Raw genomic sequence first — 56,640 nt, 5'->3', positions numbered from 1 at the left:
CCCGCGTGGCCGTGCGCTGGGATGCCAAGGCGAAGAAACTCGAGGTGGGTTTTCGCGCCGTGGCCAGCCAGGACATCGTCGGGATCGATGATTGCCCGGTGCTGGTACAGGCCTTGCAGCCGATCATGCAGCGTTTGCCGAACATGCTTCGGCGCTTGAGCAAGCCTCAGGCGCTGGGGCATGTGGAGTTGTTCAGCGGGTCGTCGATTGCCGTGTTGTTGCGACACATGGCGCCCTTGTCCGAAGCGGACCTGACGATCCTGCAGGAATTTTGTACCTTCCATGAAGCCCAGCTGTGGCTGCATGGCGAGGGCCAGCCGCAACCCTTCGAACCGGACCAGGCCCTGGGCTATCGTCTGGAACAGTGGGATTTGCAGTTGGCGTACCGCCCGGGAGACTTCGTGCAGGTCAACGCCGGGGTCAACGAGGCGATGGTTGCCCAGGCCCTGGAATGGCTGGCGCCAAAGCCCGACGAGCGGGTGCTGGATTTGTTTTGTGGCTTGGGCAACTTCGCCTTGCCGCTGGCCCGTCAAGTGCGGGAAGTGGTGGCGGTGGAAGGTGTGCAAGCCATGGTGGATCGGGCGGCACAGAATGCCGTCAGCAATAATTTGCATAATGCGCAGTTTTTTCAGGCCGATTTGTCCCAGCCTTTGACCGACGCGGAATGGGCCAAAGAGGGCTTTTCTGCGGTACTCTTGGACCCACCCCGCGATGGTGCCCTGGAGGTTGTGCGCAAGCTCGCCACTCTGGGGGCTGATCGCCTGGTGTATGTGTCCTGCAATCCGGCAACGCTGGCGCGGGACACGGTCGAGTTGGTCAAGCAAGGCTACCGGCTAAAACGTGCCGGGATCCTCGACATGTTTCCCCAGACGGCCCATGTCGAGGCCATGGCGTTATTTGAAGCGGGCTAGGATGCCCGTTTAATCCGACTGGCCTGCATCTCCTGGGCCTGTGACCTGCCAGGGAGCGTGCATAAGCTTTTTTTGTAAAGCAGGTCAGCGATGATTTTGACGCACTAAAAGGTGCGTCGTAGGGAAGGTAAGCAAGATGGTACAGGTGAGAGCACACCAGCCGATCAACACCGACGGCAGTATCAATCTCGAGGCATGGCTGGATCATGCCATCAGTGTCGACCCGGCACTGGACCGTGAAGCCTTGAAAGCAGCCTGCGAGTTCGCTCGTGAGTCTGAGCAGCAAGACAATGCGGCCAAGAACCTGTGGGCCGAAGGCACTTCAAGCTTTCGCACCGGGTTGGAAATCGCCGAGATCCTCGCCGATCTCAAGCTCGATCAGGATTCACTGATCGCAGCGGTACTGTATCGCGGCGTGCGCGAAGGGCATATTCAACTGCCCACCGTCAGCCAGCGTTTCGGCACCGTGGTGGCCAAGCTGATCGACGGCGTGCTGCGCATGGCGGCCATCAGCGCCAGCCTCAGCCCCCGCCAGTCCATGGTGCTGGGCACCCAGGGCCAGGTGGAAAACCTGCGCAAGATGCTGGTGGCGATGGTCGACGACGTTCGCGTCGCGCTGATCAAGCTGGCCGAGCGCACCTGCGCGATTCGTGCGGTGAAGACCGCCGACGACGAAAAGCGCAACCGCGTCGCCCGCGAGGTGTTCGACATCTACGCGCCGCTGGCCCACCGCCTGGGTATCGGCCATATCAAGTGGGAGCTGGAGGACTTGTCCTTCCGGTACCTCGAACCCGATCAGTACAAGCAGATTGCCACGCTGCTCCATGAGCGGCGGCTGGACCGTGAGCGTTTCATCGCCGACGTGATGAGCCAATTGCGCACGGAATTGCAGGCCACCGGGGTTGAAGCCGACATCAGTGGCCGGGCCAAGCACATCTATTCCATCTGGCGCAAAATGCAGCGCAAGGGCCTGGCCTTCAGCCAGATCTACGACGTGCGCGCCGTGCGCGTGCTGGTGCCGGAAATGCGCGACTGCTACACCGCGCTGGGTATCGTCCACACGCTGTGGCGCCACATCCCCAAGGAATTCGACGACTACATCGCCAACCCCAAGGAAAACGGTTACCGCTCGTTGCACACGGCGGTGATCGGCCCCGAGGGCAAGGTGCTGGAAGTGCAGATCCGCACCCACGCGATGCACGAGGAAGCGGAGCTGGGCGTATGCGCCCACTGGCGCTACAAGGGCACCGACGTCAAGGCCGGGTCCAACCAGTACGAGGAGAAAATCTCCTGGTTGCGCCAGGTGCTGGAATGGCACGAAGAGCTGGGCGACATCGGCGGTTTGGCCGATCAGTTGCGGGTGGATATCGAACCCGACCGGGTCTACATCTTCACCCCCGACGGCCACGCGATCGACTTGCCCAAGGGCGCCACGCCGCTGGATTTTGCCTACCGCGTGCACACCGAGATCGGCCACAACTGCCGTGGCGCGAAGATCAACGGGCGCATCGTACCGCTCAACTACAGCCTGCAGACCGGTGAGCAGGTCGAGATTATCACCAGCAAGCACGGTACGCCGAGCCGCGACTGGTTGAACCCGAACCTGGGCTACATCACCACGTCCCGGGCCCGGGCGAAGATCGTCCACTGGTTCAAGTTGCAGGCGCGCGACCAGAACGTCGCCGCCGGCAAGACCTTGCTCGAACGCGAATTGGCGCGCCTTGGCCTGCCGCAGGTGGACTTCGACAAGCTGGCCGAAAAGGCCAACATGAAGATCGCCGAAGACATGTTTGCCGCCCTCGGTGCCGGCGATCTGCGCCTGGCGCAGTTGGTTAATCTGGCCCAGCAACTGGTTGAGCCGGAGCGCGGCAGCGAGCAGCTGGAACTGATCCCGCGCAAGGCCACGGGCTACAAGCCGGGCAAGCGTGGCGATATCCAGATCCAGGGCGTCGGCAACCTGATGACGCAAATGGCCGGCTGCTGCCAGCCATTGCCGGGCGACGCCATCGTCGGCTACATCACCCAGGGCCGCGGGGTGAGCATTCACCGCCAGGACTGTGCCTCGGTGTTGCAGCTGGGCGGGCGCGAGCCGGAGCGGATCATCCAGGTCAGCTGGGGCCCGGTGCCGGTGTTGACCTACCCGGTGGACATCGTCATCCGTGCCTACGACCGTTCGGGGCTGTTGCGTGACGTATCGCAAGTGCTGCTCAACGAGCGGATCAACGTACTGGCGGTCAACACCCGCTCGAATAAAGAGGACAACACGGCGTTGATGTCCCTGACCATCGAGATTCCGGGGCTGGACGCGTTGGGTCGGTTGCTGGGGCGTATTTCCCAGTTGCCGAACATCATTGAGACCCGGCGCAACCGGACACCATGAGTAGCCCGATGTATTCGCTTGAAGATCTGCTGTATTTGATGAACCGCCTGCGGGACCCGCAATACGGGTGCCCGTGGGACATCAAGCAAACCTACGCCACCATCGTTCCCCACACCCTGGAAGAAGCCTACGAAGTCGCCGACGCCATCGAGCGCGGGGATTTCGATCACCTGCAGGGTGAGTTGGGCGACCTGTTGTTCCAGGTGGTGTATTACAGCCAGCTGGCGCGGGAAGAAGGGCGTTTCGAATTTGCCGGGGTGATCGACAGCATCACCCGCAAGCTGATTCGTCGTCATCCACACGTTTTTCCTACCGGCGACTTGTATGCGCCGCTGGATATCCCGCCATTGAGCGAAGAGCAGGTCAAGCTGCGCTGGGAAGAGATCAAAGCCGAGGAGCGTGCGGAAAAGTCCGACGCGCCACAGCAATTATCCCTGCTGGATGACGTGCCCACGGCCTTGCCGGCGCTTTCCCGTGCTGCGAAGTTGCAAAAGCGCGCCGGGCAGGTGGGTTTCGACTGGCCCGCTGCGTTGCCGGTGGTGGACAACGTGCGCGAAGAGCTGGATGAAGTGCTCGAAGCCATGGTCGACAACGACCCGGCCGCCATCGCCGATGAGGTAGGTGACCTGCTGTTTGCGGCGGTCAACCTGGCCCGTCATCTGGAGGTCGACCCGGAAGCCGCCTTGCGTTTAGCCAATGCAAAATTCGAACGACGTTTCCGATTTATCGAACAGGCATTGCGCGAGACCCACCGTCCCATAGAAGATTGCACCCTCGAAGAGTTGGACGCCCTGTGGGGCGAAGCCAAACGCCAGGAAAAGAACCTGTCCAGCTGCGGCTGAGCCGTTGCCCAAGTGAGTAAGCACCATGAGCATTTCCCTTCGCGACCAGTTGCTCAAAGCAGGCCTGGTCAACCAAAAGCAGGCCAAGCAGGTCGGCAAAGAGAAACAGAAACAGCAGCGTCTGGTGCATAAAGGCCAGGCCGAGGCCGACGACAGCCAGGCGCGCCTGGCCATTGAAGCCCACGCCGAGAAGGTCAAGCGTGACCAGGAACTGAACCGCCAGCAGCAGGAAAAAGCCGAGGCCAAGGCCCGTGTTGCCCAGGTCAAGCAACTGATCGAAACCTCGCGCCTGCCCAAGCTGACCACCGAGGACTACTACAACTTCGTGGATGACAAGAAGGTCAAGCGCCTGTCGGTCAACACGCTGATGCGTAACAAGCTGAGCAACGGCTCCCTGGCAATCGTCCATCACGGTGGCGGTTACGAGGTGATCCCGCGCGAGGCCGCGCTGAAGATCCAGGAGCGGGCGCCGGAGCGTATCGTGCAGATGAACGTGCTGACCGAAAGCCAGGTGCCGGATGAGGATGATCCGTACGCCGCCTACCAGATCCCTGATGACCTGATGTGGTAAGGCTCTAGAAGCAACATTGTGGCGAGGGAGCTTGTCGTGGCAAGGGAGCTTGTTGTGGTGAGGGGGCTTGTCCCCCGCTGGGGCGCGAAGCGCCCCCAAAATCCCAAACCCCACCCCCTATAAACACAAACCCCGCTCAAAAGGCGGGGTTTGTGTTTATAGACACTCCAGCTGCGTGGGGCTGGGTGTCTATCGGATTTCAGAGTTTCAGGAGCTTTGCGCCTGGCGTTTCATCTCAAGGGTCTCGAGCTCGTTTTTATAATTATGAGCTTCGGCCTCGTCGTGAAACATGCCGACCAGCAGGTCTTGCTGGTGTACATCCCAGATGTGAATCCCGTGGGCTACTGCTTCGTGGGACATATGTTCATCGTCGCGTTCAGTTACTTTTACAGTCATCTGCTTGCTCCAATCTCTGGTTGATCTGCGGCAAGGCGTCGCAGGCCTTTGTTATATGATTTGTTAGCTTGCTAAGTAAATAACCAGGAATTGCAACACACCTTTACAGAAACTGGCGTAATCCCGCGAGCCCACGGAAACCGCGACATTGCGTCGCAGGGCGCTGAGTTTTATGACAAAAGTTTCATGTTGGCGTCAGGCGACAGGCGAAAAAAAGCCCCGCATACGCGAGGCTCTTTCACTGCATGGCAGATCAGCTGCCTTTGACAGCCTTGCCGTCAACGGTACCGTCTTGCAGCATGATGTTGTATTCCTTGCCGTCGGTCTCGACCTGACGCAGGGCAACCAGAATGCCGCCCCAGTCCTTGGCAAACCACATTTGGGTAATGCGCTTGCTTTGAGTCGGGTCACGTACGCGCTCGACCTTGATCGCATCGATCGAGCCGGCTTTGGTCTGGACCTTTTCCGGGCCGATCACGCGGAAGTCGTAGGTATCGACATCAGTACCTTCGACGACGTTGTAGCTCATGCTTTTCTTGCCGGCTGCAACATCGCGCTGCAGTGCCAACTGGTAGGTCGACTTGTCGAGCATGCCGCTTTGAAGGGCAACGTTGACCGCGTCCTTGTTTTCAAAGCCGGTGACTTTCTTGGCCGTCTGATCGAAGTCGAGGTTGATCTTCTTCGTCTTGCCCAGGCCGCCGCGTTCGAAGGTGTAGCTCACCGGCTGCAGGGCATCTTTGTCGAAGCGGATCACACTGGTTTCAGTCAGGCTGGCGATCATCATGGAGGCCTTGAAATTCAAGGTCCAGGTGCCGTTGTCATTCTTGGTCAGGCTGCGTTCTGCCGAACCACTCATGGGCAACTGTTTCCAGTCGGCGGTGTAGCTGGCGGAGAAAGGGTGAAGGTCTGCCGCTTGCACGGCAGGCAAGGCGAACAGCGCAAAGGCGAAGAGCAGGGCGCGACGCATAAAGTCTCCTAGGTTCGAATCAAGTGGCCGCTGGCCGCAAGTAACTGACCGTCCAATAATGCACCGTGGTCGCCAAGAATCAACCGCCCCTCAGCGAACCAGCGAACAGCCAGCGGGTAAATCCTGTGTTCCTGGGTGTGAACCCGTTGCGCAAGCGTCTGCGCAGAGTCCGCAGACTCTACCGGAACTACTGCCTGTACGACCAGAGGCCCGCCATCGAGTTCCTCGGTAACAAAGTGCACGCTGCAGCCGTGCTCGGTGTCGCCAGCCTCCAGGGCGCGCTGGTGAGTGTGTAACCCTTTGTATTTTGGCAGCAGGGACGGGTGGATATTCAGCAGGCGCCCGTTGTAGTGGCGCACGAAGTCAGCGCTGAGAATGCGCATGAAGCCGGCCAGTACCACGAGTTTGGGATTGAAGGCGTCGATCAGTTCGATCAAGGCGCGGTCGAAGGCCTCGCGGCCTTCGAAAGCCTTGTGATCCAGGGAGCGGGTGTCGATACCTGCGTCCCTGGCGCGTTGCAGGCCGTAGGCGTCGCTGCGGTTGGAGATCACCGCAGCGATGCGCACCGGGCTGTCGCCGGCGCGCGTGCTGTCGATCAGGGCCTGCAAGTTACTGCCGGTGCCGGAGAGCAGCACCACGACATCACAGGTCTGGGACATCTGCCCTTGCATCAGTGTGCCTTGAGGTTCTTCAGTTCAACCGCAGCGGCGCCTTCAGGGGCGGTGGCGATCTGGCCGATGACCCAAGGCTGCTCGCCGGCTTCACGCAGTACGTTCAACGCGGTTTCAACGTGCTCTTGAGCCACGCAGATCACCATGCCCACGCCGCAGTTCAGCACGCGGTGCATTTCGGTTTCGTTGACGTTGCCTTTCTCTTGCAGCCAGTCGAAGACTGCCGGGCGCTGCCAGCTGGCCACGTCGACAATCGCCTGGGCGCCTTTAGGCAGCACGCGCGGGATGTTGTCCAGCAGGCCGCCACCGGTAATGTGGGCCATGGCCTTGACCGCGCCGGTGTCCTTGATCAGCTTGAGCAGCGGCTTCACGTAAATGCGGGTCGGGGCCATCAGCAGGTCGGTCAGAGGCTTGCCGTCGAGCTGGATGGTTTCGATGTCGGCACCGGACACTTCGATGATCTTGCGGATCAGCGAGTAGCCGTTGGAGTGCGGGCCGGAGGATGGCAGGGCCAGCAGGGCGTCACCGGCTGCGACTTTGGAGCCGTCGATGATTTCGGATTTCTCTACAACGCCGACGCAGAAGCCGGCCAGGTCGTAGTCTTCGCCTTCGTACATGCCTGGCATTTCAGCGGTTTCGCCGCCGACCAGAGAGCAGCCGGACAGTTCGCAACCGGCGCCGATGCCGGTAACCACTTGGGTCGCGGTCTCGACGTTGAGCTTGCCGGTGGCGTAGTAATCAAGGAAGAACAGCGGCTCGGCGCCGCACACCACCAGGTCGTTCACGCACATGGCAACCAGGTCGATGCCGATGCTGTCGTGCTTGTTCAGGTTCAGTGCCAGGCGCAGCTTGGTGCCCACACCGTCGGTGCCGGAGACCAATACAGGCTGCTTGTAGCCGGCCGGGATCTCGCAGAGGGCGCCAAAACCGCCCAGGCCGCCCATGACTTCGGGGCGCGCAGTGCGCTTGGCGACGCTCTTGATGCGTTCGACCAATGCTTCACCGGCGTCGATGTCTACACCGGCGTCCTTGTAGCTCAGGGAGGGTTGCTTGCTCATGATCCAGGCCTTTAGGGGGGATTCAGGGGTAACGACCGAATGCGGCGGGTATACCGAAACCTGAAGTTTCAGCATGGCCTGCCATTGACGGTCTGCGAAGGCGCGCGATTTTATCAGGCTTGAGGGGCAGCGGCCATCCTCGGGCCGACGGGCAGGGGCAATAGCTGTTAAAAAAATCGCTAATCGAGTCGGTCACGGGCCGTATTAAGGTATAGCCTTTAACTCGCTATCGTTATGACAGTACAAAAACTTGCCGAGGCCTTGTGAATGTTTTGCCGGTCGCTGTGGTCACAGCCTTGCTCAACACTGTTCACGCGGTCTGTTCCAACCGCTTATTTTGCCGTTCGGGAATCTTCTTTCATGGGTCTGAGTAAATATTTTTTTGTGGGCTGTTTGTCGTTGGTCAGCCTGGCGAGTCATGCCGAAACCCTCAATGGCCTCTATCAAGTACTTGAGCCGGTCAGCAGTCAGTCTCCTCAGGAGCGTGACCAGGCTACCCAGCGCGCCGTGCAAACCCTGGTGATCCGCCTGACCGGCGACGCGAAGGCAGCCGATGGCCCGGCCCTGGCAGCGATTCGCAAGGACCCGCAACAGATCATCAGCCAGTACGGCTACGACGCCGGCCCTCCGGAAAGCCTGCAAGTGGATTTCGACCCGGTCAGCACCGATCGCGCCTTGCGTGGCGCGGGCCTGGCGCTGTGGGGCAGCAATCGGCCGTCGATCCTCGGTTGGTGGTTGAACGATTCCGTTGAAGGCAGCAGTTTGGTCGGCGATGGCCAGACCGTCGCCCAGCCACTGCGCCGTGCGGCCCAGCATCGTGGTCTGCCGTTGCGCCTGCCGTTGGGTGACCTGGACGAGCAAATCGTCGCCACCGCGCCGAATCTCGAAAGCCCTGACGCCACGCCATTGCGGGCCGCCTCCGAACGTTACGGCGCCGACGCCTTGCTGGCGGTGCATGCCCGTGAAGACGGCGGCCAATGGTCGGCCAAATGGCGCCTGTGGCTCGGCGATAAAAGCGAGCAGGGCACTGCCACCGGCGCTGACACCGCCGCGTTGGCCGATGCCGTGCTGCTGGCCGTCAGCGAACGCCTGGCGCCACGTTTTGCGGTCAAGGCCGGCGCTGCCACCAGCGATCAGTTGCTGGAAGTGCAGGGCATGAACCTGGAGCATTACGCGGCCCTCGGTCATCTGCTGGAGCCGTTTGGTGCCCAGCCGGTGCGTGTGGACGGCACTCGCATCGTGTATCGGGTGAACGGCAGTGCCGAGCAGTTGCGCAGCCAGTTGAGCCTGGCCAAGTTGCAGGAAGTCCCGGCAGGCGAAGCTCCGGCTCCGCAGCCGGTGGTGGAAGGTGCACAACCGGCGCCGGTCGAGCCGACGCCGCAGTTACGTTTTCATTGGTAAGCGTTCTTCCTCCTTATATAGAAGCAGGAAGCAAATAACAGACGGAGTGGTATATGGCGGATACGCGTCGTTGGGTGTGGCTTGGCGGGATTGTCCTGCTGTGCGTTTTTGTGTTCCTGCTGCATTCGATCCTGACACCGTTCCTGGTCGCGTTGCTGTTGGCTTACCTGTTCGATCCTGTGGTGGATCGTCTGGAAAAGATCGGCCTCTCGCGTACCTGGGGCGTGGTGGCGGTGTTTGCCTTGTTCACGTTGATCATCACGGCATTGGTGCTGGTGCTGGTGCCGATGCTGGCCAAGCAATTGTTCAAGCTCTATGAACTGGCGCCGCAGATGCTCGACTGGCTGCAACACACGGCCATGCCGTGGGCGCAGGCCAAGCTGGGGCTGGCGGACGGTTTCTGGAAGTTCGACAAGGTCAAGGCGGCCATCAGCGAGCACATGGGCCAGACCACCGACATCGTCGGCGTGGTGCTGAGCCAGGCGACGGCGTCGAGCCTGGCGCTGATCGGCTGGCTGACCAACCTGGTGCTGATCCCGGTGGTAGCGTTCTACCTGCTGCGGGACTGGGACATCATGATGGCCAAGATCCGCAGCCTGCTGCCGCGCGACCGCGAAGAGCGCGTGGTCTCCCTGGCCGAGGAATGTCATGAGGTGCTCGGCGCCTTCGTCCGTGGCCAGTTGTTGGTGATGCTGGCGTTGGGGGTCATCTATGCGGCGGGCCTGATGGCTATCGGCCTGGAGTTGGGGCTGTTGATCGGCCTGATCGCGGGCTTGGCGGCCATCGTGCCGTACATGGGCTTTGTGATCGGGATTGGTGCGGCGCTGGTGGCCGGGCTGTTCCAGTTTCACGGCGACCTGTACCCGATGCTCGGGATTGTCGCGGTGTTCATGGTGGGCCAGGCCCTGGAAGGCATGGTGCTGACGCCGTTGCTGGTGGGCGACCGGATCGGCCTGCACCCGGTGGCAGTGATCTTTGCGATCCTGGCGGGCGGCGAGTTGTTCGGCTTTACCGGCATTCTGCTGGCGCTGCCGGTGGCGGCGGTGATCATGGTGCTGGTGCGCCATGTGCACGACTTGTACAAGGACTCGGACATGTACGCCGGAACAGACGAACCGGAGTTATAACCGCAGCCTCACAAACCCGGCTCAAGGCCGGGTTTGTCGTTTATCGGCTCTGGCGTTTCGCCAGTGCGTCAAACAATCTTGACCAAATCCAACAAGTTAACGCAAACCTTTGATTTTGCTTGTGGTCTGCTGCATTGTGCGCCCGGCGTCACGGGTATAAACTTTGCAAACTTTACACAGAGGCCACTAACGGTTCGATTGGAACCGTTCAGTCAGCATGAAACCGATTCAGCTGCCCCTAGGTGTGCGTCTGCGTGACGACGCCACCTTTATCAATTACTACCCAGGCGCCAATGCCGCTGCACTCGGCTATGTCGAGCGGCTCTGCGAAGCCGACGCCGGGTGGACCGAAAGCCTGATCTACCTCTGGGGCAAGGATGGCGTGGGGCGTACCCACTTGTTGCAGGCCGCTTGCCTGCGCTTCGAGCAGATGGGTGAACCGGCGGTGTACCTGCCGTTGGCGGAGCTGCTGGACCGCGGTATCGAGATCCTCGACAACCTTGAACAATACGAACTGGTCTGCCTGGACGATTTGCAGGCGGTCGCGGGGCGGGCGGATTGGGAAGAGGCGCTGTTCCATCTGTTCAACCGTTTGCGTGACAGCGGCCGGCGCCTGTTGATTGCCGCGTCCACCTCGCCACGTGAGCTGCCGGTGAAGCTGGCGGACTTGAAGTCACGGCTGACCCTGGCGCTGATCTTCCAGATGCGTCCGTTGTCCGACGAAGACAAATTGCGTGCCCTGCAACTGCGTGCTTCCCGTCGCGGGTTGCACCTGACCGACGAAGTCGGGCATTTTATCCTCACCCGTGGCACCCGCAGCATGAGCGCGCTGTTCGACTTGCTCGAACAGCTCGACCAAGCCTCATTACAGGCCCAGCGCAAGCTCACCATTCCCTTCCTTAAAGAAACCCTCGGCTGGTAGCCAACCCTTCAAATTCGGGGCTTTCGGCAAATTCCAGGCGCCAGAAAACCTGCGTTTGGGCCGTTTTGGCCACGCAAATGGGTTGCATAGGGTGTTAAGGGCTTAGATGTCATAGTCCAAACAAGAAGTCACATAGATCACGATTGAATTTGCAAATCGATGTGATAGAGGGCATAGTCTCGTCTTCTTTACACATCAGCCACGGTCGTGCCCATGCTAAATCGCTTCGCACCCCTCGTGCCTCTCGCACTCGTTACCCTGTTGTTTGGTTGCGCCACCCACACTCAAAACGTGGCTGAGCAGCAAAAACCAGCACAGCAGTCCCAGGCAAAGTTCGTAGCAGCTCAGTCTTCCACGGTTTACCAGGAAGCTTTCTATAAAGAAGAGCAGGCTACCGAAAAAGAACTCGCCGACTTCGCCGGCGCCAAGCCTTACCAGCTTCCCGTTCTGGCTGACAGCATTCTCGAACGCGGCATGTCCCTGATCGGTACCCGTTACCGTTTCGGCGGTACCTCTGAAGCCGGTTTCGATTGCAGCGGTTTCATCGGCTACCTGTTCCGCGAGGAAGCCGGCATGAACCTGCCGCGCTCCACCCGCGAAATGATCAATGTGGATGCACCGTTGGTCGCACGAAACAACCTCAAGCCCGGCGATCTGCTTTTCTTCAGTACGGCTGGCCGTGGTCGTGTCAGTCACGCCGGTATCTACTTGGGCGACAACCAGTTTATCCACTCCAGCAGCCGCCGCAGCGGTGGTGTGCGAGTCGACAACCTGGGTGACAGCTACTGGAGCAAAACCTTCATCGAAGCCAAGCGCGCCCTCGCGATGGCCCCGACTACCGTTACCGCCAGCAAGTAAAGTTAAAGTGATACTTGAAGTTTGACGTGTAAGCGCTAGAATCCCTGGACATTGTTGTAAATCGATCGCGCGAGCTTTGCTTGCGCGTTCTGTTTTTCAACGTTCGGCAGCGAAAGCCGCATCCAGATCAGGATTGTTCTGCCCATGTCGACCTCGGCCCGCCTAATTCTTCTCGTTTGCGCCGCGCTGCTCAGCGCCTGCGCAAGTCGTCCTCCGCCTGCTCCCGTGGCCGTCAAGCCCAAGCCGGTGTTCAACACCTACGCCACCCAAAGTTTCTCGCCGGCAGCCGAAGACGTGCTCTTTCGTGCGCTGGGCCTGGTGGGCACGCCTTATCGCTGGGGCGGCAACACGCCGGACTCGGGGTTTGATTGCAGTGGCCTGATCGGTTTTGTCTACCGCGATGCGGCCGGCATCTCTCTGCCACGCACCACGCGCGAGCTGATCGTGATGCGCGCCCAGGACGTGAGCGAAAACAACCTGCAAACCGGTGACCTGATCTTCTTCGCCACCGGTGGCGGTTCGCAGGTCAGCCATGCCGGGATCTACGTGGGGGAAGGGCGCTTTGTGCATGCGCCGCAAACCGGCGGTACGGTGAAGCTGGACACGCTGTCCAAGGCCTATTGGCAGAACGCCTACCTGAGTGCCAAGCGCGTGTTGCCGGCCGAGCACCTTGCGCGTAATCCATAAGCAAAAACAACTGTGGGAGCCTAGGCTCCCACAGTGCTTTTCAGGGTTGGCTATTTAGCCGCCGACACCCGCCATACCTTGTTCCCCACATCATCCGCCACCAGCAAATCCCCTTGTTTGTCGATCACCACACCGACCGGACGGCCCAAGGCTTTCTCATCGCTGTTGAGGAACCCGGTCAGCACATCCACCGGCTGGCCTTTGGGCTTGCCTGCCTCAAACGGCACGAAGATCACCTTGTAGCCACTGTGGGGCTTGCGGTTCCACGAACCATGCTGGCCGATAAATGCGCCATTGCTGAACTGCGCCGGTAACGTGTTGCCATCGGCAAAGGTCAGCCCCAGGGACGCCGTGTGCGGGCCCACCGCATAGTCCGGTGCGATCGCCTTGGCCACCAGGTCCGGGTTCTGTGGTGTCACCCGCACATCCACGTGCTGCCCGTAGTAACTGAACGGCCACCCGTAAAAAGCCCCGTCCTTGACCGAGGTGATGTAGTCCGGCACCAGGTCGCTGCCGATTTCATCGCGCTCGTTGACGGCCGTCCACAGCTTGCCGCTTTGTGGTTCCCAGGCCATGCCGTTGGGGTTGCGCAGGCCTGAGGCGAAGATGCGGTGCTGGCCGGTGGCCCGGTCCACTTCCCAGATCGCGGCGCGCCCCTGTTCCGCTTCCAGGCCGTTTTCGCCGACGTTGCTGTTGGAGCCCACGCTCACGTACAGCTTGCTGCCGTCCTTGCTGGCGACCACGTTCTTGGTCCAATGGTGGTTAATGCTGCCACCCGGCAAGTCGACCACTGGGGTGCCGGCTGCCTTGATCGAGGTTTCGCCTGGCTGGTAAGGGAAGCGCAGCAATTTGTCCGAGTCGGCGACATACAGGTCGTTGCCCACCAGGGTCATGCCGAACGGCGAGTTCAGGTTCTCCAGGAACACCGTGCGGGTTTCGGCCACGCCATCGTGGTCGGCGTCCCGCAGCAGGGTGATGCGGTTCGGGCTGGGGACGGCGGCGCCGGCGCGGCCCATGACTTTCTCCATCACCCAGCCACGAATGCCCTTGGAATCATCCGGCTTGGGTGGCGCATTGGTTTCAGCCACCAGCACGTCGCCATTGGGCAGCACATACAGCCAGCGCGGATGATCCAGGCCTTCGGCAAACGCTGCGACCTGAGTGCCCGCCGCCGGGGTCGGCTTGGTGCCTTCGGGCCAGCCGATCGCCGGCGCGATGTTCACCGTGGGAATCAGGGTTTTATTCGGTTCCGGCAGCTTGGGCGACGGTCCGGTGCCGTCGGACACTTGCAGGGTAGAGCTTTCACCACAGGCGGCGAGGGTGCCGGCGACCATGATCAGTAGGGCAAGTCGGGTCTTGTGCATGGTTTTCTCCTTAATACCTGTAGTGGTAGAGGTGCACGCCGGCCCGATGGTTCACGCGCGTGTCCGGCTTTAATTGACGCTCCACCCCCAACCCACTAACCTTCGCGGCTTGTTTCAGGTGCTCTGTGGCGTACGCGCCGACTGAGTGAAACAGGGAAGCCGGTGAGTGAGCGTACTTTTCTACAGTGCAGCCACGATCCCGGCGCTGCCCCCGCAACGGTAAATGAGTCAAGACGGTGCCTTAAGCCACTGTATCGCCCGCGATATGGGAAGGCGCACCCTCGGCATTGCATGTCACTCATGAGCCCGGAGACCGGCCTGATCCATCCAACAGCATCACGGTGGGCGATGCTTGGCTGTCTGTATGTGTCTTTTTCCTGCCCGCCGTTTTTGTCCAGCCCCAACGGAGAGCTGCCATGACTGAATCCCCCGATCGTGACGAACGCCACCTGGCGCGCATGCTGCGCAAAAAAGCCGTAATTGACGAGCGCATTGCCAATTCACCGAACGAGTGCGGGTTGCTGCTGGTGCTCACCGGCAACGGCAAAGGCAAGAGCAGCTCGGCCTTTGGCATGCTGGCTCGGGCGATGGGCCACGGTATGCAGTGCGGCGTGGTGCAGTTCATCAAGGGCCGCAACAGCACCGGCGAAGAACTGTTCTTCCGCCGTTTCCCCGAGCAGGTGCGCTTCCACGTGATGGGCGAAGGCTTTACCTGGGAAACCCAGGACCGCGCGCGGGACATTGTGGCCGCCGAAGCCGCCTGGGCGGTCTCCCGGGAAATGTTGCAAAACCCGGCCATCGGCCTGGTGGTGCTGGATGAGCTGAACATTGCCCTCAAGCACGGCTACCTCGACCTGGACCAGGTGCTCAGCGACCTGCAGGCCCGCCCGCCCATGCAACACGTGCTGGTGACCGGCCGTGGTGCCAAACCCGAATTGATCGAAATGGCCGACACCGTGACGGAAATGGGCATGCTCAAGCACGCCTTCCAGGCCGGTATCAAGGCACAGAAAGGCATCGAACTTTGAATCAGCCCCGTCACTGTCCTGCTGTCCTGATCGCCGCACCGGCGTCTGGCCAGGGCAAAACCACCGTCACCGCCGCGCTTGCCCGCTTGCACCGCAACCTGGGGCGCAAGGTGCGGGTGTTCAAATGCGGCCCGGACTTTCTCGATCCGATGATCCACGAGCGCGCCAGTGGTGCGCCGGTCTACCAATTGGACATGTGGATGGTGGGCGAGCAGGAAAGTCGCCGGTTGCTGTGGGAAGCGGCGGGGGAAGCCGACCTGATCCTGATCGAAGGCGTGATGGGCCTGTTCGACGGCACGCCGTCCAGTGCCGACCTGGCGCGCCACTTTGGCGTGCCGGTACTGGCGGTGATCGACGGCACGGCCATGGCCCAGACTTTCGGCGCCCTGGCGTTGGGCCTGGCGCGCTACCAGCCGGACCTGCCGTTCGCCGGCGTGCTGGCCAACCGCGTCGGCACCCTGCGCCATGCGCAATTGCTCGAAGGCAGCCTCACCGAAGGCCTGCGCTGGTACGGCGCGCTGTCCCGGGAAACCGGCATCGAGTTGCCCAGTCGCCACCTTGGCCTGGTGCAGGCCAGCGAATTGAACGACCTCGACCTGCGCCTCGATGCCGCCGCCCAGGCCCTGGGCAGCAGCTGCGAGGTAGCGCTGCCACCGCCGGTGGAATTCGCCGCGCCCGAGGTGATCGAGGCCCAACCGATGCTGGCCGGCGTGCGTATTGCTGTGGCGCGCGACGAAGCGTTTGCCTTTACCTACGGCGCCAGCCTCGACCTGCTGCGGGCGATGGGCGCCGAGCTGCGTTTCTTCTCGCCGATTCGTGACCGCGCATTGCCTGAGGCTGACAGTCTGTACCTGCCCGGCGGTTACCCGGAATTGCATCACCAGGCGTTGTCGGAAAATACCGCGATGCTCGACGCCATCCGCACCCACCACGCCGCTGGCAAGCCATTGCTGGCCGAATGCGGCGGCATGCTCTATTTGCTGGACTCGCTCACCGATGTCGACGGTACGCGAGCTGAATTGGTCGGCTTGCTCCAGGGCGATGCCGTGATGCAAAAACGCCTGGCAGCGTTGGCCCTGCAAAACGTCGAACTGCCCGAAGGCCTGTTGCGCGGCCACACCTACCATCATTCGCTGACCAGCACCGAGTGGCAGCCGATTGCCCGGGGCCTGAGCCCGAATGGCGGGCGCGGCGCCGAGGCGGTTTACCGTCAGGGCCGGATGACGGCGTCCTACGTGCACTTTTATTTCCCGTCCAACCCGGTGGCGGTGGCTGCCTTGTTTGCGCCGGACCATCAGACTGCCATCGCAGGCAAGCCAGCTCCCACACTTGACCGAGTTGAAACGCAATCCAATGTGGGAGCGGGCTTGCTCGCGAAGAGGCCATGACTGACAACGCCTTTCCCGAAGCCGACCGCGAAGCCGTTTACCGCGCCATCGCCGAGCGCCGCGACATGCGTCACTTCAACGGCGGCAGCGTTGCGCCGCAATTGCTCCATCGCCTGCTGCAAGCCGCGCACCAGGCGCCGAGCGTCGGCTTGATGCAGCCCTGGCGGTTTATCCGCATCAGTGACCGCAACCTGCGCGGGCAGATCCAGCAACTGGTGGAAGAGGAGCGCGTACGCACCGCCGAAGCCCTTGGCGAGCGCTCCGACCAGTTCATGAAGCTCAAGGTCGAAGGCATCAACGACTGCGCCGAAGTACTGGTGGCTGCCCTGATGGACGACCGCGAGCGGCATATCTTCGGGCGCCGCACTTTGCCGGAAATGGACATGGCGTCGTTGTCCTGTGCGATCCAGAATCTATGGCTGGCGGCCCGCGTCGAAGGCTTGGGCATGGGCTGGGTCTCGCTGTTCGAACCCCGGGCCCTGGCCGACCTGCTGGGCCTGCCGCCCGGCGCCAAACCGCTGGCCGTGTTGTGCCTGGGCCCGGTGACCGAGTTCTACCCGGCACCGATGTTGCAGCTCGAAGGCTGGACCGAACCACGGCCACTGAGCGACATGTTGTATGAGAATGTTTGGGGAGTGAGTCAATGAGTGTGGCCTTGCTGACTGTCGCTGCCGTGGCGCTGGATGCGCTGCTGGGCGAACCCAGGCGCTGGCATCCGCTGGTGGCGTTCGGCAATTTTGCCGGGCGCATCGAGCAGCGTTTCAACTCCGGCGGCCGTGGCTGGCGCAGCCATGGCGTGACGGCGTGGGTGATCGCGGTGGTGCCCCTGACGCTGCTGGCCACGGCCCTGTCGTGGGCGCCCTACATCGGTTGGGTATTGGAAATCCTCGCGCTGTATTGCGCCCTCGGCATGCGCAGCCTCGGCGAACACGTGCTGCCGGTGGCGCAAGCACTGCGCAGTGATGACCTGGACGAGGCGCGCCAGCGCGTCAGCTACCTGGTCAGCCGCCAGACCAGTGAACTGGACCCCACCGAAGTCGCCCGCGCGGCCACCGAGTCGGTGCTGGAAAACGGCAGCGACGCGGTATTCGCTGCACTGTTCTGGTTTGTGGTGGCTGGCGTGCCCGGCGTGGTGCTCTATCGTCTGAGCAACACCCTGGATGCCATGTGGGGCTATCGCAATGAACGCTTTGAACGTTTCGGCTGGGCTGCAGCAAAGATCGACGACGTGCTCAACTACATTCCGGCACGCCTGGTGGCGTTGACCTACGCGCTGCTGGGCAAAACCCGACTGGCGCTCAAATGCTGGCGCGCCCAGGGCCCGACCTGGGACAGCCCCAACGCCGGCCCGGTGATGGCGGCGGGTGCCGGCGCCCTCGGCGTAGAGCTGGGCGGTGCGGCGATTTATCACGGCGAACTGCACCAGCGCCCGCAACTGGGCGAAGGCCCGCCCGCCGATGCAGACTCCATCGAGCGCGGCTGGCAACTGGTGCAGCGCGGCGTGTGGCTGTGGTTGCTGATCCTGTGTGTGGGGGCGGAATTTTATGCTTGAGCACGGTGGCCGCTTGCGCAAGGCGGCGATGCAATACGGCATTCCCGAGGCCGAATGGCTGGACCTGTCCAGCGGCCTGGCGCCGTGGCCGTTCCCGATCCCGGAAATCCCGCTGCGGGCCTGGGCGCGCCTGCCAGAAACCGATGACGGCCTGGAACAGGCCGCCTGCGAATATTATGGGGCGCCCCATGTGCTGCCGGTCGCTGGCTCCCAGGCCGCGATCCAGTTACTGCCGCGCCTGCGCCGGGCGGGCAAGGTCGGTGTGCTGTCGCCGTGCTACGCCGAGCACGCGGAGGCCTGGCGTCGCGCCGGCTATATCGTGCGCGAAGTGCTGGAGCAGGAAGTCGACTTCTTCCTCGACAGCCTCGACGTGCTGGTGGTGGTCAACCCCAACAACCCCACCGGCCTGAGCCTGTCGCCCCAACGCTTGCTGGACTGGCATGCACGCCTGGCCCAACGCGGTGGCTGGCTGGTGGTGGATGAAGCCTTCATGGACATCACTCCGCAGTTGAGTCTGGCGAGCCAGGCTCATCAAGTCGGCCTGATCGTGCTGCGCTCGTTCGGCAAATTCTTCGGTCTGGCCGGGGTACGGCTGGGGTTTGTATTGGCCGAGCGCAAGCTGCTCAAACTGCTCGCCGAGCAGGTGGGGCCGTGGGCCGTCAGCGGGCCGACGCGGGTGCTGGGGCAAGTGTGCCTGCGCGATACCGCCGGCCATGCGCAACAGCGGCTGCGTTGCGAGTCGGCCAGCCAGCGTCTGTTTGACATGCTTGAGCGCCACGACGTGCGGCCTCAGGGCGGCTGCGCGCTGTTCCAGTGGATGATCACCGACCGGGCTGAGCAGCTGCATGAATTCATGGCCCAGCGCGGCATCCTGCTGCGCCTGTTTGTCGACAACAGCAGCCTGCGTTTCGGCCTGCCGGACACCGAGGCCGACTGGCTGCGGCTGGAACAGGCGCTCAGCGCCTACAAGGACGCCTCATGAGTACCTTGATGGTGCAGGGCACCACATCCGACGCGGGCAAAAGCACGCTGGTGACCGCACTCTGCCGCTGGCTGGTGCGCCAGGGCATCCCGGTGGTGCCCTTCAAACCCCAGAACATGGCCCTCAACAGTGCCGTGACTGCCGAAGGTGGCGAGATCGGCCGCGCCCAGGCGGTGCAGGCCCAGGCGGCCAACCTGGCGCCCCACACCGACATGAACCCGGTGCTGCTCAAGCCCAACAGCGACACAGGCTCCCAGGTGATTATCCATGGGCGCGCCGTGACCACCATGAATGCCGTGGCTTATCACGATTACAAAGCCATCGCGATGCAGGCAGTGCTGGCCTCCCATGCGCGTTTGAGTGCGGCGTATCCGGTGGTGATGGTCGAGGGCGCGGGCTCGCCGGCAGAGATCAATCTGCGGGCGAATGACATCGCCAATATGGGCTTTGCCGAAGCAGTGGACTGCCCGGTGCTGCTGATCGCCGACATCAATCGAGGCGGGGTGTTTGCGCATTTGGTGGGCACGCTGGAATTGCTGTCGTCGACCGAACAGGCGCGGGTCAAAGGCTTCATCATCAATCGGTTTCGCGGGGACATTGCGCTGTTGCAGCCGGGGCTGGATTGGCTGGAGGCGCGTACCGGCAAGCCGGTGGTGGGGGTGTTGCCGTACGTGATGGATTTGCACCTGGAGGCGGAGGACGGTATCGACCAGCGCCAGATCGACAAGGCGGCGCAAGTGCTCAAGGTGGTGGTGCCGGTGTTGCCGCGTATCAGCAATCACACGGATTTTGATCCGTTGCGGTTGCACCCGCAGGTGGATTTGCAGTTTGTCGGGCCGGGGCAGGCGATTCCGGCGGCGGACCTGATTATTTTGCCGGGCTCGAAGAGTGTGCGCAGTGATCTGGCGTATTTGCGGGCCAATGGGTGGGACACCGCCGTGGCGCGGCACCTGCGTTATGGCGGGAAGGTGTTGGGGATTTGTGGTGGGTTGCAGATGCTCGGCGAGCAGGTGCATGACCCGCTTGGGTTGGAAGGGCCTTGCGGTTCGAGCGCCGGTCTTGGGTTGTTGGGGTTCAGTACGACGCTGGAAGAAGAGAAGCAGCTGCGCAATGTGCGGGGGCGGTTGTTGCTGGAGGAGGCCGAGGTGAGTGGGTATGAGATCCACGCGGGTGTAACCAGTGGCGCCGGTTTATTGAGACCTGCGGTGCAGTTGGACGATGGGCGCACTGATGGGGCGCAGAGTGAGGATGGGCAGATTCTCGGGACCTATTTGCATGGGTTGTTTGAGACGCCGGCGGCGTGCAGTGCGTTGTTGCGGTGGGCTGGGTTGGAGGATGTGCAAGAGGTGGATTATCACGGGTTGCGGGAGCGGGATATTGAGCGGTTGGCGGATTTGGTAGAGCGGCATTTGGATACTGGGTTGCTGCGTTCGTTGTGTGGGGTTTGAGTTGTTGGTATTGGACTGTGTACATATCCGTTATTTAGGTAACGGCGGCCTATGGTTCCGCTCTTACAGCGGGTCACTTTTGGCAAACGCCCCAAAAGTAACCAAAAGGTCTTCGCCCCACCACTCGGTGCCTCGCCTAGGCTCGGCATGCCGGAACGAAGGCACGACTCCGCGGGCCGCCGCGACGGCCCGTGCCTGCTTGCGGCCATCGTGGTTGACTGGGCCCGCAGATCAAGATCAAACGCCGCTCTTCTGTAGGAGCCGGCTTGCCGGCGAAAAACCTGAGAACGCCGCGTTGAATCAGGATGCCCACGTCATCGTTAACGACCTTCGCCGGCAAGCCAGCTCCTACAGGGGATCGTGCCCGCTTTAGATTTTGATTTTGCTTTTGCTCCACACCACTCAAGCCCGCCTGCAGGCCGCTGTGTTTTAGGCTCACCGAGCCTAGGCGAGGTGCCGAGTGGTGGGGCAAGAGCCTTTTGGTTACTTTTGGCTGGGCCGGCATTCCGGCTCTTTTCAAAAGTCACCCGCCGCAAGGGCGGAACCCATAGCCGCCGTTACGAAAATAACGGATACACACACCGTCAAAAACAGAGGCTCCAGCCATGCTCCAAATGATTCTCGGCGGCGCCCGCTCCGGCAAAAGCCGCCTGGCTGAAAAACTCGCCACCGACAGCGGCCTGAGCGTCACCTACATCGCCACCAGCCAACCCCTGGACGGCGAAATGAGTGCGCGTGTCGCCCACCACCGCGAGCGTCGCCCGGCCGAATGGGGCCTGATCGAGGAGCCCATCGAACTGGCCCGTGTGCTCAAGGAAAACGCCAGCCCGAACCATTGCCTGCTGGTCGACTGCCTGACCCTGTGGCTCACCAACCTGCTGATGCTCGAAGATCCCGACCGTCTAAAGGAAGAGCGCGAAGCCCTGCTGCAAGCCCTGGCCTCCCTGCCAGGAGAAATCATTTTTGTCAGCAACGAGACCGGAATGGGTGTCGTGCCGCTGGGCGAATTGACTCGCCGCTATGTCGATGAAGCCGGTTGGCTGCATCAAGCCTTGGCCGAGCGTTGTCAGCGCGTTGTCCTGACCGTCGCCGGCCTGCCCCTGACTTTAAAAGGTACTGCGTTATGACCGACACCTGGTGGCTCAACCCCTGCAAAGCAATCGACCCGCTGGCTCATGAGCAAGCCCTGGCCCGCCAGCAGCAACTGACCAAACCCGCCGGTTCCCTCGGCCAGCTGGAAGCCGTCGCGGTACAACTGGCCGGCCTCCAGGGCCAGGTCAAACCCAGCGTCGACCACCTATGGATCGCCATCTTCGCCGGCGACCACGGCGTCGTCGCGGAAGGGGTCTCCGCCTTCCCCCAGGAAGTCACCGGCCAGATGCTCCACAACTTCGTCACCGGCGGCGCCGCCATCAGCGTGCTGGCGCGCCAGCTCGACGCGAAACTGGAAGTGGTCGACCTCGGCACCATCACCCCCACATTGAACCTGCCCGGCGTGCGCCACCTCAACATCGGTGCCGGCACCGCCAACTTCGCCAATGGCCCGGCAATGACTGAAGCCCAAGGCCGACTGGCCCTGCAAGCCGGCCGCGATAGCGTGCACCGCGCTATTGCGAGCGGCGCGCAGCTGTTTATTGGCGGCGAAATGGGCATCGGCAACACCACCGCCGCCAGTGCCCTGGCCTGCGCACTGCTGGATTGCCAGGTCAGCGACTTGACCGGCCCCGGCACCGGCCTGAATGCTCAGGGCGTCAGCCACAAAGTCGCCGTCATCGAACGCGCCCTGGCCCTGCACGCCGGCGACCGTGATGACGCGCTGAAAACCCTGTTCAACCTCGGCGGCTTCGAAATTGCCGCGCTGGTGGGCGCCTACCTGGCCTGCGCCCAAGCGGGCGTGGTGGTGCTGGTGGACGGCTTTATCTGCACAGTTGCCGCACTGGTCGCCACGCGCCTTAACCCGGCCTGTCGCGAATGGCTGCTGTTCGGCCATCGCGGTGCCGAGCCCGGTCACCGTCACGTGCTGCAAAGCCTCAATGCTGAACCGCTGCTGGAACTCGGCCTGCGCCTGGGCGAGGGCAGTGGCGCTGCGCTGGCCGTGCCGTTGCTGCGCCTGGCCTGTGCGCTGCACGGGCAGATGGCAACCTTCGCCGAAGCAGCCGTGGCGGACCGCCCGGCATGACCCTGCACCTGGACCTGCTGCGCCACGGCGAAACCGAACTGGGCGGCGGCTTGCGCGGCAGCCTGGACGACGCGCTCACCGCAAGGGGCTGGGAACAGATGCGTGCGGCGGTGGTGGAGCAGGGCCCGTGGGACCGTCTGGTCAGTTCGCCGTTGCAACGTTGTGCGCGATTTGCCGAGGAGCTGGGCGCGCGCCTTAATCTGCCGGTCACGCTGGAAAAGGATTTGCAGGAGCTGCACTTCGGCGCCTGGGAAGGGCAGAGCGCTGCGGCCTTGATGGAGACTGACGCCGACGCGTTGGGGCTATTCTGGGCCGATCCCTACCGCTTCACACCGCCCGAGGGCGAGCCGGTGTCGCAGTTTTCCGCGCGAGTACTGGGCGCGGTCGCGCGCTTGTATCAAGCGTATGACGGCCAGCGCGTGCTGCTGATCAGCCACGGCGGTGTCATGCGTTTATTGCTCGCCCAGGCGCGCGGTTTGCCGCGTGAGCAGTTGTTGAATGTCGAAGTCGGCCACGGTGCCCTGTTCAGCCTGCAGGTCGAGGCGGATGGCGTATTAAAGGAAGGAATCTAAACATGCTGCCGTTCTGGATCGCCTTGCAGTTCCTCAGCAGCCTGCCGATTCGCTTGCCGGGCATGCCGCAACCGCAGGAGATGGGGCGCTCGTTGTTGTTTTATCCCGTGGTGGGGCTGTTGTTCGGGCTACTGCTGTGGGGCTTGAACGCCGTGTTGATGGGCGCACCCTTGCTGCTGCATGCCGCGCTGCTGTTGACCGCGTGGGTGTTGCTCAGCGGCGGCCTGCACCTGGACGGCCTGGCCGACAGCGCCGACGCCTGGCTCGGTGGCTTCGGCGACCGCGAGCGCACCCTGACCATCATGAAAGACCCGCGCAGCGGGCCGATCGCGGTAGTCACCCTGGGCCTGATGTTGCTGCTCAAATTCACCGCATTGGTGGCATTGATCGAGCAACACAACGGCGCCGCGCTGATCCTCGCCCCCTTGATTGGCCGCGCTTCGATGCTGGCGCTGTTTCTCACCACGCGGTACGTACGTGCCGGTGGGTTGGGGCAGGCGTTGGCGGATCATTTGCCACGCATCGTCGGCCAACAGGTGCTGATCCTCAGCGGTCTGGCGTGTATCCTGATCGGCGGCTTCAGTGGCGGGATCGCCGTGTTGCTGGCGGCACTGTGCTTTATCGGCTTGCGCCAACTGATGGTCAATCGCCTGGGCGGCACCACCGGCGACACCGCTGGCGCGTTGCTGGAGCTGCTGGAAGTCGCGGTGTTGATCGGTCTGGCGCTGTAACAGTTTCTTGCATTTCATTAATCCCGGGTATATACACGCTCCATGCTTGCCTCCCAATGTTTATGCACCAACCTGCGTCGCGCCGCTCGTGGCGTCAGCAGGCATTACGACGGCGCTCTCGACGGCTTCGGGATCAACGTTGCCCAGTATTCTCTGCTGTGTAATCTGCAGCGCCTCGATCAACCGAGCATTTCCAGCCTGGCGGATGCCATGGGCCTGGATCGCAGCACGCTGGGGCGCAACCTGCGGGTGCTGGAGGGCGAAGGCCTGGTGCAGTTGGTGGAGGGCGATGACTTGCGTAACCGCCTGGTGCTGCTGACCGAGGCGGGCAACGAACGGCTTGCCGCGGCACTGCCGGCCTGGGAAGCGGCGCAGCAGAAATTGATTGATCAGTTGGGCGCCGAAAAGCGCGAAACCCTGTTGGCCTTGCTGGATGAACTCGCTTGACGCGGGTTTGTTCGATGACAAGCGGGTATATACCCGCGAATGGAGAATAAGAAATGACCTCGATGTGGCGCACCAGCGGCTGGATTCTTGTGGGGAGTGCGCTGATCCTGGCATTGTCCCTCGGCGTACGGCATGGCTTTGGCTTGTTCCTGGCGCCCATGAGTGCCGAGTTCGGCTGGGGCCGAGAAACCTTTGCCTTTGCCATTGCCCTGCAAAACCTCATCTGGGGCCTGGCGCAGCCGTTTACCGGCGCCTTGGCCGACCGCTTCGGCGCCGCCAAGGTGGTGATGATCGGTGGCGTGCTTTACGCGCTGGGCCTGGTGTTCATGGGCTTGTCGGACTCGGCGTGGTCGTTGTCCCTGAGCGCCGGCTTGCTGATCGGTATTGGCCTGTCGGGTACCTCGTTCTCGGTGATCCTCGGGGTGGTGGGGCGTGCCGTGGCGCCGGAAAAGCGCAGCATGGCCATGGGTATCGCCAGCGCCGCCGGCTCGTTCGGCCAGTTCGCCATGTTGCCGGGCACCCTCGGTTTGATCGGCTGGCTTGGCTGGTCCGCCGCATTGCTGGTGCTGGGAGTGATGGTGGCGTTGATCGTGCCGTTGGTGACCATGCTCAAGGACCGCCCGCTGCCAGCGGTGGCCGGTCAACAAACTTTGCGCGAGGCCTTGCGTGAGGCCTGTTCCCATTCAGGGTTCTGGTTGTTGGCGTTCGGTTTTTTTGTCTGCGGTTTCCAAGTGGTGTTTATCGGTGTGCACTTGCCGTCGTACCTGGTGGACCAGCACTTGCCGGCTTCCGTGGGCACCACGGTGCTGGCATTGATCGGGCTGTTTAATATCTTCGGCACCTATACCGCCGGCTGGCTCGGCGGGCGCATGTCCAAACCGCGCTTGCTGACCGGTTTGTACCTGCTGCGGGCGGTGGTGATTGTGATCTTCCTGTGGGCGCCCGTGACGCAAACCAGCGCCTACCTGTTTGGCATGGCAATGGGCTTCTTGTGGCTGTCCACGGTACCGCTGACCAACGGTACGGTCGCGACCTTGTTCGGGGTCAGAAACCTTTCCATGCTCGGTGGGATCGTGTTCCTGTTCCACCAACTCGGCTCGTTCCTCGGCGGCTGGCTGGGCGGAGTGGTCTATGATCGAACCGGTAGTTACGATTTGATCTGGCAAGTGGCAATCGTCCTGAGCCTGGTGGCCGCGGCCTTGAACTGGCCGGTGCGCGAGCGCCCGGTGGCACGTTTGCAGGCGCAAATGGGGGTGGCATGAATTCGACCTGGCAGTGGCTCGGCGCAGCAGGAGCAGGAGTCTTGCTGCTGTTGGCGTGGTGGGGCTGGCAGCAGGGCGGCCTGGCGTTGATGCAGTTGGGCATGGCGATCTGTTAAGTTCTGTGTCTGAGATTTTTCAAGGACAGGTGACATGCACATGCGCTGGCTTGCAGTACCCGCTCTGATGGTGGCTTTTGGCGGCGTCGCCATGGCCGCCGATTGCCCACCGTTGCTTGAAGGCCAGTTGCCCAAGCTGCGCGCCAAGGAATCCATCGACCTGTGCCAACGCTTCGCCGGCAAGCCGCTGGTGATCGTCAACACCGCCAGCTTCTGCGGGTTTGCGCCACAGTTCAAAGGGCTCGAAGCCTTGTATCAGCGCTACAAGGGCCAGGGCCTGGAAGTGATTGGCGTGCCGTCCGACGACTTCAAGCAGGAAGCCAAGACCGGCGAGGAAACCGCCAAGGTTTGCTACGTGAACTACGGCGTGACCTTCACCATGACCGAGCCACAGAAGGTCAAGGGCCCGGACGCGGTGCATCTGTTCAAGATCCTGGCGCAGCAGAGCAGCGCGCCGAAGTGGAATTTCTACAAGTACGTGGTGGACCGCCAGGGCAAGGTAATTGCCAACTTCTCCAGCCTGACCAAGCCGGATAGCCCCGATTTGATCAAGGCGGTGGAAGAGGCGCTGGCTTCGAAGCCCTGATCAGCGCCCACTAAAAAGCCCCGCCTCTTTTGCAAGAGAGCGGGGCTTTTTCATGTCGCTTTACATCAGAACTTGTACGTCACACCCAGGCCAAAACCGTTGGCGCTGTTTTCGTACTTGGCGTTGTAGGACTGGCCCAGTGCGTTAGAGCGTGCAACTTTGACCGGTTCTTCCTTGAGGTAGGAGTAAGCCAGGTCGATGGTCATGTTCGGCATTACGTCGTAGCCCAGGCCGAGGCTGAAGATCGTCCGGTCACCGGTAGGGATGCGCGGCGAGCGATCAGTGTTGTTGGTCGGCGACTGGTCGAACGTCAGGCCGGTACGCAGTACCACCTGCTTGGTCACACGGTACGAAGTACCCAGGGCGTAGGCCCAGGTATCGTGCCAGTTCTGCTCTTCCTTGATGCTGCCGACAATTTGCGGAGCCAAGGCACCGCTGCCCGCGGCGGCCGAGACGCCTTCGTTATTGACGGTGATGTCTTTCAGTCGGCTCCAGCGCGTCCAGGTTGCGCCCGCATAGAGTTTCCAGGCGTCGCTCAAGTCTTGAGTAACGGACAGGTCCCAGGATTCAGGCGTGTCGATCTTCAGCGAGGCGTCGTAGCGGCCGTTGTTCAAGAGACTGGCAGGAACGTTGGTCCCTTTGGTCACTTCGGTATGGCCTTCGAGCTTGTACTTCACTTTCGAGTGGTAGGTCAGGCCCACACGAGTGGTGTCAGTGGCTTGTACCAGCAGGCCGGCGTTGAAGCCGAGCGCGGTGTCGTCACCCTTGATCTTGATGTTGTTGGAGCCGGTACCCGCGATTGGCAGGTTGATGTCGGACTCAAGCGTACCGGCGATACGGTTGATAGTCGGACCAAAACCAATGGAGACCCTGTCGTTGAAGGCATAGCTGACGGTTGGCTGGAAGGTGATGACCTTCACTTCGCTCTTACTGCCGAATGCTTTGCCCTGGAAGCCATTTTCGTAATCAGTCACCAGGCCAAATGGTGCATAGACGCCGAAACCGACAGCCCATTGCTCATTGAGTTTATTGGTGTAGAAACCGAAAGGAACGGCAGTGAAAGGCACCATGTCGCCTTTGTTGCTGCCGCTGGAGCGGCCACTGACATCTTTGATATTGGTGGAGGCATCGATCGCTGCAACACCACCTGTAACTTGCTGGCCTTCGAGGCGAGCCATACCGGCAGGGTTACCATAAACGGTGCTTGCGTTATCGGCAGATGAAGAACGTCCCGCAAAACCGGTACCCATCCCGGCAACGTCCTGTTCGTTGAGGGCGAAGCCGCTCGCGAACACGTGGGAGGAGGCCATTGCAACGGCGAGGCTAAGTGTCGTCTTGAGCATTACTTTTTTCATTATTAGAACTCCGTGGTGATCACCGCTGCGGAAAGTAACAATAAATTTATGTTTGCGCTATAGGCTGAAACATAGGAGATAGAGCGGTTTTGTAGGACAATCCGACCAAAATCAACGTTTTTAGCCGAATCTTGCAAATCGCCCGGTCAACAGGCGACGTGATTCATGGGTGAAACACAGGTTTGCCAGGCCTGGGTGAAATCCCGAAGCCGGCCCTGGGGGTGAAAAATTTCTTTCCAGATACGCGCCATGGCCAAAACATCGTCGGGTGGCGGCAGGGCAGGGCGGTGTTGTTCCACCAGCAGCCAGGCGATGGCGGTGGCGTAACGCAGGTTGACCGTCAGCTCCAGCTGCGGCCCGCTGAGGAACGCGTGCTGGCTGGCGAGGCCACGAACCAGGCTGGCGCGCTCGGGGTCGAGCGCCAGGTAGTCGTCCCACAAGGCACGGTGGCGCGGTTCGGTAATGCTGTAGAGGCCATGGCCGCGGCGGTCGTGCAGGGCTGAACCGAGTGCCGACTGGCTGGCAGCGATGCCCAGGAGCAGGGATTCGGCAGTCGGGTTATGGCGACCCAGATACAGCAGGGTGGGCCGGATCACATAACGACACAATTCGCTGGCGGCGATGCCCATAAAAGCCTCAATCCATGAAATTGGTCGGCGATACCTGAGAGGGGGGCTTGGCAGCAGTGAATCGGATCTCAGGCTCGCCGGAAGCGGATCATGCCGCTTGAGTTGAAGTGTAGTGTCATATTTACGACGTAAAGGACTGTTTTTAAAATATTTTCATCATTTAGTTATATCGTTTATATCAATTTAAACTTAGCGCGACTGAATTTCAGGCAATAAAAAACCCCGGGTTTTAACCGGGGTTTTTGTGTTTCAGCGATCCGGGTCGATCAGGCAACCAGTGCCTGGCGAGTACGATCGATCACGGCCTGCAGCGGTTCTGCGCTGGAGTATTGATCGGGGTACAGGCGTTCGCTGTGACGAGCGATGCCGTGTTCGTTGACCAGGGTAAAGCTGAAGCAGCCTTTGCGAGCGGCCATGATCAGGCAGTTCATTGGTGCAAAAGCGTTGGTGAGGGTGCGAATGGCATCCTGAGTGTGGATTTGAGTGGACATATTATTGGTGTTCCTACAAATGACACGGTTAAGAACCGTGCAACGTTAAAACGTTCCAGTGACGCTGATCACCATTGATCAAGCGAAGAACCCGACTGGAACAAAGCAGCCAGTTTGAAGCGCTATTAAATTGGCGCGCTTGGGCTGGCAGGTAGGTACTTAGGAGGGCAGGCAACACAACAGGGGCAAAGGTTCTGGGCCCGGGGTGAAGATCCTGATCAATTTGCAGGCTGGTTCGGTCAGAGTATGGGTACTTCGCGACACCCTTTGCATTGTTCAAAGGCAGTGTCGTCGCAAGTGATACCTGGAAACCATCGAGGTGGTCGATCCCTTTTTGTCGGCGGTGCCGTGAGGGAGTTGTTCGACCAGAATTGACTTTCAGCTTGGTACTAACGCCGCGGATAGTAACGGATTGAAACGTGGAAAGAAAGTGTGATAGGCAAAAAACTTTTCTGGCCTCGGTGCGCCGGTAACATATCTGAGCCTCCGATCGGACAAAAAACTCGATGGATATAACCGCAAGGTGGGTAGTTGTGCACATTGGTTGCGCCCTGTGTAACCGCACTGACATAAGCCCTGTAGTGCCCCCGGGTGCCTGCAACTAAAATTTAAGTCAATGAAAAATCGAGCTTTTTTTTATTGGTGAAAAAATCGTCAGTTTGACTGCGGACCCCGTCCCATGGGCCTTTGCGGGAGTTACAGAACGGTTGTCCACTGAGTTATCCACAGCTTCTGTGGATTGTCCCAAGCGCTTGCTCTAGAACGGGCGTGCAGGCTTTTTTCAGCTTTACCTGTGCGAAAAAAAGAGTAGAGTGGCGCGCCTTCCGTTCTGTCCCACAGTGCTTTATGAAGTTTCGCTCAGTATCACCTTCTGTTACCGACAGCCCTCAGGTTGTTACCGCACCCAAGCGTTTCTCCCTGAAAGTTGCCTTGTGGTTGCTCGACAGCCCGCGCCTGGGCCATAGCCCCAACGTCAAACATTTCGCCGGGCATTTGCTCAAGCAACCGGCCCGCGCTGGCGTGGTAGTGGCGCAAAGCCGTCTGGGCCAATTGATGTGCCGCGAGTGCGGCAACGCCCGGGACCGCCGCATCGGCCACGACCTGCTGCGCCAGGCCGCCCGCGCCGGCGACCGTATCGCCCAGCGTGAATTGGGCCAGATCGAAGACTGAGCTGTCCTCGATGCGCAGGCTTGGTTAACCTTCTTCTTTTCGGGTGACGGCAGGAATCGCTATGGCTTTTGACTGGACCAGTGTTGTGCTGGGTCTCGCCGGTGCTGGATTGCCGCTATTGGGCCTGTGCTGGCAGATCCAGCGGAAACTGTCTGCGCGAATGGCCGGCTGGGAATTGCTCGAAGAGCGCCTGGCCACCGCACAACTGGCCCAGGAAGGGCTTGCCGCGCAGTTGGACGCCAGCCGTGACGAAATCAGCGACCTGAGCCAGGCCAACGCCGCCAAACAGGCCGACCTGGCGGCCGTGCGCCGCGAAGTCGAACTGCTGCAGATCGACCGCGACAACGCCCGCGATGCCGCCCACGCCTGGAACCTCGACCGTTCCGCCAAAGAAACCGAGCTGCGCCGCCTGGACGCCTTGTCCGCGTCCCTGCGTGCCGAACTGCGCGAGCAGCAGGAAAGCCACCAGCAACGCCTCAACGACCTGCAAGGCTCCCGCGATGAACTGCGCGCGCAGTTCGCCGAGCTCGCCGGGAAGATCTTCGACGAGCGCGAGCAGCGCTTCGCCGAGACCAGCCAGCAACGCCTCGGCCAATTGCTCGACCCGCTCAAGGAACGCATCCAGTCGTTCGAAAAACGCGTCGAAGAAAGCTACCAGAGCGAAGCCCGCGAGCGGTTCTCCCTGGCCAAGGAGCTGGAGCGCCTGCAGCAGCTGAACCTGCGCCTGTCCGATGAAGCCACCAACCTGACGCGCGCCCTCAAGGGCCAGAAAACCCAGGGCAACTGGGGCGAATTGATTCTGGAACGGGTGCTGGAACACGCCGGTCTGGAAAAGGGCCGCGAGTACCAGACCCAGGTCAGCCTCAAGGGTCCGGACGGCGAGCGCTTCCAGCCCGACGTGTTGATCATGCTGCCGGGTGACAAGCAGGTGGTGGTGGACTCCAAAGTGAGCCTGACCGCCTATCAGCAGTACGTCGCCGAGGACGATCAAGCGATCGGCCAGGTCGCCCTGAAGCAGCACGTGCTGTCGTTGCGTAACCACGTCAAAGGCCTGGCCGGCAAGGACTACAAGCGCCTGGAAGGTCTGCACAGCCTGGATTTCGTGCTGCTGTTCGTGCCCATCGAAGCCGCGTTTTCGGCGGCGCTTCAAGCGGAGCCTAACCTGTTCCAGGAAGCGTTCGACCGCAATATCGTGATCGTCAGCCCGACCACGCTGCTGGCCACCTTGCGGGTCATCGACAGCCTGTGGAAACAGGAACGGCAAAGCCAGAACGCCCGGGAAATCGCCGAGCGCGCCGGTTGGCTATATGACAAGTTCGTGCTGTTTATCCAGGACCTGGACGAGGTGGGCAACCGCCTGCAGCAGTTGGACAAAGCCTACAGCGCGGCGCGTAACAAGCTGACAGATGGACGCGGAAACCTGGTCAGCCGTACCGAGCAATTGAAGCTGCTCGGTGCCCGCGCCAGCAAAAGCCTGCCGGCTGACCTGCTGGAGCGAGCGATGACCGATGAAGACGGCGTGGCGCAGCTGCCGGAATAGTCACCGGCCTTTGTGGGAGCTGGCTTGCCTGCGAGGGTATCAACTCGGTTTCACTGCAGAGACCGAGCCGCCTGCATCGCAGGCAAGCCAGCTCCCGCAGGGTCAGAGCGGCAGGTGCCGGCTCAACAACGCCCGCAACGCCGCCGGCTTCACCGGCTTGGCCAGGTAATCCAGCCCCGCCGCATGCACCTGGGCCACCATCTCTGGCCGTCCATCGGCACTGATCACTACGCCTGGAATCGGCTCTGCCAATTGCGCCCGTAGCCAGCCCATCAGCTCGGTGCCGGTTTCGCCGTGGTCGAGGTGGTAATCCACCAGGGCCAGTTGCGGCCGTATACCCTCCGCCAGCAGCGCGGCACATTGCGCCTGGTCGCGGGCGGTCCAGACTTCACAGCCCCAGCGCGTGAGCAAGCTGCGCATGCCGATCAGGATGCTTTCTTCGTTGTCCACACACAGCACCTGGGCGCCGCTCAGCGGTTGGCCGCTTTCGAGCGCCGGCTTGGCGGGTACACTGACCTGGGTGCGCGCCAACGGCACGCGGACGCTGAAGACACTGCCCTTGCCGGGCCATGAGCGCACACTCAAGCGATGCCCGAGCACGCGGCACAAGCCGTCGGCAATCGCCAGGCCCAGGCCCAGGCCCTTTTCCGCGCGGGTCTGATGGCTGTCCAGGCGTTTGAATTCTTCGAAGATGACTTTCTGCTTGTCCTGGGGAATGCCGGGACCACGGTCCCACACCTCCAGGCACAACTCACCGCGACGGCGTCTGACACCCAGCAGCACCGGCCCGTCGGCATAGCGGAACGCGTTGGTGAGGAAGTTCTGTAATACCCGCCGCAGCAACTTGATGTCACTGTCCACCCGCAAACGACTGCCCCGCAGTCGGAAGCGCAAACCCTGCTCCTGGGCCAGCGCCTTGAACTCGGCGCCCAACGTATCAAACAGTTCGTTGAGCACGAAGGGCTGGCGCTGCGGATTGATCTTGCCGTTTTCCAGGCGCGAGATATCCAGCAGGTCGCTGATCAGGTCTTCCGCCGAACGCAGCGAACTGTCGAGGTGCTGCACCAGTTGCCGGGCATCGGCCGACATGCCGTCGTTCTGGTGGGAGAGGGCGGCGGAGAACAGCCTGGCGGCGTTCAACGGCTGCATCAAGTCGTGACTGACCGCCGCGAGGAACCGGGTTTTTGACTGGCTGGCGGTCTCGGCGACACCCTTGGCGTCGGTCAGCGCGACGTTCAGTTGGGACAGTTCATGGGTACGCTCGGTCACCCGCTGCTCCAGCCCTTCATTGGCCTCGGTGAGTGCCTGCTCGGCTTCGCGGAACGCGGTGATGTCGGTGAAACTCATGACAAACCCGCCGCCGGGCATCGGGTTGCCGATCAGTTCGATCACCCGGCCATTGGGAAACAGCCGCTCGGACGTGTGCGCGCGACCCTGGCGCATCCAGTGCAGGCGGCGCGCCACGTGCACTTCGGCCTCGCCCGGGCCGCACAGCCCACGCTCGGCGTTGTAGCGAATAATGTCGGCAATCGGCCGGCCCACGCTGATCAAACCGTCGGGGTAATTGAACAGCTCCAGGTAGCGCCGGTTCCACGCCACCAGCCGCAGGGACTGGTCCACCACGCTGATGCCCTGGGTGATGTTTTCGATGGCGCCTTGCAACAGCGCCCGGTTGAACTGCAGCACTTCCGACGCTTCGTCGGCGATGCGTACCACGTCCTCCAGCTGCATTTCCCGGCCTTCAATGGCGGCTTTCACCACCGCCCGGGTCGATGAGGCCCCCAGCACACCGGCCAGCAGGCGTTCGGTGTGGGCGATCCAGTCGTTGTCGGCGTTCTGGTTGGGGTTAAAGCCTTTGCCCTGGCGGTAGGCGAAACGCACGAAACTCTGGTGAGCCCGTTCTTCACCGACAAACCGCGCCGCGAGGCTGAGCAAATCGTTGATCTGCACCGAGAGCATCGAGCGGGCGCTGGCCCGTTGGCTGATTTCCTGGCCGATAAAGCGTCCGGCCTGCCAATGCTCCGACACCCGCGTGCGCGAGAGCATCGAGACCCACACGAACAACGTGAAGTTGCCCGCCAGGGAAAATACGGTGCCCAGCGTCAGAGAAGTCACCGATAGACCCAACGGGTGCGAATGCAACCACGTCATGCCGGGGAAAAGGCTGAACGACCAGCCGAGACTTTTCGCTGTGACCGGTAGGACCAAGGTGTAGAACCACAGGAACGTACCCGCCGCCAACCCGGCAAATACCCCGCGTCGGTTGGCCTGTTTCCAATACAGCGCACCCAGCATCGCCGGTGCCAGTTGGGTCACGGCGGCGAAGGCAATCTGCCCGATCGTTGCAAGGCTGGCAGAGGATCCCAGCAGCCGGTAACTGACGTAAGCCAGCAGCAGGATGATCACAATGCTCACCCGACGCACCGACAACATCCAGTGACGAAATACCTCAAATGGCCGTTCGGCGCTGGAGCGGCGCAGCAACCAGGGCAACAGCATGTCGTTGGAAACCATGGTCGACAACGCGATGCTTGCGACGATCACCATGCCCGTGGCCGCCGAGGCACCGCCGATAAATGCCAGCACGGCGAGGGCCGGATGGGCTTCGGCCAGCGGCAGGCTGATCACGTAGGAATCCGGCAATACCGACCCCGGAAGCATCATCTTCCCGCCGAGGGCAATCGGAATCACAAACAGCGCGGCGAGGATCAGGTACGCCGGGAACACCCACTTGGCCAGGCGCAGGTCCTGAGGGTCAATGTTTTCGACCACGGTGACGTGAAACTGCCGGGGCAGGCAGATGATCGCCATCATGGCTACGCCGGTTTGCACCACCATCGAAGGCCAATTGACGGTTTCTTTCCAGTACTCCTCCAGCCGTGGCGCGAGCATCGCCTGGCTGAACAAGTCTTCGAAACCGTCGTACAGGCCGTAGGTCACAAACGCACCCACGGCGAGAAACGCGAACAGCTTGACCAGGGATTCAAAGGCAATCGCCAGCACCATGCCCCGGTGGTGTTCCGTGGCGTCCAGGTTGCGGGTACCAAACACAATGGTGAACAACGCCAATACCAGCGACACGATCAGCGCCGTGTCTTGGGAACGGGTGCCGGTGGTATCGGTGCTGGCACCGATCAGCAGGTTCACCCCCAGCACGATGCCTTTAAGCTGCAAGGCTATATAAGGCAGGACGCCCACCAGGCAGATCAGCGCCACCACCACCGCGAGGGATTGGGATTTGCCATAGCGGGCGGCAATAAAGTCGGCGATGGAGGTGATGTTTTCCTGCTTGCTGATCAGCACCATCTTTTGCAGGACCCACGGTGCGAGCACCAGCAGCAGCACCGGTCCGAGGTAGATCGGTAAGAACGCCCACAACTGTTCGGCCGCCTGGCCTACGGCACCAAAGAAGGTCCAGCTGGTGCAATACACCGCCAGCGACAGGCTATATACCCAGGCACGCACGCGCGGTGGCAACGGCGCATGGCGACGGTCACCGTAGAAGGCGATGGCAAACATAATGGCCATATAGGCCAGGGCAACGGCGGCGATCAGCCCGCTGGACAGCGTCATGAGAACTCCAGACATAAGAACGCCCGGGCATTCCCGGCCCGGGCGAACAGTCTCGCATGATGCTTGGCGTTAGTCAGTGTCGACCAAGGTCGGAGCGTGGTGTGATGTCGCAGCTTTGCCTTACGCGCTGAAACCGCCGTCGATGGTCAGGCTGGCGCCGGTGATATAGCCGGCTTCAGGGCCCACCAGGTAAGCGACGAAACTGGCGACCTCTTCCACATGGCCATAACGGCCGACGGCCATGAAGCCGATCAGGCTCTCGGCGAAGTCACCGCTGGCCGGGTTCATGTCGGTATCCACCGGGCCTGGCTGCACGTTATTAATGGTGATGCCACGTGGCCCCAGGTCCCGTGCCAGGCCTTTGGTCAGGCCTACCAGCGCGGATTTGCTCATGGCGTAAGGGCCACCACCGGCAAATGGCATGCGTTCGGCGTTGGTGCTGCCGATGTTGATGATGCGGCCACCTTCGCCCATGTGGCGCGCGGCTTCCTGGGTGGCCACAAACACGCTGCGCACGTTGATCGCCAGGGTGCGGTCGAAGTCTTCCAGTTTGAAATCTTCCAGCGGGCCGACGGCCAGCACGCCTGCGTTGTTGACCAGGATATCCAGGCGTCCGAATGCCTTGACGGTGGCGTTGACGGCGCTGCGAATGGCGTCTGCGTCGGCGCTGTCGGCATGAATCGCCAGGGCTTTGCCGCCTTCGCGGATCACGCTGTTCTGCAATTCCTCGGCCTTGGCGGCCGAGCTGACGTAGGTAAAGGCGACGGCTGCGCCCTGGGCGGCCAGGCGCTTGACGATGGCGGCGCCGATACCGCGGGAACCGCCCTGGATCAAGGCGACTTTGCCGCTGAGGTTCTGTGTGGTCATGTCGTTCTCCAAAAGGTGTGTTGAGGTTGGAGCCGAGTATCGACCTCACCCAGCGCGCCCGGTAGACCGTGATTGCTATAGTCTGTGTAAACCAAAAGTTTAGAGTGGGGCGATATGGAAAGCTTTGGCAGTATCGAATGCTTCGTGCGCAGCGCCGAAGGCGGCAGCTTTGCCGAGGCCGCCCGGCACCTGAGCCTGACCCCGGCGGCGGTGGGCAAAAGTGTGGCCAAGCTGGAGGCGCGCCTCGGTGTACGGCTGTTCCAGCGTAGCACCCGGCGCCTGACCCTGACGGAAGCCGGCAAACTGTTCCTGGAGGAAGTCAGTGGCAGCCTCACCACCATTCAAAATGCCGTGGCCAACCTGGCCAGCGCCGAAGGCCGGCCGGTGGGCACGCTGAAAGTGAGCATGGGCACGGTGTTCGGCAACTGTTATGTGGTGCCGTTGCTGGGGGAGTTTTTAAAGCGTTTTCCTGACATCAACCCCGACTGGCATTTCGATAACCGCCAGGTGGACCTGATCGGACAAGGCTTCGATGCGGCGATCGGCGGTGGTTTTGAACTGCCCCAAGGCGTGGTCGCGCGCAAGCTGGCACCGGCGCACCGGATCCTGCTGGCTTCGCCGGCATACCTCGCCACACGCAAGCCGGTGATCGCGCCCGAGGACTTGTCGCTCTGCAACGGCATCCTGATCCGCTCACCGCAAACCGGGCGCATACGTTCCTGGCAACTCACCCACCGTACGCGCGAACAACGCCCGTTGGTGCTCAGGCCGCGCATGACCATGAGTGACTCCGGCGCCGCCTGCTGCGCCAGCGCCCAGGGCCTGGGGATTGCGCTGGTCAGCATGCCGATGGCGGTACCGTATCTGGACAGCGGCCAACTGGTACGGGTGCTGCCCGACTGGTACGTCGACGACGGCAATATCTCGTTGTACTACGCCGAACACAAACTGCTGCCCGGCAAGACCCGGGCGTTTGTGGATTTCATCCTCGAGCAGTTTGTCGAGCGCGAGCTGGGGCAACGGTTCAGTGCGATCTAGGAACGCCCCGGCCAGCCGATCACTTTCTTCGGCCTCGGCGTCGCATACGTGCGGATCTTCGAGGTCGACAGGCCCAGCCGCACCAATCCTTCGGCAATTGTCACTGCCGCCGTCACGCCGTCCACCACCGGAACCTTGGTGCGGTAGCGAATCTGTTCATCCAACCCGGCCATGCCGCCGCAGCCCAGGCAGATCACTTCGGCCTTGTCTTCGCTGATCGCCAATTCCGCCTGGCGCACGATGGCCTCCATGGCGCGCAACGGGTCTTCTTCCAGTTCCAGCACCGCCATGCCGCTGGCACGTACCGATGCGCAACGCTGATACAAGCCCGCCAGCTTCAGCCGGTCCTCGATCAGCGGCACGGTGCGGTCCAGGGTGGTCACCACCGAATAGGCGTGGCCGAGGAACATCGCAGTGCTGGCGGCCGCTTCGGTGATGTCCACCACCGGTACATTGAGCAACTCCTGCAACCCTTCGCGGCCATGCTCGCCGTACCCGGCCTGGATCACCGCGTCGAATGGCTGGTCGTAGGCCATCACCCGGTCCATCACGGCGATGGCCGCCAGGTAGCTTTCAAAGTTGCCCTCCACCGATTCGGCACCAAAAAACGGCGTCAGCCCGACGATCTCGGTGCCCGGGGACGCCACCGCCCGCGCCTGTTTGGCGATGGCCTCGGTGATGGATTCGGTGGTGTTGACGTTGACCACAAGGATGCGCATGGAATGTCCTTACTTAATGACTGACGTTATCGACTGCAATGCTTTCGCCGCTCACATCGGCGTAATACGGCTGGCGTTTGGCAAGCAGCAGGTACAGCAGCCCTGCAATACCGGCGCCAATCAGCCAGGAGAAGGGCGACACGTGGGCAAAACCGGGCAGCAGCGCGAGGAGAATGGCGATCACCGCCGCAGGAATAAACGCCGCCACCGCGCGCAGATTGACGCCGCGGCTGTAGTAATAAGCGCCATTCGGGTCTTCGCTATACAGCTGCGGAACATCCACCTGGCTTTTGCGGATCAGCCAGTAGTCGACCATGATCACGCCGTACAACGGCCCCAACAGCGCGCCCAGGCCCGAGAGGAAATACACGATCACCAACGGGCTGTTGTAGAGGTTCCACGGCAGGATCAGCACCGCCACGGTGGCGCTGATCAGCCCGGCGCGGCGGAAGTTCAGGTACTTGGGCGCCAGGTTGCTCAGCACAAAGGCTGGTGCGACGAAGTTGGCCATGATGTTCACCGCCACGGTCACGATCAGGAACGCCAGGCAACCCAGCACCAGGAAGAAGGTGTTTGGAATTGCCGCGATGATTTCCGTGGGGCTCTCGATCACCCGGCCATTGAGGTGGAACTGCCCGCCACACAGCAGCACGGTGATGGCGGCGAACACCAGGATATTCACCGGCAGGCCCCAGAAGTTGCCGACCTTGATGGTCTTGCGGCACGGCGAAGAGCGGGCGAAGTCGCAGAAATTCAGGATCAGCGTGCCGTAGATCGCCAGCCACAGCGCGCCGCCGGCGAAGATATTGCGCCACATTTCGCCACCGCTCAGCGGCTCGCGGATCGACCAGGCGATCTGGCCGCCCGCCTGAAAGTACATCCAGCCGGCCAGGGATGCCACGGTCAGCAAAATCACCGGCCCGGCGAACGCTTCATAGCGACGTACCATCTCCATGCCATAGGCGAGGATGGCCAGCTGCACAAACCAGATCGCCACGAAACACGCCCAGCCGAGGCTCGACAAGCCGAGGATTGAGTTGTGGTCGTAGTCGGCAAAACCTGGATGAACTGCCGTCAACAGCACGCGGAAAACCACCGAGGCGAGGTAGGTCTGAATCCCGAACCAGGCGATCGCGATCACCGCGCGAATCAGCGCCGGAATCTGCGCGCCATGGATGCCGAAACTGATGCGGCTGATCACCGGAAACGGCACGCCGGTCTTTTGCCCCATATAGCCGGACAGGTTCATGAAGAAGTACACCAGCGCCGCGCCGATTCCCAGGGACAGCAGAATCTGCCAGCCGCCCAGGCCCAGCGCATACAGGCCAATGGCGAAGGAGTAGTTGGCGATGTTGTGCACATCGTTGGTCCACAGGGCAAAGATACTGTAGCGGCCCCAACGTCGACCTTCGGCCTTGGTAGGCGCAAGGTCCTTGTTGTGCAGGCGCGGGCTGAGTACCAGCGGGCCGGGGCTCGCGGCCTCGGGGTTCAGGGTGGAGGAGGGCAGATCCAGTGCGATGTTATTGGAGAGACTTGTACGCATTCCGGCAGGCTCCTGGACATCAGCAGGCGGTTGGCTGATGTCAAAGTGTATGTATCTTTTTTATTGATTGTATACAAAGTGTGTTTTGCCTTAAGCCACATGCGTGCCAGATTTTCGCCTTGGAAAATGTTGGAGGATTTGGTTTTTAGAGTGATTGGAAATAAACAGCTGAATTTAAAGCGATATAAATTGACCGATTGAACAGCTATTTATTTTGCAGCGCGGGGACGGGACGGGATTTAAGCGGAGGTGCTACGCAGGAGGGTGTAACTTTTCGGTGCAGGATTTTATAAGTGCACACAAAAATGGCACCGATGGTGACATTTCTGTGTACAGGATTCTGGATCTGGCGTTACGCCTTGCTGATGATGTTTCCCGCGTGCAACCCGCATTCCTTCTGGGTTGCTTCTTCCCACCACCAACGGCCTTCGCGTTCGTGCTGGTTCGGCAGTACCGGGCGGGTGCAGGGCTCGCAGCCGATGCTGATAAAACCGCGCTCGTGCAGGCTGTTGTACGGCAACTCCAGCATGCGGATGTAACCCCAGATCTCTTCGCTGGTCATTTGCGCCAGCGGGTTGAACTTGTACAGGGTGCGTTCCGGTGTGGAGAAGGCGCTGTCGATTTCCAGCGCGGCCACCTGGCTGCGGGTGCCTGGGCTCTGGTCGCGGCGCTGGCCGGTGGCCCAGGCGCTCACGCCGGAAAGCTTGCGGCGCAGCGGTTCGATCTTGCGCACGCCGCAGCACTCGCCATGGCCGTCCTTGTAGAAGCTGAACAGGCCCTTTTCCTTGACGAAGGGTTCCAGCTTGCTCTGGTCGGGCGAGATCAGCTCGATGTCGATCTTGTAGAACTCACGCACCTGCTCGATGAACCGGTAGGTCTCCGGGTGCAGGCGGCCAGTGTCGAGGCTGAACACCTTGACGTTCTTGTTCAGCTTCCAGGCCATGTCTACCAGCACCACGTCCTCGGCACCGCTGAAAGAGATCCACAGGTCGTCGCCAAACTGGCTGAACGCCAGCTTGAGAATGTCCTGGGCGGATTTGTTGGCGTAAGTCGCGGCGAGTTCAGCGACGTCGAAGGCTTGGTTCATCAGGACGGTTCCTACAGGTCAGTGGCGCTGAGCGCTCTATAGGGGGGCGATGGTAACAAAATCCCGCCTGCGTTGCGGCGGCCAGCGTGAATCGCTAGAGTTCGGCAGTCCTTTTGCTCGCTCAACTCAATAACTTTAAATGTGAGTGTCTTGTGGAAATTGCCTGTCTCGACCTGGAAGGGGTGCTGGTCCCGGAAATCTGGATCGCCTTCGCCGAAAAAACCGGTATTGAATCCTTGCGGGCCACGACCCGGGACATTCCCGATTACGACGTGCTGATGAAACAGCGCCTGCGCATTCTTGATGAGCACGGGCTGAAACTGTCGGACATCCAGGAAGTGATCGCCACCCTCAAGCCCCTGGACGGCGCCATCGAGTTCGTCAACTGGCTGCGCGAGCGCTTCCAGGTGGTGATCCTGTCGGACACGTTCTATGAGTTCTCCCAACCGTTGATGCGTCAACTGGGCTTCCCGACCTTGCTGTGCCATCGCTTGATCACTGACGAGAACGACCGGGTGGTGAGCTACCAACTGCGTCAGAAAGATCCCAAACGTCAGTCGGTACTAGCCTTCAAGACCCTGTACTACCGGGTGATTGCCGCCGGTGATTCCTACAACGACACCACCATGCTCGGTGAGGCAGACCGCGGGATTCTGTTCCACGCGCCGGAGAACGTGATCCGCGAGTTCCCGCAGTTCCCGGCGGTGCATACGTTTGAGGACTTGAAGAAAGAGTTCATCAAGGCGTCGAATCGACAGTTGAGTCTGTAAGTTATTTGGCGTGGCTGACGGCCCCATCGCAGGCAAGCCAGCTCCCACATTTTGATGTGTGAACCCATTCAAATGTGGGAGCTGGCTTGCCTGCGATGAGGCCTGTCCAGTCGCTACAGGCCTTCCAGCGTCTCCAACAAAACCCGCACCTTGGTCATCGACTCCTGGTACTCCGCCTGCCATTGCGAGTCCGCGACGATCCCGCCGCCGCCCCAGCAGCACACCTGCCCATCCTTGACCAGCAGGCTGCGAATGGCGATGGAGCTGTCCATTTCACCGCGCACGTCCAGGTACACCAATGACCCGCAGTACAAGCCGCGCCGGGTCGGCTCCAGCTCGTCGATGATCTGCATCGCGCGAATCTTCGGGGCGCCGGTGATGGACCCGCCGGGGAAGCTGCCGGCGATCAGGTCGAGGGCGTCTTTATCGTCGGCCAGTTCGCCGGTCACGCTGCTGACCAGGTGGTGCACATTCGGATAGCTCTCGAGGCTGAACAACTCCGGGACCTTCACCGAGCCGGTACGGCAGGTGCGGCCCAGGTCGTTGCGCAGCAGGTCGACGATCATCAGGTTCTCGGCTCGGTCCTTGGGGCTGGCCAGCAGCTCGGCGGCGTTGGCCGCATCTTCCGCAGGCGTTGCACCGCGTGGCCGGGTGCCCTTGATCGGGCGAGTCTCTACCTGGCGCTGGCTGATTTTGACGAAGCGCTCCGGCGACAAACTCAACACCGCGCCATCATCCGGCAGGCTCTGAAACCCGGAAAACGGCGTCGGGCAGGCTTCACGCAGGGCGCAGTAAGCCACCCACGGGTCGCCACTGCACAGTGCACGGAAGCGTTGGGCGAAGTTGACCTGGTAGCAGTCGCCGGCCTGGATGTAGTCCTGGATGCGGGCGAGGGCCTGCTTGTAGGTTTCGGCGGTCACGTCCGGCGCCATTGGGCCTTGCAGCTTGAAGGGTGCCGGTGCGTGCATGGCCGGCTGGCTGAACAGGTTGATCAGGCGTTGCCGCTCGCTGTCCGCCAGTTTGGGGTGGAACACCAGTTGGCTGGTCTGCGCCTGGTGATCGCTGATCAGGGCCCAGGGGTACAGGCCAAAGCGCGCATCCGGCAGGTGCAGGTCGTCCACGGCCAAGTGCGGCAAGTGTTCAAGATGACGACCGAAGTCGTAGCTCAGGTAACCGATCAGGCCACCGGCGAATGGCAGCTCATAGGGCGCAGGAATGCTGGCTTCGCCCAGCAACGTCAGGTTTTCCCGTAGGCGTTGCAGGAAATCGCTGCCGCTTTCGTCGGGTTGCACCGTCAGCGTTGCCTCCGGCCAGGCGCTCAGCAGGTCATACCGGCCACGGTCGGCAGCCGGTCGGCCGCTGTCCAGCAGCACTGCGCCGGGGGCATGGCGAATCGCTGCAAAGTACTCAGCAGGGTTGGCCCGGTAGGGCAGCGGGTGTACGGAACAGCTCACTGGATTCAGCCCTCGACCGCAGGAATATGCCCAAACATTTCCTGCACAAACTTCACCCGCTCTTCTGGCGTTTCCGTTACACCGGCGGCCTTCAGCTCTTCCAGTCGGGCCTCCACCGCGTGGGTGCGCAAGGTCAGTCCGCAGTCGTTGGCAATCTGGATATTCAGCCCCGGGCGGGCGTTAAGCTCCAGGATCAATGGGCCTTTTTCCTGGTCCAGCACCATGTCCACGCCGATATAGCCCAGGCCGCACAGCTCATAGCAGCCTGCCGCGAGCTTCATGAAACCGTCCCAGTTGGGCAGTTGCACACCGTCCACCGCGTTGGTGGTGTCGGGGTGCTTGGTGATGATGTTGTTCAGCCAGGTGCCACGCAGGGTCAGGCCGGTGGCGAGGTCGACACCCACGCCAATCGCGCCCTGGTGCAGGTTGGCCTTGCCGCCTGACTGCCGGGTGGGCAAGCGCAGCATGGCCATCACCGGGTAGCCCATCAGCACAATGATGCGGATGTCGGGCACGCCTTCGTAGCTGATGCTTTTGAAGATCTGGTCGGGCACCACCCGGTATTCGATCAGCGCCCGGTCACGGTGGCCGCCGAGGGAATACAGGCCGGTGAGGATGCTGGAAATCTGATGTTCGATCTCTTCATGGCTGATGATCTTGCCGGAGACCGTGCGATAGCGCCCTTCAAAACGGTCGGCAATCACCAGGATGCCGTCACCGCCGGCGCCCTGGGCCGGCTTGATCACGAAGTCGCTGCGCCCGCCGATGATCTCGTCGAGCTTGTCGATTTCCTTTTCGGTGGAAATGATCCCGTACATCTCCGGCACATGGATGCCGGCCGCCATGGCCCGTTCCTTGGTGATGATCTTGTCATCCACGATCGGGTACAGGCTGCGCTTGTTGTACTTGAGCACGTAGTCGGCGTTACGCCGGTTGATGCCCATGATCCCTCGCGCTTCGAGGGCCTTCCAGGTCTTCCAGAAGCCGAACATTACGAGTCAGCCTTGAGGAACGCCTTGAAGCGCACCAGTTCGGTCAGGCGGTAGCCGCGATAGCGACCCATGGCCAGCATGAAGCCCACCAGGATCAACAGGATCGCCGGGAAGGTGAACACGAAGTAGATCAGCTCCGGCACGCTCATGATGATGTGGGCCAGGGACGCCGCGAACAGCGTGCCGATCGCGACTTTCATCGCATGGCCGCCACCGCGCTCTTCCCAGGTGATCGACAGGCGTTCAATGGTCATGGTCAGAATCACCATCGGGAACAGCGCCACCGACAGCCCGCGCTCCAGGCCCAGCTTGTGGCTGAACAGGCTGATGGCCGCAATCAGCACCACCACGAAGGTCAGCACCACCGATAGCCTCGGCAGCATCTGCAGTTTCAAGTGTTCCAGGTAAGACCGCAGCGACAGCCCCAGCGCCGTAATAATGGTGAACAGCACAATCCCGAAGCCCAACTGTGTCTCGCGGAACGCCAGGGCAATCAGTACCGGAGTAAACGTGCCGAGGGTCTGCAGGCCGATCAGGTTGCGCAGGATCAGGATCACCAGCACGCCAATCGGGATCATCACCATGATCATGAAGGTCTGCTGGGTTTGCAGCGGCAGGCCGTACAGGGAGTATTCGAGGAAGTTGGCGTCGGTGTTTTCGTCCGTCAGCTTGGCCAGGCGAATCGCGTTCATTTCGCTGTTGTTGAGGCTGAAGGTCACCATGGCTTTCTTGCCACCGTCGACAGTGATCAGGTTTTCATCGCCGGTCCACCACAGCAGACGGTCGGCCGGCAGGCCTTGTTCGCCGGTGTCGGGGTTGAAGTACAACCAGTCATTGCCGTTGAAGCTGCGCAGCCAGAGTTCCGGGGTTTGCGGCTGGTCGGCCACCAGGCGGATGGTGTGGACCTTTTCCACCGGTACGTGGGCGATGGACAGCAGCAACTCGACGATCTTGGCCTTGTGCGGCGTCGACGGGTCGCCCGCCAGCAGCAGCTTCACATTGTCGTCGTTGAGGTTGTTGGTGCGCTTGATGGCTTCGCTGATAAAGGTCTCGACGTCGGCCGAGTGCTGGCGGATTGGCGCCAGCAGGGCTTCGGCGGCGATTTTTTCCGGGCCTTCGACGGCGATGCTGTCGCGGAAGGTCGGGCCCTTGACCTTGACCTTTTCACCGCTGTAACGCTTGGTCAGTACCAGGCGGTAGTAGAGGGTCTGGTTGCCCTTGGCCCGGCGGGCCGACCAGGTGACCTTGCGGTTGCCGTCGAGGCGGTTGACGCTCACGCCGTAGTTATTCGAGATAAAGCTTTCATTCAGGCTGACGAAGTCGCGGCTCAGGGGCGGCACGAACATCTGGATTTTTACCGGGTCCTTGGCGCTGGCGACGAACTCGACCTTGGCGTCGATGTTCCACAGGTCGTCGGTGGCGTCCTCGGTGACGGGAATCCCCAGCACGAAAATCTGATAGGCGGTGACCGAAATGCCCAGGACCACCAATACGGCGATCAGGATTTTCAGGTGCAGATTAAGAGAGCGCATTCAAATTACTCAGCGGTATGAGCGTCGGTGGCGCAGGCAGGTTTGCCCGCCGCGTATTTAAGACTGGGGTCGACCAGCGCATCAAAGCGTTTCAGCGCTTCGGAGCCGATCAGCAGCGGGTATTGGAAGGCGCTGCGGTCAGTCAAGTTCACTTCGATGCTGCGTAAAGCGGTGCCCATGCAGATGTCCAGGGCAATCACTGGACGGGCGGTGTAGTTCTTGTCTTCATCGGGGTCGTAGTCACCGGCGCGGCGCTTGATCTTGCTCACGCGGGCCAGGGGACGCTCGATGGGGTGGGAATGGGCGGTGTCGATCGCCAGGTAAAAGCGCACCCAGGATTCGCCGTTGCGCTTGAAACGCTTGATGTCGCGGGCGCTCAACGATGCGGTCTTGGCGCCGGTGTCGAGTTTGGCGGCCACTTCCAGGTCAATGCCGGCCAACTTGGCGTATTCATTGAGGCCATACACGGTCTTCTCGGCAGCAACGCCAAGGCCCGGTACAAGCATTAAAAGCAAAAGGGGGAAGGGCTTGAGTCTCATAAATCCTGACGCGGTGCAGTGCGATGTTCAATTCAAGGCGACTGGCATTGCTGCGCAAGCTCCCTCGTGCGCCTTTTCATCCAGGGATGTGAGGCAAAAGTGGCCGGCATTCTAACATGAAGGTTTTCTTGCGCCAGCGCTGGCAGCCGGCCATGCCCCGATAGGGTGCAAGGCGGGTTATTAGACGATTGTCGACAATATGTATTTATTCTTTGACTATCAGGGGCTGATTGGCTAGTTTTTGCGGCATTGCTTTTAAAGGTGTCGACAATATGCTGGATCAACTGGAAACCCCAGTGATGGCCCAAGACGATTCCCAGACCATGTCCGAGAACGTCTTCCGGCGTATCCAGGCCGCCATCGTCAAGGGCGAAATCGCCCCGGGCAGCAAGATCTCCGAGCCGGAACTGGCGCGCACCTATGGCATCAGCCGTGGCCCGCTGCGCGAGGCGATCCACCGCCTGGAAGGCCAGCGCCTGCTGGTGCGCATCCCCCATGTGGGCGCGCGAGTGGTGTCCTTGAGCCATGAAGAGCTGATCGAACTCTACGAAATCCGCGAGTCCCTGGAAGGCATGGCCTGCCGCCTGGCGGCCGAGCGCATGACCGACGCTGAAATCGAAGAATTGCGCCAGGTGTTGCACACCCATGAGCGCGATGCCGCCTTCCAGGCCGGTGTCGGCTACTACCAGCAGGAAGGCGACTTCGATTTTCATTACCGGATAATTCAAGGCGCCGGTAACCGCACCCTGACCCAAATGTTGTGCGGCGAGCTGTACCAGTTGGTGCGTATGTACCGCATCCAGTTCTCCGCCACCCCCAATCGTCCACGCCAGGCCTTTGCCGAGCATCACCGCATTCTTGACGCGATTGCCGATCGCGACGGTGAACTGGCCGAGTTGTTGATGCGCCGGCATATCGGCGCTTCCAAACGCAACATTGCCCGTCACTTCCCGGACGGCGCTCCCCAATCACGAGGTGAGTCATGAGTTCCAATAACAACACTACTCCCGGCCAGCGTTTCCGTGACGCGGTCGCCAGCGAGCATCCCTTGCAGGTGGTCGGTGCGATCAACGCCAACCACGCGCTGCTGGCCAAGCGCGCCGGCTTCAAGGCGATCTACCTGTCGGGTGGCGGGGTGGCTGCCGGCTCCCTCGGCGTGCCGGACCTGGGGATTACCGGCCTGGATGACGTGCTGACCGACGTGCGCCGCATCACCGACGTGTGCGACCTGCCGCTGCTGGTGGACGTGGACACCGGTTTCGGCTCCTCGGCGTTCAACGTGGCGCGCACCGTCAAGTCGATGATCAAGTTCGGCGCGGCGGCGATCCATATCGAAGACCAGGTGGGCGCCAAGCGTTGCGGCCATCGCCCGAACAAAGAAATCGTCTCGCAACAGGAAATGGTCGACCGCATCAAGGCCGCCGTGGATGCGCGCACCGATGACAGCTTCGTGATCATGGCCCGTACCGATGCGCTGGCCGTCGAAGGCCTGGAATCCGCCCTGGAACGCGCCGCCGCCTGCATCGAGGCCGGTGCCGACATGGTGTTCCCGGAAGCCATCACGGAGCTGGAGATGTACAAGCTGTTCGCCTCCCGCGTGAAAGCGCCGATCCTGGCCAACATCACCGAGTTTGGTGCCACGCCGCTCTACACCGTCGACCAGTTGAAATCTGCGGATGTTTCCATCGTGCTGTACCCGCTCTCGGCCTTCCGCGCCATGAACAAGGCCGCCGAGAACGTATACACCGCGATCCGTCGCGACGGCACCCAGGAGAACGTGATCGACACCATGCAAACCCGCATGGAGCTTTACGATCGCATCGACTACCACACCTTCGAGCAAAAGCTCGACGCGCTGTTCGCCGCCAAGAAGTAAGGCGGGCGCCCCCCTAATAACGACAAGATTGGAGATAACCATGGCCGAAGCAAAAGTACTGAGTGGAGCTGGCCTGCGTGGCCAGGTTGCCGGGCAAACCGCACTGTCCACCGTGGGCCAGGCCGGTGCCGGCTTGACCTATCGCGGCTACGACGTGCGCGAACTGGCTGCGGACGCGCAGTTTGAAGAAGTCGCCTACCTGCTGCTGTACGGCGAGCTGCCGACCCAGGCCGAACTGGCCGCTTATACCGCCAAACTCGGCAAGCTGCGCGACCTGCCCCAGGCGCTGAAAGAAGTGCTGGAACGCATCCCCGCCGACGCCCACCCGATGGACGTGATGCGCACCGGTTGCTCGTTCCTGGGCAATATCGAGCCGGAGAAAGACTTCAGCGTGCAGCGCGACGTGACCGACCGCCTGCTGGCCGCGTTCCCGGCGATCATGTGCTACTGGTACCGCTTCAGCCACGACGGCCAGCGCATCAACTGCGTGACCGACGAGCCGTCCATCGGCGGCCATTTCCTGCACCTGCTGCACGACAAGAAGCCGAGCGACTTGCACGTCAAAGTGATGAACGTCTCGCTGATCCTCTACGCCGAGCACGAGTTCAACGCCTCGACCTTCACTGCTCGCGTGTGTGCCTCGACCCTGTCAGACCTGTATTCCTGCGTCACCGCCGCCATCGGTTCCCTGCGTGGCCCGCTGCACGGCGGCGCCAACGAAGCGGCGATGGAGATGATCGAGCGTTTCTCGTCCGCCCAGGAAGCGGTGGAAGGCACCCTCGGCATGCTGGCGCGCAAGGACAAGATCATGGGCTTTGGCCACGCGATCTATAAAGACAGCGACCCGCGTAATGAAGTGATCAAGGGCTGGTCGAAAAAACTCGCCGACGAAGTGGGCGACACCGTGTTGTTCCCGGTTTCCGAAGCCATCGACAAGACCATGTGGGAGCAGAAAAAACTGTTCCCCAACGCCGACTTCTACCATGCCTCGGCGTACCACTTCATGGGCATCCCGACCAAGCTGTTCACCCCGATTTTCGTCTGCTCGCGGCTGACAGGATGGGCCGCGCATGTATTTGAGCAGCGTGCCAACAACCGCATCATCCGTCCGAGCGCCGAGTACATCGGCGTTGAGCAGCGCAAGTTCGTGCCAATCGAACGTCGCTGAGTGGTGGGAATCTGAGGCGCCGGTTTTAAGGATCGGAACCGGTTCAATGTGGGAGCTGGCTTGCCTGCGATAGCATCACCTCGGTGTAACTGACACGCCGAGGTGCCTGCATCGCGGGCAAGCCCGGCTCCCACAGGGACCGTGTTCATCCAGGCCAGTGCCACAGGTTTTTGCTGTACACCTTACCGTGACCGAGTCCCAGCCTATGAACACTGAACACCGCAAACCGCTGCCCGGCAGCCGCCTCGATTTCTACGACGCCCGTGCGGCGGTCGATGCAATCACCCCCGGCGCCTACGCCACACTGCCGTACACCTCCCGCGTACTCGCCGAGAACCTGGTGCGTCGCTGCGACCCGGCGACCCTCGACGCTTCCCTGAGCCAACTGATCGAGCGCAAGCGCGACCTCGATTTCCCATGGTTCCCGGCCCGTGTGGTGTGCCACGACATTCTCGGCCAGACCGCCCTGGTGGACCTCGCCGGCCTGCGCGATGCCATCGCCCTGCAAGGCGGTGACCCGGCCCAGGTCAACCCGGTGGTGCCGACCCAACTGATCGTCGACCACTCCCTGGCCGTCGAAGCCGGTGGTTTTGACCCGGACGCGTTCGAGAAAAACCGCGCCATCGAAGACCGTCGCAACGAAGACCGTTTCCACTTTATCGAGTGGACCAAAAAGGCCTTCAAGAACGTCGACGTGATCCCGCCGGGCAACGGCATCATGCACCAGATCAACCTGGAGAAAATGTCTCCGGTGATCCAGGTGCGCGACGGCGTGGCCTTCCCGGATACCTGCGTCGGCACCGACAGCCACACGCCGCATGTAGACGCCCTGGGCGTGATCGCTATCGGCGTTGGTGGCCTCGAAGCGGAGAGCGTGATGCTCGGCCGCGCCTCGTGGATGCGCCTGCCGGAAAGCGTCGGCGTGGAGCTCACGGGCAAGCTGCAGCCGGGCATCACCGCCACTGACATGGTGCTGGCGCTGACCGAGTTCCTGCGCAAGCAAAAAGTCGTGGGTGCGTGGCTGGAGTTCTTCGGTGAAGGCGCCTCCGCGCTGACCCTCGGCGACCGCGCCACCATCTCCAACATGGCCCCGGAATACGGCGCCACGGCCGCGATGTTCTACATCGACCAGCAGACCATCGCCTACCTCAAACTCACCGGCCGTGAAGACGAGCAAGTGACGCTGGTGGAGCAATACGCTCGCCACACCGGCCTGTGGGCAGACGACCTCAAGGGCGCGCAATACGAGCGTGGCCTGAGCTTCGATTTGTCCTCGGTGGTGCGCAACATGGCCGGCCCGAGCAACCCACACGCCCGTGTTGCCACCAGCGACCTGGCGGCCAAGGGCATCTCTGGCCAGTGGGATGACGTGCCGGGGCAAATGCCCGACGGCGCGGTGATCATCGCCGCTATCACCAGTTGCACCAACACCAGCAACCCGCGCAACGTGATTGCTGCCGGGTTGCTGGCGCGTAACGCCAACAAGCTCGGGCTGGCCCGCAAACCGTGGGTCAAGTCGTCCCTGGCGCCGGGCTCGAAAACCGTGGCGATGTACCTCGACGAAGCAGGGCTGACCAGCGAACTGGAGCAGTTGGGTTTTGGCGTGGTGGCGTTTGCCTGCACCACCTGCAATGGCATGTCCGGAGCACTCGACCCGGTGATCCAGCAAGAGATCATCGACCGCGATCTGTACGCCACCGCCGTGCTCTCGGGCAACCGCAACTTCGACGGCCGTATCCACCCGTATGCCAAGCAGGCGTTCCTCGCTTCGCCGCCGCTGGTGGTGGCTTACGCAATTGCCGGCACCATCCGTTTCGACATCGAAAAAGACGTGCTGGGCCTGGACGCCAACGGCCAGGAAATCCGCCTGAAGGACATTTGGCCGAGCGACGAAGAAATCGACGCGGTGGTCAAGGCCTCGGTCAAGCCGGAGCAGTTCCGCCAGGTCTACATCCCGATGTTTGCGATCCACGAAGACACCGGCCCCAAAGTCACGCCGCTGTACGACTGGCGCCCGCAGAGCACCTACATCCGCCGCCCGCCTTACTGGGAAGGCGCCCTGGCCGGTGCGCGCCCGCTCAAGGGCATGCGCCCGCTGGCAGTGCTGCCAGACAACATCACCACCGATCACCTGTCGCCGTCCAACGCGATCATGCTCGACAGTGCCGCCGGCGAATACCTGGCGAAAATGGGCCTGCCGGAAGTCGACTTCAACTCCTACGCGACTCACCGGGGCGACCATTTGACCGCGCAGCGAGCCACCTTCGCCAACCCGAAACTGTTCAATGAAATGGTCATTGAAGACGGCAAGGTCAAGCAGGGTTCGCTGGCGCGCCTGGAGCCGGAAGGCAAGGTCACGCGCATGTGGGAAGCCATCGAAACCTACATGGAACGCAAGCAGCCGCTGATCATCATCGCCGGTGCTGACTACGGCCAGGGTTCGTCCCGGGACTGGGCGGCCAAGGGCGTACGCCTGGCCGGTGTGGAGGCGATCGCCGCCGAAGGCTTCGAGCGCATCCACCGCACCAACCTGGTGGGCATGGGCGTGTTGCCCCTGGAGTTCCTGCCGGGCACCGACCGCAAGACCTTGAAGATCGACGGTACCGAAACCTACGACGTGATCGGCGAACGCACCCCGCGTGCCCAGCTGACCTTGTTGATCAACCGCAAGAATGGCGAGCGTGTCGAGGTGCCGGTGACCTGCCGCCTGGACACGGCTGAAGAAGTGTCGATCTACGAAGCGGGCGGCGTGTTGCAACGTTTTGCCCAGGACTTCCTGGAATCGGCTGTTACCGCCTGACAACTGCGGCCGGGGTGAACGCCCCGGCCCATGAGGACCACCATGGCACACGTACCGCAGATCAAGATTCCCGCCACCTACATGCGTGGCGGCACCAGTAAAGGGGTGTTTTTCAGCCTCAAGGATTTGCCCGAGTCGGCCCAGGTTCCCGGCGCTGCGCGGGATGCATTGTTGCTGCGGGTGATCGGCAGCCCCGATCCGTATGACAAGCAAATCGACGGCATGGGCGGTGCGACCTCCAGCACCAGCAAAACCGTAATCCTCGCCAAAAGCACCCACGCCGATCACGACGTGGACTACCTGTTTGGCCAGGTGTCCATCGACAAGCCATTCGTGGACTGGAGCGGCAATTGCGGCAACCTGTCGGCGGCGGTGGGCTCCTTCGCCATCAGCGCGGGCCTGGTGGACGCCGCACGCGTTCCGCAAAACGGCGTGGCCGTGGTGCGTGTCTGGCAGGCGAATATCGGCAAGACCATCATCGCCCACGTGCCGATCACCGACGGCGTGGTGCAGGAGACCGGCGACTTCGAACTGGACGGCGTGACCTTCCCGGCCGCCGAAGTGCAATTGGAATTCATGGACCCGGCGGCGGAAGAAGAGGGCGGCGGTGGCTCGATGTTCCCTACCGGCAACCTGGTGGATGACCTGGAAGTGCCGGGTGTCGGCACGTTCAAGGCGACGCTGATCAATGCCGGGATTCCCACCATCTTTATCAATGCCCAGGACCTGGGTTACACCGGCACCGAGCTGCAGGGCGCGATCAACAGCGACCCCAAAGCCCTGGCGATGTTTGAAACCATCCGCGCCCACGGTGCGCTGCGCATGGGCCTGATCAAGCACCTGGACGAAGCGGCCCAGCGTCAGCACACGCCGAAGGTGGCGTTTGTGGCACGGCCTGCGGACTACGTGGCGTCCAGCGGCAAGGCGATCAAGGCAGGCGATGTAGACCTGCTGGTACGGGCGCTGTCCATGGGCAAGTTGCACCACGCGATGATGGGCACGGCAGCGGTGGCAATTGGCACGGCGGCGGCGATTTCCGGCACGCTGGTGAATGTGGCGGCGGGCGGTGTGGAGCGCAATGCGGTGCGGTTCGGGCATCCGTCCGGCACGTTGCGCGTAGGCGCCGAGGCCAGCCAGGTCGACGGTGAATGGGTCGTGAAAAAAGCCATCATGAGCCGCAGTGCGCGGGTGTTGATGGAAGGTTTCGTGCGCGTGCCCGGCGACTCTTTCTAACCGATCACAGGCAGGCACCAAGACCTGCCTTTTATAACACTTCAACCCTGACCCTGAGGATGGAACACACCTAACCCACTTTGGAGTACTGCCATGAGCGCCAACGTCGACCAGAACAACCGCCCCGACTACGACCAGGTCCTGCAGGACATCGCCGACTACGTCCTGGGCTTCAGGATCGAATCCCGCGACGCCCTGGACACCGCCCGCAACTGTCTGATGGACACCCTCGGTTGCGGCCTGCTGGCCCTGCGTTTCCCGGAGTGCACCAAGCATCTGGGGCCGATCGTCGAAGGCACGGTGGTGCCATTCGGTGCGCGGGTGCCGGGCACCTCGTTCCGCCTGGACCCGGTCAAGGCCGCGTGGGACATCGGCTGCATCGTGCGCTGGCTCGACTACAACGACACCTGGCTCGCCGCCGAGTGGGGCCATCCTTCCGATAACCTGGGCGGCATCCTCGCCGTCGCCGACCACCTCTCGCAAAAACGCGTGGCCAATGGCGATGCGCCGCTGACCGTGCGGGCGGTACTGGAGGCGATGATCATGGCGCACGAAATCCAGGGCGTGATTGCCCTGGAAAACTCCTTCAACCGTGTCGGCCTCGACCATGTGTTGCTGGTGAAAGTCGCCTCCACCGCCGTCACCGCCAAACTGATGGGCGCCAACCGTGAGCAACTGCTGTCGGCGCTGTCCCAGGCGTTTGTCGACGGCCAGGCATTGCGTACGTATCGCCATGCGCCGAACGCCGGTTCGCGCAAGTCGTGGGCGGCGGGGGATGCGTCGAGTCGCGGGGTGCGCCTGGCCGACATCACCATGCGCGGCGAGATGGGCATTCCCGGGGTGTTGAGTGCGCCGCAGTGGGGTTTTTATGACGTGCTGTTCAGCCACACCAACAAGGACCTGGCGCTCAAGCCCGAGGGCAAGCGCGCCTTCAGCCTGTCGCAGCCTTACGGTACGTATGTGATGGAGAACGTCCTGTTCAAGATCAGCTTCCCCGCCGAGTTCCACGCACAAACCGCCTGCGAGGCGGCGGTCACGTTGCACCCACACGTGAAGCACCGCCTGCATGAGATCGACAGGATTGTCATCACCACCCACGAGTCGGCGATCCGCATCATTTCCAAGGTCGGGCAGTTGGCCAACGCGGCGGACCGTGACCATTGCCTCCAGTACATGACCGCCGTGCCGCTGGCGTTTGGCAACCTGGTGGCGGAGCAATACGAGGATGAGTTCCACGCGGCCCATCCGATCATCGATGAGCTGCGGGACAAGATGGTCATCGTCGAGGAACCGCGCTACAGCCGCGAATACCTGGAGGCCGACAAGCGCTCCATCGCCAACGCGGTGCAGGTGTTCTTCAAGGATGGCTCCAGCACCGAACAGGTGGCCGTGGAATACCCGATTGGCCACCGTCGCCGTCGGGTGGATGGGATTCCGTTGCTGGAAGACAAGTTCAAGGCCAACCTGGCGACCCGGTTTACCGCTCAGCGCAGTGCCGAGATTTTTGCGCTGTGCAAGGATCAGGCACGGCTTGAGGCAACGCCCGTGAACCGGTTTGTGGACCTGTTCGTGATCTGAGAAACACCACGGCACTCACTGTGTAAACCCAATCAATGTGGGAGCAGGCAAGCCAGCTCCCACATTTGTTCTGTGTTGTTCAATGGAAAGTGGTCGACATCGCGCCGTTACATGCTGCCTTCTACGTCATCCAGGCTGAACGTCTCGGTATGGTCGTCATAGGAGAAAATCTCCGCATACCGTCCCCACGCCACCACGCTTTCCAGGGTTTTTTCCACAAAGGCTTCTGTCATCGAGTCTTCCAGTTCCTGCTCGAAACGCACCCGTGGCGCGCGGTGGCCGCTGCGCTCCAGCAACACCTGGTGAATGCGGGCGGCCAATGGCACGTGGCGGATCAAATGTTCGGCGAACAGGGTTTTACGCTCCTGGGTGCCGTAGTCGGCGAACAGTTTGCCGGCGTCGGTGAGGGTGATGTCGGCACCCTTGAGTTCGGCAAAGCCCAAATGCTCAAGCATCTCCGCGACCGGGAACAGATCGTCGACCTCCAGCAAGCGCCGTTCGGCCACGGTCGGCAGGCCGGCGTGGCCGTTGTAGGGTTCGGCGGCCAGGGTTTCGATCAGGCCGGCCATCAGGTTGGTGGACACTTCCGGCAGCAGGCTGCCCATTTTCAGCTCGGGTAAACCCCTGCTCGCGTCAGCGCTGCGGCGGTCGGTCATCAGGGCATAGATGTCGTCGACCATTTGCCTGAAGGTCGGGTCCAGCCGGTTGCGCGGGTGTGCAAACGGCACCTTGATCTCGGCTACCACCCGGCCAGGATTGGACGACAGCACCAGGATGCGGTCGCACATCAGCACGGCTTCTTCGATGTTGTGGGTCACGATCAGGATCGATTTGATCGGCAGCTGCTTGCCGCTCCACAGGTCCAGCAGGTCGGTGCGCAGGGTTTCAGCGGTGAGCACGTCCAGCGCCGAGAACGGTTCGTCCATCAACAGCAGCGTCGGGTTGACCACCAGCCCGCGGGCGAAACCCACACGCTGGCGCATGCCGCCGGACAGTTCCCGCGGGTAGGCGTTTTCAAAACCGTCCAGGCCGATCAGGTCGATGGCGGCCAGGGCGCGCCTGCGAGTTTCCTTGCGCTCGACCTGCAAGGCTTGCAGCCCGGCCTCGACGTTTTCCAGCACGGTCAGCCACGGGAACAGCGCGAAGGTCTGGAACACCATGGCCACGCCTTCGGCCGGGCCGTTGAGTGGCGCGCCGTTGTAGCGTACTTCGCCTGACGACGGCTGGATCAGCCCTGCGATGATGCGCAGCAAGGTCGACTTGCCCGAGCCTGAGCGGCCGAGCATGCCGACAATCTCGCCTTCGTGCAGGCTCAAGTCCACGCCGCTGAGGACTTGCAGCTCGTCTTTACCTTTGCCGAACACCCGGTTCACGTTTTTCAACGAGTAGATTTCCGGGGTGTCGGCGGTGTGCTCGGTATAGGTAGTCATCACAGCGAATCCCATCAATTCAGACGAAGTTTGTTTTCAGCCATGGCGTACATCGGCCGCCAGACCGCGCGGTTGAACGCCACCACGAAGATCGACATCACCACCACGCCCAGGGCGATTTTCGGGAAGTCGCCGGCAGCGGTGGTCTGTGCGATGTAGGCACCCAGCCCGTGGGCGACCACCTTGTCCTGGCCCCAGGAAACGTACTCGGACACGATGCTGGCGTTCCAGGCACCGCCCGAGGCGGTAATGGCGCCAGTGACGTAGTACGGGAAAATCCCCGGCAGCATCACCTTGCGCCACCACAGCCAGCCGCGAATGCGGAAGTTGGCGGCGGCTTCCTTGAAATCGTTGGGAAACGCGCTGGCGCCGGCGATCACGTTGAACAGGATGTACCACTGGGTACCCAGCACAATCAGCGGGCTCAGCCAGATATCCGGGTTGAGGTTGTAGTGCAGGATCACGATCACGAACACCGGGAACAGCAGGTTCGCCGGGAAGGCCGCGAGAAATTGCGCCAGCGGCTGGATTTTTTCCGCAAGGGCCGGGCGCAAGCCGATCATCACCCCCAGCGGCACCCAGATCAGCGAGGCGATCAGGATCAGGCCAGCCACCCGCAACAGCGTGATCAGGCCCAGCACAAACACATGGCCGACTTCGGCCAGGGTCACTTCGGTGCCGACGTACTGCACGATGTGATACAGCGCATAAGCGGCCAGCAGCGCGATGAGTGTGCCCCACACCCAGTCGATCACTTTTGAGGCTTTTGGTGTCTCTGCCGGCAACGCCTTGAGTGCACCGCCTGCCAGG

At 61.7% G+C, this 56,640-nt stretch carries 51 protein-coding genes and 1 riboswitch (2 of these 52 running past the window's edge); of the genes, 32 read left to right on the top strand and 19 right to left on the bottom strand.

The window, feature by feature from the left end:
* The 4 genes from rlmD to MUM_RS0128710 form a co-directional block, all read left to right on the top strand.
* Window positions 1-911, top strand: partial view of a 23S rRNA (uracil(1939)-C(5))-methyltransferase RlmD gene (gene rlmD / locus MUM_RS0128725; RefSeq protein WP_010176476.1) — the 3' portion only. Its footprint begins 442 nt before the window's first position; the window shows 911 of its 1,353 coding nt (coding positions 443-1,353); its start codon lies off the left edge, out of view; the stop codon is at window positions 909-911.
* A 136-nt stretch (window positions 912-1,047) separates the two neighbouring features.
* Window positions 1,048-3,291 carry a GTP diphosphokinase gene (relA, locus tag MUM_RS0128720; protein WP_010176475.1) on the top strand — a complete coding sequence of 748 codons (2,244 nt, stop codon included), beginning with the start codon at window positions 1,048-1,050 and terminating at the stop codon, window positions 3,289-3,291.
* 8 nt (window positions 3,292-3,299) lie between these two features.
* Window positions 3,300-4,133 carry a nucleoside triphosphate pyrophosphohydrolase gene (gene mazG, locus MUM_RS0128715; protein WP_010176474.1) on the top strand — a complete coding sequence of 278 codons (834 nt, stop codon included), beginning with the start codon at window positions 3,300-3,302 and terminating at the stop codon, window positions 4,131-4,133.
* 25 nt (window positions 4,134-4,158) lie between these two features.
* Complete coding sequence (locus MUM_RS0128710) at window positions 4,159-4,704, top strand: DUF2058 domain-containing protein (protein ID WP_010176473.1); 546 nt, start codon at window positions 4,159-4,161, stop codon at window positions 4,702-4,704.
* A gap of 207 nt (window positions 4,705-4,911) precedes the next feature.
* Here MUM_RS0128710 and MUM_RS0128705 read toward each other — a convergent pair whose 3' ends face one another.
* From MUM_RS0128705 to purM, 4 genes are all read right to left on the bottom strand, one after another.
* Window positions 4,912-5,100: a hypothetical protein gene (locus MUM_RS0128705; protein ID WP_003210741.1), complete on the bottom strand. Its 189-nt coding sequence runs from the start codon at window positions 5,098-5,100 to the stop codon at window positions 4,912-4,914.
* Window positions 5,101-5,353: 253 nt separating this feature from the next.
* The gene (locus MUM_RS0128700; RefSeq protein WP_010176472.1) at window positions 5,354-6,067 is read right to left on the bottom strand and encodes a DUF3108 domain-containing protein; all 714 of its coding nucleotides are present in this window, start codon (window positions 6,065-6,067) and stop codon (window positions 5,354-5,356) included.
* Between the two features lie 8 nt (window positions 6,068-6,075).
* The gene (purN, locus tag MUM_RS0128695) at window positions 6,076-6,726 is read right to left on the bottom strand and encodes a phosphoribosylglycinamide formyltransferase (RefSeq protein WP_010176471.1); all 651 of its coding nucleotides are present in this window, start codon (window positions 6,724-6,726) and stop codon (window positions 6,076-6,078) included.
* 11 nt (window positions 6,727-6,737) lie between these two features.
* Window positions 6,738-7,796, bottom strand: a complete 1,059-nt coding sequence (gene purM, locus MUM_RS0128690; RefSeq protein WP_010176470.1) for a phosphoribosylformylglycinamidine cyclo-ligase — start codon at window positions 7,794-7,796, stop codon at window positions 6,738-6,740.
* A 360-nt stretch (window positions 7,797-8,156) separates the two neighbouring features.
* On the opposite strand from purM, the gene MUM_RS0128685 reads away from it, so the two are divergent.
* From MUM_RS0128685 to MUM_RS0128665, 5 genes are all read left to right on the top strand, one after another.
* On the top strand, window positions 8,157-9,197 hold the full coding sequence (locus MUM_RS0128685) for a DUF2066 domain-containing protein (RefSeq protein WP_010176469.1): 1,041 nt from the start codon (window positions 8,157-8,159) through the stop codon (window positions 9,195-9,197).
* 53 nt (window positions 9,198-9,250) lie between these two features.
* Window positions 9,251-10,324, top strand: coding sequence for an AI-2E family transporter (locus tag MUM_RS0128680; protein ID WP_010176468.1), 1,074 nt, complete (start codon window positions 9,251-9,253; stop codon window positions 10,322-10,324).
* Between the two features lie 217 nt (window positions 10,325-10,541).
* On the top strand, window positions 10,542-11,246 hold the full coding sequence (hda, locus tag MUM_RS0128675; protein ID WP_010176467.1) for a DnaA regulatory inactivator Hda: 705 nt from the start codon (window positions 10,542-10,544) through the stop codon (window positions 11,244-11,246).
* Window positions 11,247-11,459: 213 nt separating this feature from the next.
* The gene (locus tag MUM_RS0128670; protein WP_010176466.1) at window positions 11,460-12,104 is read left to right on the top strand and encodes a C40 family peptidase; all 645 of its coding nucleotides are present in this window, start codon (window positions 11,460-11,462) and stop codon (window positions 12,102-12,104) included.
* 144 nt (window positions 12,105-12,248) lie between these two features.
* Window positions 12,249-12,791: a C40 family peptidase gene (locus MUM_RS0128665; protein ID WP_003210749.1), complete on the top strand. Its 543-nt coding sequence runs from the start codon at window positions 12,249-12,251 to the stop codon at window positions 12,789-12,791.
* A 50-nt stretch (window positions 12,792-12,841) separates the two neighbouring features.
* On the opposite strand, the gene MUM_RS0128660 is transcribed toward MUM_RS0128665, so the two are convergent.
* Complete coding sequence (locus MUM_RS0128660) at window positions 12,842-14,155, bottom strand: PQQ-dependent sugar dehydrogenase (RefSeq protein ID WP_010176464.1); 1,314 nt, start codon at window positions 14,153-14,155, stop codon at window positions 12,842-12,844.
* A 99-nt stretch (window positions 14,156-14,254) separates the two neighbouring features.
* Window positions 14,255-14,491, top strand: a riboswitch (cobalamin riboswitch).
* An 80-nt stretch (window positions 14,492-14,571) separates the two neighbouring features.
* Here MUM_RS0128660 and cobO point away from each other — a divergent pair.
* From cobO to MUM_RS0128590, 13 genes are all read left to right on the top strand, one after another.
* The gene (gene cobO / locus MUM_RS0128655; RefSeq protein WP_003210751.1) at window positions 14,572-15,183 is read left to right on the top strand and encodes a cob(I)yrinic acid a,c-diamide adenosyltransferase; all 612 of its coding nucleotides are present in this window, start codon (window positions 14,572-14,574) and stop codon (window positions 15,181-15,183) included.
* On the top strand, window positions 15,180-16,571 hold the full coding sequence (locus tag MUM_RS0128650; RefSeq protein WP_010176463.1) for a cobyrinate a,c-diamide synthase: 1,392 nt from the start codon (window positions 15,180-15,182) through the stop codon (window positions 16,569-16,571). The genes cobO and MUM_RS0128650 overlap by 4 nt, the downstream gene beginning before the upstream one ends.
* Window positions 16,568-17,218: a 5,6-dimethylbenzimidazole synthase gene (bluB, locus tag MUM_RS0128645; protein ID WP_010176462.1), complete on the top strand. Its 651-nt coding sequence runs from the start codon at window positions 16,568-16,570 to the stop codon at window positions 17,216-17,218. The genes MUM_RS0128650 and bluB overlap by 4 nt, the downstream gene beginning before the upstream one ends.
* Entirely contained in the window at window positions 17,215-18,123 is a 909-nt protein-coding gene (cbiB, locus tag MUM_RS0128640) for an adenosylcobinamide-phosphate synthase CbiB (protein WP_010176461.1), read from the top strand. The genes bluB and cbiB overlap by 4 nt, the downstream gene beginning before the upstream one ends.
* Entirely contained in the window at window positions 18,116-19,105 is a 990-nt protein-coding gene (cobD, locus tag MUM_RS0128635; protein WP_010176460.1) for a threonine-phosphate decarboxylase CobD, read from the top strand. The genes cbiB and cobD overlap by 8 nt, the downstream gene beginning before the upstream one ends.
* Window positions 19,102-20,553, top strand: coding sequence for a cobyric acid synthase (locus MUM_RS0128630; protein ID WP_010176459.1), 1,452 nt, complete (start codon window positions 19,102-19,104; stop codon window positions 20,551-20,553). The genes cobD and MUM_RS0128630 overlap by 4 nt, the downstream gene beginning before the upstream one ends.
* 605 nt (window positions 20,554-21,158) lie before the next feature.
* On the top strand, window positions 21,159-21,680 hold the full coding sequence (cobU, locus tag MUM_RS0128625; protein ID WP_010176458.1) for a bifunctional adenosylcobinamide kinase/adenosylcobinamide-phosphate guanylyltransferase: 522 nt from the start codon (window positions 21,159-21,161) through the stop codon (window positions 21,678-21,680).
* Entirely contained in the window at window positions 21,677-22,732 is a 1,056-nt protein-coding gene (gene cobT / locus MUM_RS0128620; RefSeq protein ID WP_010176457.1) for a nicotinate-nucleotide--dimethylbenzimidazole phosphoribosyltransferase, read from the top strand. The genes cobU and cobT overlap by 4 nt, the downstream gene beginning before the upstream one ends.
* Window positions 22,729-23,304, top strand: coding sequence for an alpha-ribazole phosphatase family protein (cobC, locus tag MUM_RS0128615; protein WP_010176456.1), 576 nt, complete (start codon window positions 22,729-22,731; stop codon window positions 23,302-23,304). The genes cobT and cobC overlap by 4 nt, the downstream gene beginning before the upstream one ends.
* Window positions 23,305-23,306: 2 nt before the next feature.
* Entirely contained in the window at window positions 23,307-24,035 is a 729-nt protein-coding gene (locus MUM_RS0128610) for an adenosylcobinamide-GDP ribazoletransferase (protein WP_010176455.1), read from the top strand.
* A gap of 42 nt (window positions 24,036-24,077) precedes the next feature.
* Entirely contained in the window at window positions 24,078-24,482 is a 405-nt protein-coding gene (locus MUM_RS0128605; protein ID WP_010176454.1) for a MarR family winged helix-turn-helix transcriptional regulator, read from the top strand.
* Between the two features lie 62 nt (window positions 24,483-24,544).
* Window positions 24,545-25,744, top strand: coding sequence for an MFS transporter (locus MUM_RS0128600; protein WP_169389300.1), 1,200 nt, complete (start codon window positions 24,545-24,547; stop codon window positions 25,742-25,744).
* 150 nt (window positions 25,745-25,894) lie between these two features.
* Window positions 25,895-26,446, top strand: a complete 552-nt coding sequence (locus MUM_RS0128590; RefSeq protein ID WP_010176452.1) for a glutathione peroxidase — start codon at window positions 25,895-25,897, stop codon at window positions 26,444-26,446.
* A gap of 65 nt (window positions 26,447-26,511) precedes the next feature.
* Here MUM_RS0128590 and MUM_RS0128585 read toward each other — a convergent pair whose 3' ends face one another.
* The 3 genes from MUM_RS0128585 to MUM_RS0128575 all read right to left on the bottom strand — a co-directional run bounded on the left by MUM_RS0128585 (window position 26,512) and on the right by MUM_RS0128575 (window position 28,921).
* Window positions 26,512-27,801, bottom strand: a complete 1,290-nt coding sequence (locus MUM_RS0128585; protein ID WP_029616142.1) for an OmpP1/FadL family transporter — start codon at window positions 27,799-27,801, stop codon at window positions 26,512-26,514.
* Window positions 27,802-27,947: 146 nt separating this feature from the next.
* Window positions 27,948-28,430, bottom strand: coding sequence for a hypothetical protein (locus tag MUM_RS0128580; RefSeq protein ID WP_010176450.1), 483 nt, complete (start codon window positions 28,428-28,430; stop codon window positions 27,948-27,950).
* A 266-nt stretch (window positions 28,431-28,696) separates the two neighbouring features.
* On the bottom strand, window positions 28,697-28,921 hold the full coding sequence (locus MUM_RS0128575) for a hypothetical protein (RefSeq protein ID WP_003214941.1): 225 nt from the start codon (window positions 28,919-28,921) through the stop codon (window positions 28,697-28,699).
* Between the two features lie 846 nt (window positions 28,922-29,767).
* On the opposite strand from MUM_RS0128575, the gene MUM_RS0128570 reads away from it, so the two are divergent.
* Complete coding sequence (locus MUM_RS0128570) at window positions 29,768-30,091, top strand: hypothetical protein (RefSeq protein ID WP_026078187.1); 324 nt, start codon at window positions 29,768-29,770, stop codon at window positions 30,089-30,091.
* A 175-nt stretch (window positions 30,092-30,266) separates the two neighbouring features.
* Complete coding sequence (gene rmuC / locus MUM_RS0128565; protein ID WP_177325020.1) at window positions 30,267-31,631, top strand: DNA recombination protein RmuC; 1,365 nt, start codon at window positions 30,267-30,269, stop codon at window positions 31,629-31,631.
* A gap of 102 nt (window positions 31,632-31,733) precedes the next feature.
* Here rmuC and MUM_RS0128560 read toward each other — a convergent pair whose 3' ends face one another.
* Together MUM_RS0128560 and MUM_RS0128555 are read right to left on the bottom strand one after the other, a co-directional pair.
* A complete protein-coding gene (locus tag MUM_RS0128560; RefSeq protein WP_010176447.1) occupies window positions 31,734-35,204 on the bottom strand; it encodes a hybrid sensor histidine kinase/response regulator in 3,471 nt (1,156 codons plus the stop codon).
* A gap of 120 nt (window positions 35,205-35,324) precedes the next feature.
* On the bottom strand, window positions 35,325-36,071 hold the full coding sequence (locus tag MUM_RS0128555; protein ID WP_010176446.1) for a 3-oxoacyl-ACP reductase family protein: 747 nt from the start codon (window positions 36,069-36,071) through the stop codon (window positions 35,325-35,327).
* A gap of 114 nt (window positions 36,072-36,185) precedes the next feature.
* Here MUM_RS0128555 and MUM_RS0128550 point away from each other — a divergent pair, with 114 nt between their 5' ends.
* A complete protein-coding gene (locus MUM_RS0128550) occupies window positions 36,186-37,109 on the top strand; it encodes a LysR family transcriptional regulator (protein ID WP_010176445.1) in 924 nt (307 codons plus the stop codon).
* On the opposite strand, the gene MUM_RS0128545 is transcribed toward MUM_RS0128550, so the two are convergent.
* From MUM_RS0128545 to MUM_RS0128535, 3 genes are all read right to left on the bottom strand, one after another.
* Complete coding sequence (locus MUM_RS0128545; protein WP_010176444.1) at window positions 37,106-37,828, bottom strand: aspartate/glutamate racemase family protein; 723 nt, start codon at window positions 37,826-37,828, stop codon at window positions 37,106-37,108. The genes MUM_RS0128550 and MUM_RS0128545 overlap by 4 nt on opposite strands.
* Window positions 37,829-37,841: 13 nt before the next feature.
* A complete protein-coding gene (locus tag MUM_RS0128540) occupies window positions 37,842-39,371 on the bottom strand; it encodes an NCS1 family nucleobase:cation symporter-1 (RefSeq protein ID WP_010176443.1) in 1,530 nt (509 codons plus the stop codon).
* A 352-nt stretch (window positions 39,372-39,723) separates the two neighbouring features.
* Entirely contained in the window at window positions 39,724-40,458 is a 735-nt protein-coding gene (locus tag MUM_RS0128535) for a phosphoadenylyl-sulfate reductase (RefSeq protein WP_010176442.1), read from the bottom strand.
* Between the two features lie 152 nt (window positions 40,459-40,610).
* On the opposite strand from MUM_RS0128535, the gene thrH reads away from it, so the two are divergent.
* Window positions 40,611-41,228: a bifunctional phosphoserine phosphatase/homoserine phosphotransferase ThrH gene (thrH, locus tag MUM_RS0128530; protein WP_010176441.1), complete on the top strand. Its 618-nt coding sequence runs from the start codon at window positions 40,611-40,613 to the stop codon at window positions 41,226-41,228.
* Between the two features lie 113 nt (window positions 41,229-41,341).
* On the opposite strand, the gene pabB is transcribed toward thrH, so the two are convergent.
* From pabB to rloA, 4 genes are read right to left on the bottom strand one after another with little or no spacing between them, the layout of a single operon-like run.
* A complete protein-coding gene (pabB, locus tag MUM_RS0128525; RefSeq protein ID WP_010176440.1) occupies window positions 41,342-42,682 on the bottom strand; it encodes an aminodeoxychorismate synthase component I in 1,341 nt (446 codons plus the stop codon).
* A gap of 5 nt (window positions 42,683-42,687) precedes the next feature.
* Window positions 42,688-43,674, bottom strand: a complete 987-nt coding sequence (locus MUM_RS0128520) for an alpha-L-glutamate ligase-like protein (RefSeq protein WP_010176439.1) — start codon at window positions 43,672-43,674, stop codon at window positions 42,688-42,690.
* The gene (gene rloB, locus MUM_RS0128515) at window positions 43,674-45,206 is read right to left on the bottom strand and encodes an osmotic stress tolerance membrane protein RloB (protein ID WP_003214971.1); all 1,533 of its coding nucleotides are present in this window, start codon (window positions 45,204-45,206) and stop codon (window positions 43,674-43,676) included. The genes MUM_RS0128520 and rloB overlap by 1 nt, the downstream gene beginning before the upstream one ends.
* A gap of 5 nt (window positions 45,207-45,211) precedes the next feature.
* Window positions 45,212-45,745 (bottom strand): retropepsin-like aspartic peptidase RloA, encoded by a 534-nt coding sequence (rloA, locus tag MUM_RS0128510; protein WP_029616141.1) that lies wholly within the window; start codon window positions 45,743-45,745, stop codon window positions 45,212-45,214.
* A gap of 272 nt (window positions 45,746-46,017) precedes the next feature.
* On the opposite strand from rloA, the gene MUM_RS0128505 reads away from it, so the two are divergent.
* The 6 genes from MUM_RS0128505 (at window position 46,018) to prpD (ending at window position 54,400) form a co-directional block, all read left to right on the top strand.
* Window positions 46,018-46,731 carry a GntR family transcriptional regulator gene (locus MUM_RS0128505; protein WP_008432676.1) on the top strand — a complete coding sequence of 238 codons (714 nt, stop codon included), beginning with the start codon at window positions 46,018-46,020 and terminating at the stop codon, window positions 46,729-46,731.
* Window positions 46,728-47,621 carry a methylisocitrate lyase gene (gene prpB / locus MUM_RS0128500; RefSeq protein ID WP_010176437.1) on the top strand — a complete coding sequence of 298 codons (894 nt, stop codon included), beginning with the start codon at window positions 46,728-46,730 and terminating at the stop codon, window positions 47,619-47,621. The genes MUM_RS0128505 and prpB overlap by 4 nt, the downstream gene beginning before the upstream one ends.
* Window positions 47,622-47,661: 40 nt before the next feature.
* Entirely contained in the window at window positions 47,662-48,789 is a 1,128-nt protein-coding gene (prpC, locus tag MUM_RS0128495) for a bifunctional 2-methylcitrate synthase/citrate synthase (protein ID WP_010176436.1), read from the top strand.
* A gap of 205 nt (window positions 48,790-48,994) precedes the next feature.
* Window positions 48,995-51,589: a Fe/S-dependent 2-methylisocitrate dehydratase AcnD gene (gene acnD, locus MUM_RS0128490; RefSeq protein WP_010176435.1), complete on the top strand. Its 2,595-nt coding sequence runs from the start codon at window positions 48,995-48,997 to the stop codon at window positions 51,587-51,589.
* A 42-nt stretch (window positions 51,590-51,631) separates the two neighbouring features.
* Entirely contained in the window at window positions 51,632-52,822 is a 1,191-nt protein-coding gene (gene prpF, locus MUM_RS0128485) for a 2-methylaconitate cis-trans isomerase PrpF (protein WP_010176434.1), read from the top strand.
* A 93-nt stretch (window positions 52,823-52,915) separates the two neighbouring features.
* Entirely contained in the window at window positions 52,916-54,400 is a 1,485-nt protein-coding gene (prpD, locus tag MUM_RS0128480) for a 2-methylcitrate dehydratase (protein ID WP_010176433.1), read from the top strand.
* Window positions 54,401-54,507: 107 nt separating this feature from the next.
* On the opposite strand, the gene MUM_RS0128475 is transcribed toward prpD, so the two are convergent.
* Complete coding sequence (locus MUM_RS0128475; RefSeq protein WP_010176432.1) at window positions 54,508-55,830, bottom strand: ABC transporter ATP-binding protein; 1,323 nt, start codon at window positions 55,828-55,830, stop codon at window positions 54,508-54,510.
* A gap of 14 nt (window positions 55,831-55,844) precedes the next feature.
* A protein-coding gene (locus MUM_RS0128470; RefSeq protein WP_010176431.1) for an ABC transporter permease crosses the window boundary here: on the bottom strand, window positions 55,845-56,640 show its final stretch. 950 nt of this gene lie beyond the right edge of the window; the window shows 796 of its 1,746 coding nt (coding positions 951-1,746); its start codon lies beyond the right edge, outside the window; the stop codon is at window positions 55,845-55,847.

This window comes from Pseudomonas sp. PAMC 25886 (assembly GCF_000242655.1).
GTDB lineage: Bacteria > Pseudomonadota > Gammaproteobacteria > Pseudomonadales > Pseudomonadaceae > Aquipseudomonas.
This window is presented reverse-complemented; position numbering and strand designations above follow the sequence as displayed.

What these genes read in the sequence shown, in the direction of transcription:
- MUM_RS0128700 (WP_010176472.1), bottom strand. Translation starts at nt 6,067, where the DNA reads ATGCGTCGCGCCCTGCTCTTCGCCTTTGCGCTGTTCGCCTTGCCTGCC.
- hda (WP_010176467.1), top strand. Translation starts at nt 10,542, where the DNA reads ATGAAACCGATTCAGCTGCCCCTAGGTGTGCGTCTGCGTGACGACGCC.
- MUM_RS0128630 (WP_010176459.1), top strand. Translation starts at nt 19,102, where the DNA reads ATGAGTACCTTGATGGTGCAGGGCACCACATCCGACGCGGGCAAAAGC.
- MUM_RS0128570 (WP_026078187.1), top strand. Translation starts at nt 29,768, where the DNA reads ATGAAGTTTCGCTCAGTATCACCTTCTGTTACCGACAGCCCTCAGGTT.
- MUM_RS0128575 (WP_003214941.1), bottom strand. Translation starts at nt 28,921, where the DNA reads ATGTCCACTCAAATCCACACTCAGGATGCCATTCGCACCCTCACCAAC.
- purN (WP_010176471.1), bottom strand. Translation starts at nt 6,726, where the DNA reads ATGTCCCAGACCTGTGATGTCGTGGTGCTGCTCTCCGGCACCGGCAGT.
- cobC (WP_010176456.1), top strand. Translation starts at nt 22,729, where the DNA reads ATGACCCTGCACCTGGACCTGCTGCGCCACGGCGAAACCGAACTGGGC.
- MUM_RS0128550 (WP_010176445.1), top strand. Translation starts at nt 36,186, where the DNA reads ATGGAAAGCTTTGGCAGTATCGAATGCTTCGTGCGCAGCGCCGAAGGC.
- MUM_RS0128590 (WP_010176452.1), top strand. Translation starts at nt 25,895, where the DNA reads ATGCACATGCGCTGGCTTGCAGTACCCGCTCTGATGGTGGCTTTTGGC.
- MUM_RS0128680 (WP_010176468.1), top strand. Translation starts at nt 9,251, where the DNA reads ATGGCGGATACGCGTCGTTGGGTGTGGCTTGGCGGGATTGTCCTGCTG.
- MUM_RS0128610 (WP_010176455.1), top strand. Translation starts at nt 23,307, where the DNA reads ATGCTGCCGTTCTGGATCGCCTTGCAGTTCCTCAGCAGCCTGCCGATT.
- cbiB (WP_010176461.1), top strand. Translation starts at nt 17,215, where the DNA reads ATGAGTGTGGCCTTGCTGACTGTCGCTGCCGTGGCGCTGGATGCGCTG.
- MUM_RS0128685 (WP_010176469.1), top strand. Translation starts at nt 8,157, where the DNA reads ATGGGTCTGAGTAAATATTTTTTTGTGGGCTGTTTGTCGTTGGTCAGC.
- prpC (WP_010176436.1), top strand. Translation starts at nt 47,662, where the DNA reads ATGGCCGAAGCAAAAGTACTGAGTGGAGCTGGCCTGCGTGGCCAGGTT.
- MUM_RS0128540 (WP_010176443.1), bottom strand. Translation starts at nt 39,371, where the DNA reads ATGCGTACAAGTCTCTCCAATAACATCGCACTGGATCTGCCCTCCTCC.
- cobD (WP_010176460.1), top strand. Translation starts at nt 18,116, where the DNA reads ATGCTTGAGCACGGTGGCCGCTTGCGCAAGGCGGCGATGCAATACGGC.
- MUM_RS0128560 (WP_010176447.1), bottom strand. Translation starts at nt 35,204, where the DNA reads ATGACGCTGTCCAGCGGGCTGATCGCCGCCGTTGCCCTGGCCTATATG.
- MUM_RS0128580 (WP_010176450.1), bottom strand. Translation starts at nt 28,430, where the DNA reads ATGGGCATCGCCGCCAGCGAATTGTGTCGTTATGTGATCCGGCCCACC.
- MUM_RS0128535 (WP_010176442.1), bottom strand. Translation starts at nt 40,458, where the DNA reads ATGAACCAAGCCTTCGACGTCGCTGAACTCGCCGCGACTTACGCCAAC.
- acnD (WP_010176435.1), top strand. Translation starts at nt 48,995, where the DNA reads ATGAACACTGAACACCGCAAACCGCTGCCCGGCAGCCGCCTCGATTTC.
- prpB (WP_010176437.1), top strand. Translation starts at nt 46,728, where the DNA reads ATGAGTTCCAATAACAACACTACTCCCGGCCAGCGTTTCCGTGACGCG.
- cobT (WP_010176457.1), top strand. Translation starts at nt 21,677, where the DNA reads ATGACCGACACCTGGTGGCTCAACCCCTGCAAAGCAATCGACCCGCTG.
- prpF (WP_010176434.1), top strand. Translation starts at nt 51,632, where the DNA reads ATGGCACACGTACCGCAGATCAAGATTCCCGCCACCTACATGCGTGGC.
- MUM_RS0128665 (WP_003210749.1), top strand. Translation starts at nt 12,249, where the DNA reads ATGTCGACCTCGGCCCGCCTAATTCTTCTCGTTTGCGCCGCGCTGCTC.
- MUM_RS0128705 (WP_003210741.1), bottom strand. Translation starts at nt 5,100, where the DNA reads ATGACTGTAAAAGTAACTGAACGCGACGATGAACATATGTCCCACGAA.
- MUM_RS0128670 (WP_010176466.1), top strand. Translation starts at nt 11,460, where the DNA reads ATGCTAAATCGCTTCGCACCCCTCGTGCCTCTCGCACTCGTTACCCTG.
- mazG (WP_010176474.1), top strand. Translation starts at nt 3,300, where the DNA reads ATGTATTCGCTTGAAGATCTGCTGTATTTGATGAACCGCCTGCGGGAC.
- MUM_RS0128505 (WP_008432676.1), top strand. Translation starts at nt 46,018, where the DNA reads ATGCTGGATCAACTGGAAACCCCAGTGATGGCCCAAGACGATTCCCAG.
- MUM_RS0128475 (WP_010176432.1), bottom strand. Translation starts at nt 55,830, where the DNA reads ATGACTACCTATACCGAGCACACCGCCGACACCCCGGAAATCTACTCG.
- MUM_RS0128585 (WP_029616142.1), bottom strand. Translation starts at nt 27,801, where the DNA reads ATGAAAAAAGTAATGCTCAAGACGACACTTAGCCTCGCCGTTGCAATG.
- MUM_RS0128710 (WP_010176473.1), top strand. Translation starts at nt 4,159, where the DNA reads ATGAGCATTTCCCTTCGCGACCAGTTGCTCAAAGCAGGCCTGGTCAAC.
- MUM_RS0128660 (WP_010176464.1), bottom strand. Translation starts at nt 14,155, where the DNA reads ATGCACAAGACCCGACTTGCCCTACTGATCATGGTCGCCGGCACCCTC.
- MUM_RS0128605 (WP_010176454.1), top strand. Translation starts at nt 24,078, where the DNA reads ATGCTTGCCTCCCAATGTTTATGCACCAACCTGCGTCGCGCCGCTCGT.
- rloA (WP_029616141.1), bottom strand. Translation starts at nt 45,745, where the DNA reads ATGAGACTCAAGCCCTTCCCCCTTTTGCTTTTAATGCTTGTACCGGGC.
- cobU (WP_010176458.1), top strand. Translation starts at nt 21,159, where the DNA reads ATGCTCCAAATGATTCTCGGCGGCGCCCGCTCCGGCAAAAGCCGCCTG.
- cobO (WP_003210751.1), top strand. Translation starts at nt 14,572, where the DNA reads ATGACTGAATCCCCCGATCGTGACGAACGCCACCTGGCGCGCATGCTG.
- bluB (WP_010176462.1), top strand. Translation starts at nt 16,568, where the DNA reads ATGACTGACAACGCCTTTCCCGAAGCCGACCGCGAAGCCGTTTACCGC.
- purM (WP_010176470.1), bottom strand. Translation starts at nt 7,796, where the DNA reads ATGAGCAAGCAACCCTCCCTGAGCTACAAGGACGCCGGTGTAGACATC.
- prpD (WP_010176433.1), top strand. Translation starts at nt 52,916, where the DNA reads ATGAGCGCCAACGTCGACCAGAACAACCGCCCCGACTACGACCAGGTC.
- rloB (WP_003214971.1), bottom strand. Translation starts at nt 45,206, where the DNA reads ATGCGCTCTCTTAATCTGCACCTGAAAATCCTGATCGCCGTATTGGTG.
- MUM_RS0128545 (WP_010176444.1), bottom strand. Translation starts at nt 37,828, where the DNA reads ATGCGCATCCTTGTGGTCAACGTCAACACCACCGAATCCATCACCGAG.
- MUM_RS0128555 (WP_010176446.1), bottom strand. Translation starts at nt 36,071, where the DNA reads ATGACCACACAGAACCTCAGCGGCAAAGTCGCCTTGATCCAGGGCGGT.
- relA (WP_010176475.1), top strand. Translation starts at nt 1,048, where the DNA reads ATGGTACAGGTGAGAGCACACCAGCCGATCAACACCGACGGCAGTATC.
- MUM_RS0128600 (WP_169389300.1), top strand. Translation starts at nt 24,545, where the DNA reads ATGTGGCGCACCAGCGGCTGGATTCTTGTGGGGAGTGCGCTGATCCTG.
- MUM_RS0128520 (WP_010176439.1), bottom strand. Translation starts at nt 43,674, where the DNA reads ATGTTCGGCTTCTGGAAGACCTGGAAGGCCCTCGAAGCGCGAGGGATC.